This is a genomic window from Salmonella sp. 32082101201600294FB01SM01 (assembly GCF_017572865.1).
GTDB classification, from domain to species: Bacteria; Pseudomonadota; Gammaproteobacteria; order Enterobacterales; family Enterobacteriaceae; genus Salmonella; species Salmonella enterica.
Window position 1 is genome coordinate 1 of sequence record NZ_JAGESB010000005.1, and the last position, 57,671, is coordinate 57,671.

Genomic DNA, 57,671 nt, shown 5'->3' on the forward strand with positions numbered 1-57,671 from the left:
CTACGTTCTCACCGGCACGGCCTTCGTCCAGCAGTTTGCGGAACATTTCAACGCCAGTACAGGTAGACTTCTGAGTCTCTTTGATACCAACGATTTCAACTTCTTCGCCCACTTTGATGATACCGCGTTCTACACGACCGGTAACAACGGTACCACGACCGGAGATGGAGAATACGTCTTCGATCGGCAGCAGGAACGGCTTGTCAATCGCACGCTCTGGTTCCGGGATGTAAGAATCCAGGAAGCCAGCCAGTTCGATGATTTTCGCTTCCCACTCTGCGTCGCCTTCCAGCGCTTTCAGAGCAGAACCACGAACGATCGGAGTGTCGTCGCCCGGGAAGTCGTACTGAGACAGAAGTTCACGAACTTCCATTTCAACCAGTTCCAGCAGCTCTTCGTCATCAACCATGTCGCATTTGTTCAGGAACACGATGATGTACGGAACGCCTACCTGACGACCCAGCAGGATGTGCTCACGGGTCTGCGGCATCGGGCCGTCAGTCGCAGCAACAACCAGGATCGCGCCGTCCATCTGAGCAGCACCGGTGATCATGTTTTTAACATAGTCGGCGTGCCCCGGGCAGTCTACGTGTGCGTAGTGGCGGGTCGGGGTATCGTATTCAACGTGAGAAGTGTTGATGGTGATACCACGCGCTTTTTCTTCCGGAGCGTTATCGATCTGGTCGAATGCACGAGCAGCACCGCCGTAGGTTTTAGCCAGTACGGTGGTGATTGCAGCGGTCAGGGTAGTTTTACCGTGGTCAACGTGGCCGATGGTGCCGACGTTAACGTGCGGTTTTGTACGTTCAAATTTTTCTTTAGACACGGCTATATTCCTTACTATAGCGCTCTCCCCTTCAGGAGAGAGCACGGGATTTTGGTTTTTAACCCTGCGGCTTATTTACCACGGGCTTCGATTACGGCCTGAGCAACGTTGTTCGGCGCATCATCATACTTCAGGAATTCCATAGTGTACGATGCGCGACCTTTGGTCAGAGAACGCAGCTGAGTTGCATATCCGAACATTTCAGACAGCGGTACTTCAGCGTGGATCTTAACGCCTGTAACTTCAGATTCCTGACCTTTGAGCATACCACGACGGCGGCTAAGGTCGCCGATAACGTCACCGGTATTCTCTTCAGGTGTTTCTACTTCAACCTTCATGATCGGCTCAAGCAGAACTGGTTTTGCTTTCTTAAAGCCTTCTTTAAAGGCGATAGACGCAGCCAGTTTAAACGCCAGCTCAGAGGAGTCAACGTCATGGTAAGAACCGAAGTGCAGACGCACACCGAGATCAACTACCGGATAACCCGCCAGCGGGCCAGACTTCAGCTGCTCCTGGATGCCTTTATCAACGGCCGGGATGTATTCGCCAGGAATTACACCACCTTTGATGTCGTTGATGAACTCGTAACCTTTCGGGTTAGAGCCCGGCTCCAGCGGGTACATGTCGATAACAACATGACCATACTGACCGCGACCACCAGACTGTTTCGCGTGTTTACCTTCGATGTCGGTAACTTTCGCGCGAATCGCTTCGCGGTAAGCAACCTGAGGTTTACCCACGTTAGCTTCAACGTTGAATTCACGCTTCATACGGTCAACGATGATATCCAGGTGAAGTTCACCCATACCAGCGATGATGGTCTGGTTAGATTCTTCGTCAGTCCATACGCGGAATGACGGGTCTTCTTTCGCCAGACGGCCCAGAGCCAGACCCATTTTTTCCTGGTCAGCTTTGGTTTTCGGTTCTACCGCGATGGAGATTACCGGCTCAGGGAATTCCATACGTTCCAGAATGATCGGGTTTTCCGGATCACACAGGGTGTCACCGGTAGTCACGTCTTTCAGGCCGATAGCAGCCGCGATGTCGCCCGCGCGAACTTCTTTGATCTCTTCACGTTTGTTGGCGTGCATCTGAACGATACGACCGAAACGCTCACGTGCGGTTTTCACGGAGTTCAGTACGGTATCACCAGAGTTAACCACACCGGAGTACACACGGAAGAAGGTCAGGTTACCCACAAACGGGTCGGTAGCGATTTTGAACGCCAGCGCAGAGAACGGCTCGTCGTCGCTTGCGTGACGCTCAGCCGGAGTATCTTTACCGTCGTCCAGAATACCGTTGATCGCAGGTACGTCTACCGGGGATGGCAGGTAATCAATTACCGCATCCAGCATCGCCTGAACACCTTTGTTCTTGAATGCAGAACCACAGGTTACCAGGATGATTTCGTTGTTCAGAACGCGCTGACGCAGAGCTTGTTTGATCTCTTCTTCAGTCAGTTCTTCACCACCCAGGTATTTTTCCATCAGCTCTTCAGAAGCTTCTGCGGCGGACTCGATCAAGTTCTGGTGCCATTCGTTAGCCAGGTCCTGCATGTCAGCCGGGATATCTTCGTATTCGAAGGTAACGCCCTGGTCGGCATCGTTCCAGTTGATGGCTTTCATTTTCACCAGGTCAACAACGCCGGTGAAACCTTCTTCAGCACCAATTGCCAGCTGCAGCGGAACCGGGTTCGCGCCCAGACGGGTTTTGATCTGACCAACAACTTTCAGGAAGTTCGCGCCCATGCGGTCCATTTTGTTAACGAACGCAATGCGCGGAACTTTGTATTTGTTTGCCTGACGCCATACGGTTTCAGACTGCGGCTGAACACCACCAACTGCGCAGTAAACCATTACCGCACCATCGAGAACACGCATGGAACGTTCTACTTCGATAGTGAAGTCAACGTGCCCCGGGGTGTCGATGATGTTGATGCGATGCGGTTCATACTGCTTAGCCATACCAGACCAGAATGCAGTAGTCGCTGCGGAGGTGATAGTAATACCACGCTCCTGCTCCTGCTCCATCCAGTCCATGGTAGCTGCGCCGTCATGAACTTCACCGATTTTGTGGTTTACACCGGTGTAGAACAGAATACGTTCGGTAGTAGTGGTTTTACCGGCGTCGATGTGCGCACTGATACCGATATTACGGTAGCGTGCGATGGGTGTTGTACGAGCCATTTGATTCCTCGTTGATATCTTTAGGCGTTCAGTTAAGTTATCCAAAACGGGCGACTTACCTGAAGCGCCCGCCTGGTGACTATGACTCCGAAGGGATTACCAACGGTAGTGTGCGAACGCCTTGTTGGCTTCTGCCATACGGTGAACGTCTTCACGTTTCTTAACTGCAGTACCTTTGTTTTCTGCAGCGTCAGAAAGTTCGTTCGCCAGGCGCAGAGCCATGGATTTATCACCGCGTTTACGAGCAGCTTCTACGATCCAACGCATTGCCAGAGCATTACGACGGACCGGACGGACTTCAACTGGTACCTGATAAGTAGAACCACCTACACGGCGGGATTTAACTTCTACAGTCGGGCGAACGTTTTCGAGAGCGACTTCGAAAGCTTCCAGTTCAGATTTACCAGAACGCTGAGCCAGGGTCTCCAGCGCGCTGTATACGATTGATTCTGCAGTAGATTTTTTACCATCTACCATCAGGATATTGACAAATTTAGCCAGCAGTTCTGATCCGAACTTCGGATCCGGCAGAATTTTACGCTGACCAATGACGCGACGACGTGGCATGGAAATACTCCGTTGTTAATTCAGGATTGTCCAAAACTCTACGAGTTTAGTTTGACATTAATTTAAAACGTTTGGCCTTACTTAACGGAGAACCATTAAGCCTTAGGACGCTTCACGCCGTACTTAGAACGAGCTTGCTTACGGTCTTTAACGCCGGAGCAGTCAAGCGCGCCACGAACGGTGTGGTAACGAACACCCGGGAGGTCTTTAACACGACCGCCACGGATCAGGATCACGGAGTGCTCCTGCAGGTTGTGACCTTCACCACCGATGTAGGAAGTCACTTCAAAACCGTTAGTCAGACGAACACGGCAAACTTTACGCAGTGCGGAGTTCGGTTTTTTAGGAGTGGTAGTATATACACGAGTACATACGCCACGTTTTTGCGGGCATGCTTCCAGCGCAGGCACGTTGCTTTTCGCAACTTTGCGAGCACGTGGTTTGCGTACCAGCTGGTTAACTGTTGCCATTAAATAGCTCCTGGTTTTAGCTTTTGCTTCGTAAACACGTAATAAAACGCCCTCACACAATATGAGGACGCCGAATTTTAGGGCGGTGTCGAAAAGGTGTCAAGAAATATACAACGATCCCGCCATCACCAGGCCATCTGGTTGGCATACTTAACCGTGAGTCTGACAAACTCAGTATAGTCAACCCTGACGACACTGTCTGAAATTTGACCACCCAGGCCGCGGGCGTCAATGTCTTCTTTCAAGGCATAGACCGTTATGGGGGCATCACGCAGACTTTCAAGGAAGCGGTTACCTTCAATCGCGACGGTAACGCCATCCTGGAGCAGCAAAAGCGCATCGCCCTCTTTTAGCAGGCGCAGCAAAGCGGGAAAATCAACGCCCGAGGCGCAATGAGGTAAGGTATGCAGCATAAACGCCTCAGAATCTCAGGATGACATCATAGTTGCCAAGCTCGCGGCGTAACGCTACGGGTTCCAGCGGCGTGGCGTCTACCACAAAATTAACGTTCTCCAGACCACGCTCGCGCAGCGATGCCGCGCAGATCCAGCATTGATCAATATCGTACAAATCAAAGAGCTTGAAAGTAGCAATATAGTTACGCGCCAGCACAGCGTCTGGTTTTTGTCCCGGTAATAACTGAAAGACGCCATCGCTGATAAAAAAGACGCCCAGCGCTTCCGTTAGCGCTGACGTCGCCAGCAGCGCATCCAGTCCTTCACGGCCTGAGGCGCTGCCGTGCGGCGCGGTGGAAAAGACAAATGCAATACGTTTCATTAAAACTGCACCACCCGATCGCAGGTGAGAGATGCCTCCGCCAGCGCGCCCAGTCCGCTTAGCGTAAAGCCCGGCTGAAGATTGGCGGACGGCAACGCCAGTCTGCCAGCTTCAGTTTCATCAATAATACCGCGACGAAGCGCCGCCGCGACACAGATGTTCAGCGCTACGCCATGCTGCGTATTCAATGTCTGCCAGGCGCGTACCAGATCATATTCATCGCTCGCCGGCGAGGTCAGGAGATTGGCGTTATAGACCCCTTCCCGATAGAAAAAGACGCTGGCTAACTCATGCCCCTCATTGAGCAGCGCGTGGGCGAACTGCAATGCGCTGCTGGCCTGCTGGGTGCCATATGCCGGCCCGGTGACCATAATGGCATAACGCATTATTTATCCTGCCCCTGAAAATCGCCGCTTTTGAACTGGCGAATATAGAGGTAAACCGTGTGTTTTGAGATATTCAGACGATCGGCTACCTGGTTAATGGCGTCTTTAATATCGAAAATGCCTTTTTCGTACAGGTTAAGGACGATCTGACGATTTTTCGCATTGTTAGAGACATTACGATCGGCATTCACTTCTTCGATCGTGAACTCCAGCGTCTGGGTGACTAAATCTTCGACTGAGGAGGCAAAATTAACCGCTGAGCCGACTTCCGGCGTTTCCGGCGGAATAAAGGTATTCATAATCTGTGAAAATGGCACATCAAGATTCATGTTGATGCACAGTAGACCAATGACGCGCTGCTCGCGGTTGCGAATGGCAATCGTCAACGACTTCATCAAGACACCGCTTTTCGCGCGCGTAAAATAGCATTTCGACACGCTACTGTCCGCCCCTGTCATGTCGTGCAACATGCGCAACGCCAGGTCGGTAATCGGCGAGCCAATTTTACGGCCCGTATGTTCGCCATTGGCAATACGAATGGCTGAACATTTTAGATCCTGCAAAGAGTGCAATACGATTTCACAATGGGAACCTATAAGCATCGCTAACCCGTCCACTACCGCTTCGTAGGATTTCAGAATATCGAAGTCGGTTTGCTCGAAGGGACGCTGATCCAGCAAATCAAGTTCACTGGTTTCGTTGGTTAAAAGCGACCTGGACATGAAAAAAAACACTCCTTTTCAGGAGCCTGTCGTTATGTTTTCAGGGCAGGCTCATTATTTACGCGGATGATTAAATTAATACAGTGAGGGTTCATCTTTCCAGTACTAATTTGTTCGTCTATTTCAGGCTACGTGTGCGTTGGCGGTCATTCAGCCTACGGTCTCGCCCTTAACGACCAGCGCAAGCGCCGTTATCCGCAAATCAAATTATGGTGAGTAATATATCCGGCCTGCATAAAAAAAACCGCCGCTATTACAAGCGGCGGCTCTCAGTTTTTATTTTTTAGCAGCATCTGCGGCTTTAGCGTCAGCCGCATCGGCAGGTTTAGCATCCGCTTTCGGCGCTGGTTTGATATCCAGCAGCTCTACGTCGAATACCAGGGTGGAGTTCGCCGGGATACCCGGAACGCCCGTTTTACCGTAGGCCAGCGCCGGTGGGATAACCAGCTTGATCTTGCCGCCTTTCTTAATATTTTTCAGGCCTTCAGTCCAGCCAGGGATAACGCCGTCCAGACGGAAGGAGAGCGGTTCGCCGCGCGTGTAAGAGTTATCAAACTCTTTACCGTCGATCAGCGTACCTTTGTAGTTCACCACAACGGTATCGCTATCTTTCGGCGCCTCGCCTGTGCCTTCTTTCTCTACTTTGTAAAGCAGACCGGTAGAGGAGGTTTTCACGCCTTTCTCTTTAGCAAAAGCGTCGCGGAACGTTTTACCTTTTGCTTCGTTATCGGCAGCGTCTTTTTCCATCTTCGCCTGAGCAGCGCTCTTCACGCGTGCTTCAAACGTCTGCAGCGTTTGCTCAATTTCCTGATCGGACAGTTTGCTCTTATCGGCAAAGGCATCCTGAACGCCGGCAATCAACTGATCTTTATCCAGTTTGATGCCCAACTTTTCCTGCTCTTTAAGCGAATTTTCCATGTAACGACCCAGCGAGGCGCCCAGCGCATAAGCCGCTTTTTGATCGTCGTTTTTAAATGCTGCTTTGCTATCAGCGGTAGCTGCCGGTTTCGCCGCATCAGCAGCAAAAGTGATCGGTGCATGCATAGCAACGGCCATCGTAGTTGCCAGCAGCGTGGCTTTAAACAGTGATTTCATCCATATCTCCAGGGCCGGGGCATCTCGCCCCATGTTAACTTACGTAAGAAGCGTACTATAAATCGTTGCAGAACAAATCAACATACGAACACGCCCTATTATCACTTCTTTTCAGACTCTTTTTGTTTAAATTAGTTTCGTAGGGCGCGTAATGGTTGCTGTGAAAGCCGGTAAAGTTAAGTAGAATCCGCCGACGGAGACAACATAAAGAGGTACATCATGCAGGATATCACGATGGAAGCTCGTCTGGCTGAACTGGAAAGCCGTCTGGCGTTCCAGGAGATTACCATAGAAGAACTAAACCTGACGGTAACCGCACATGAAATGGAGATGGCGAAGCTGCGCGATCATCTGCGTTTGCTCACGGAAAAGTTAAAAGCCAGTCAGCCGTCAAATATCGCCTCTCAGGCAGAAGAAACGCCGCCGCCGCATTATTGAGACGAAAAAAAAGCGGGGTTAACCCGCTTTTTTTGTGCCCGATGATTTATCGAACCAATGATAATACCCTAAGGATTTCGAGTCACAGCAAGGCGGCAAGCTTGAAAATTCCCCGGGAGCATAGATAACTATGTGACCGGGGTTTGAAAGCGTAGCCAACACCGCGGTGGCTTGAAAGACGACGGGGATTAGTGGCAACCGCAGCCGCCTTTACCACCGCCACCGCAGCAGCCTTCGCCGCCGTGCTCGTGACCATGGTCATGACCATGACCGCCACAGCAGCCGTCTTCACCGTGATCGTGGTGGTGATCGTGCGCGCCGTGAACATGACCGTGAGCCAGTTCTTCTTCAGTCGCTTCACGAATCGCAACAACTTCGACGTTAAATTTCAGATTCTGGCCCGCCAGCATGTGGTTACCATCAACCACAACGTGATCGTCTTCCACTTCGGTAATCTCTACCGGTACCGGGCCCTGGTCGGTTTCAGCCAGGAAACGCATCCCTACCTGCAGTTCATCAACGCCCATAAAGACGTCTTTAGGCACACGCTGCACCAGATTTTCGTCATACTGGCCGTAAGCGTCGTTCGCGCCAACAGCGACATCAAATTTGTCGCCAACTTCATGGCCTTCCAGCGCGGTTTCCAGACCAGAGATCAGGGAGCCGTGACCGTGCAGGTAATCCAGCGGCGCACTCACCGGAGACTCATCAACCAACACACCGTCTTCTGTACGTACCTGATAGGCCAGGCTGACCACCAGGTCTTTTGCTACTTTCATGATATCTCCTGAGCATGGGAAGAATAGTGGCGCAGATTGTAGCGGAATTCTGCAGCCGTGTACCCCTTAGCTTAAAAAAACCTGCGGCATATCGCTAGTCCGGATGAAAAATCCCGATCACTTGCTCTTCTTTGCGAACATGCTCGCGAACGTCTTTATCCGCTTCCCGCATTTGATGCCCGCACTTAACGCATTCAACAATATCGACATTATTTTCACGCCACATCGCCATTGTATCCTGCGCCTGACAGGCCGGACATTTCGCGCCTGCAATAAAACGTTTACGGATTGCCATTGTTTTACCCCTACTCAAATTCATCCCAGCCATCCAACTGGCGCCGTTCCTGTTGCATTTCGCGCTGAAAAATCTCCTCCAGTTCGCGTCGGGCCTCTCTGGCGCGCGAAATCTGTACCATGTCGCTATGCTCCGGGATCAGCTCCCGCAACATTCGCATATCCAGCCGACGAAAATGCAACTGCGCGCGTTGCGCCTGATGCGGATGCATACCTAACGACACCAGAGTTTTACGTCCCAATTCCAGCGCGCTGGAAAACGTTTCACGGGAAAACTGCGTGACGCCAGCCTGTAATAACTCATGGGCCTCCACACGTCCACGCGCTCGCGCAAGAATATGCAGATGAGGAAAATGCTGCTGACACAGCGCCACCAGCTTCATCGTGTCTTCCGGTTCATTACACGTGATGACTATCGACTCCGCCGCCTCCGCGCCCGCAGAACGCAGCAGCTCGACTTGTGCAGCGTCGCCGTAATACACTTTATAACCATATTTGCGCATCAGATTAACGGCGCCGATATCGCGTTCCAGCACGGTGATACGCATCTTATTCGCCATCAATAAGCGAGCGATCACCTGACCAAAACGGCCAAAGCCGACGACAATCACCTGGGGCTTATCATCTTCAACCCACGGCTTTTCATCATTCTCTTCCGGGCCATTAAGACGGCGCGATAACCACTTATCAATCCCTTTCATCAGTAGCGGCGTGGTCATCATTGATAACGTGACAGTCACCAATAATAACGCCATCTGATCGCCCTGAAACAGGCGCTGAGAAGAGGCGGTAGAAAAGAGCACAAAAGCGAACTCGCCCCCCTGACTCAGCACGCTGGCAAACTGCATCCGTTCAGAACTTCTTATTCCATATAGCCGCGCCAGCAGATACAGCGTCAGCATTTTTATGGCGACCAGAATAACAACGCTCGCCGCCACCCACAGTAAATGGGTATAAAGTACGCCGAGATTTAGCGACATACCGACGGAGATAAAGAACAGCCCAAGCAGTAAACCTTTAAAGGGATCGATAGCGTTTTCCAGCTCATGCCGGTATTCGCTCTCTGCCAGTAAAACGCCGGCAATGAAGGTTCCCAGGGCCATCGACAGTCCCAGCGCGTCCATAAATAAGGCGGCGCTCAACACCAGCAACAACGTCGCGGCAGTGAAGACCTCCCGCACGCCGGACGCAGCAATAAAACGAAATACCGGGCGCAACAGGTAACGACCGCCAATCAGCATTACCGCGAAGGCCAATACCTTCATTGCCACTTTAAACCAGTCGAAATGCTCGTCGGCCGATCCCGCCAATAAAGGCACCAACGCCAGCGCGGGGATCACCGCTAAATCCTGAAACAGTAAGACGGAAAACCCTAACTGCCCGGACTCGCTACGGTTCATGCCTTTCTCGCGCATCAGTTGTAGCGCCATCGCCGTCGAAGACATCGCCAGGCCAATCCCGCCGACGACCGCCGCCTGCCATAAGAAATCAGCAAGCATCAATAACCCCGCCAGCACCGCCGCGCTTAACAGCACCTGAGCAGCGCCGACGCCGAAGATAGAGCGCCGTAGTTGCCAAAGCCGGGACGGATTGAGTTCGAGACCAATGATAAACATCAGAAACACGACGCCCAGTTCGGAAAAGTGCAGGATCTCGTCAACGTCGCTGATAAATCCCAGCCCCCACGGACCGATGGCGATTCCCGCCAGCAAATACCCTAGCACCGCGCCGATGCCCAGCCTGGCCGCCAGCGGCACCGCCGCCACCGCCGCGAAGAGAAACAACACTCCCGCTGTCAATAAATCAGCACCTTCCATCAATAGCCTCCCGCGCTCACAGGATTCGCCAGCCACTCGCCATAGGCTTTCGCATGACTGGCCAGCGTCTGCGGCGACTGGCGCCGCGCCCAGTACACAATAATGGGCGGCATCCAGTGCATCCGGCACATGGCCGCGGTCAGTTCAAAGGGGCGCAGTACATCGCTCATTGGATAGCGGTTTAGCGCGTCATACCGGTAAGCGCTCTCCGGCTCGCCGGTCGTAATCACGCTACGCCAGTACTTTCCCACCAGTTGGTTTCCCCCTGGTCCGCTGGCGAACCCCCGACTCAAAACGCGATCAAGCCATTCTTTCAGTAAAGCCGGACAGCTATAGGTGTAAAGGGGATGCTGAAAAACAATGACGTCGTGCTCACGTAACAGGGCTTGTTCATAGGGCGTGTCGATAAAAAAATCAGGATAGCGCGCATAAAGATCGTGCACGGTTACGTTATTGTGCTGTATGGCCGGTTTAAGCAGTACCCGGTTAGCAACCGAGTCCTGAGATTCCGGATGGGCATACAACAGCAAGACTTTCGCTGGCTGAGACATCAATCCCCCTCCCGGTTGTTTTGGGTCGATACATGCCATTCTTCGGGCCGCTTCTACGTTGACAGCGTTTGTTCAACTCAGGAACGTACTCTATGTCCGCCGCTGGGGATTAATGAGAGATATTCTTGTCCCTCACCAAAGGCGGCCTGAATGATTTTGTGTATCGTTGTTGTTTTGAGCTACCATTGCGCTCCAGCGCGGCGGTACGCCCGAATATTACATTATCATAATGATAAATTAACATAGTCTGAACATACGGCGCCTTATGATTGTTTTCTCCTCGTTACAAATTCGTCGCGGCGTGCGCGTCCTACTGGACAATGCCTCGGCTACCATTAATCCAGGCCAGAAAGTCGGCCTGGTGGGTAAAAACGGCTGCGGTAAATCTACCCTGCTGGCATTGCTAAAAAATGAAATCAGCGCCGATGCCGGGAGTTTTACCCTGCCCGGAACCTGGCAATTAGCGTGGGTGAATCAGGAAACACCTGCGTTGCCTCAGCCAGCGATTGAGTATGTCATTGACGGCGACCGTGAATACCGGCATCTGGAGGCGCAGCTTAACGACGCCAACGAACGTAACGACGGACATGCTATCGCCTCCATACATGGCAAGCTGGACGCCATCGACGCATGGACCGTTCGTTCGCGCGCCGCCAGCCTGCTACACGGTCTCGGCTTCTCTAACGATCAGCTGGAACGTCCGGTCAGCGACTTTTCCGGCGGCTGGCGGATGCGCCTTAACCTGGCCCAGGCGTTGATTTGCCGTTCCGATTTACTGCTGCTCGACGAACCGACCAACCACCTCGATCTGGATGCCGTTATCTGGCTGGAAAAATGGCTGAAGAGCTATCCAGGCACCCTGATTCTGATCTCCCACGATCGCGATTTTCTTGACCCGATAGTGGATAAAATTATCCATATCGAACAGCAGACTCTGTTCGAGTACACCGGCAACTACAGCGCGTTTGAAGTTCAGCGCGCCACGCGCCTGGCGCAACAGCAGGCGATGTATGAGAGCCAGCAGGAGCGTGTGGCGCATCTGCAAAGCTACATCGACCGTTTCCGCGCCAAAGCGACCAAGGCCAAGCAGGCACAAAGCCGTATCAAGATGCTGGAGCGTATGGAGCTGATTGCGCCAGCTCATGTCGACAACCCGTTCCATTTCAGCTTCCGCGCGCCGGAAAGCCTGCCGAACCCGCTGCTGAAGATGGAAAAAGTCAGCGCAGGTTATGGCGATCGCATCATTCTGGAATCCATCAAGCTGAACCTGGTGCCCGGCTCACGTATCGGCCTGCTGGGCCGCAACGGTGCGGGGAAATCGACGCTGATCAAGCTGCTGGCGGGCGAACTGGAACCGTTGCACGGTGAAATTGGCCTCGCCAAAGGCATTAAGCTCGGCTACTTCGCCCAGCACCAACTGGAGTTCCTGCGCGCCGATGAATCCCCGTTGCAGCATATGGCGCGTCTGGCGCAGCAGGAACTGGAGCAGAAGCTGCGCGACTATCTCGGCGGCTTCGGTTTCCAGGGCGACAAAGTAACGGAAGAGACGCAACGTTTCTCCGGCGGCGAGAAAGCGCGCCTGGTACTGGCGCTGATCGTCTGGCAGCGTCCAAATCTGCTGCTGCTCGATGAACCGACCAACCACCTGGATCTCGACATGCGTCAGGCGCTCACCGAAGCGCTGATTGATTTTGAAGGCGCATTGGTCGTCGTGTCGCACGACCGCCACCTGATTCGCTCCACCACTGACGACCTCTATCTGGTGCACGACAAAAAGGTCGAACCGTTCGACGGCGACCTGGAAGATTATCAGCAGTGGCTGAGCGACGTGCAGAAGCAGGAAAACCAGGCCGACGACGCGCCGAAGGAAAACAACGCCAACAGCGCCCAGTCACGCAAAGATCAGAAGCGTCGCGAAGCCGAGCTACGCACTCTGACGCAGCCGCTGCGTAAAGAGATTACCCGTCTGGAAAAAGAGATGGAAAAGCTCAACGCCCAACTGGCGCAGGCGGAAGAGAAACTCGGCGACAGCAGCCTGTATGACCCCAGCCGTAAAGCGGAGATGACCGAGTGTCTGCAACTGCAGGCCAGCGCCAAATCCGGGCTGGAAGAGTGTGAAATGGCATGGCTTGAGGCGCAGGAGCAGCTTGAGCAAATGATGCAGAACGACTAACGCGCGGGGCGGACGATGAACCTGTCAATCACCGATGACATTACCTTCCGCAAGCTCACCATCTTCATGATGTTTGTGGAGAAAGGTAACATCGCCCGCACCGCCGAGGCGCTGAACACGCTGGAAGAGAACGTTCGTTGTCCGCTGTTCGTCCATAAAGGCCTCTTCGGTACTCGTCCCGATATAAAGGTTACCGTTGCGGTCGGCAGCACCGGAACAGAAGCCTGCGTTATGTGATTTAGCGGCAAAGGTTGCCGTGATTTATTTTCGTCAGCGCGTCGTTCACGCCAAATAATTTAAACGTCACCTCATCAACGCCAAGATTTTTCAGACGCGCAGTGTGTTTTTTAATATAAGCCTGCGCCGTTTCTTCGGATTCAAACAAGTAAATGCCGCCAGCTTGCTGGTTTTTCTCGCTTTCTGTCCAGATTTTCCAGATGAAGCCCGGCTCCTCATTGATAGACTCCGCCAGCCCGACCAGTTGCTGAGTCATCTCCTCGCCAAAAGGGCCGCTAAAGTTAAAATGGATCTGTAAAAGTGTTTTCGACATGCCTTCTCCTTGAGTCACATAACTATCGTGTTGCCACACTACCACGATTAATTCGGCTGATGCAGAGGTTCACGCGATTTCTGTGGGGTATTGCGCGCGCCTTGCATACCGCCCCCTCTGGGGAAATGAGGCGCAATTTTATTTCGCCAGACGACCAATTGAACGTAAAATCACATATTGACTAATCTGTGAACCTTATGCGCGGTATAGTATTGTTTCCAATTATCAATTGTTCTGGTGCTATGGTTGAGATCACGTCCACAGAAATGACCCCGCCTGTCAATGACTCGCATGAATTTATTCCCATGCGTGGCATTCGTAATCGCCATTTACAAACTATGCTGCCGCGCTTAATCCGCCGCAAAGTGAAGTTCAACGCCCACTGGCAGCGGCTGGAGCTACCGGACGGCGATTTTGTCGATCTGGCATGGAGCGAAGAACCGCAACAGGCAAAGCATAAACCGCGGCTGGTGGTCTTTCACGGTCTGGAAGGCAGCCTGAACAGCCCCTATGCCCACGGGCTGATTGAGGCGGCGCAAAAGCGCGGTTGGCTGGGCGTGGTGATGCACTTTCGCGGCTGTAGCGGCGAACCCAACCGTCTGAATCGTATTTACCACTCCGGTGAAACGGAGGACGGAGCCTGGTTTTTACACTGGTTACAGCGGGAGTTCGGCGCCGTTCCGACAGCCGCCGTGGGCTATTCGCTCGGCGGTAATATGCTGGCGTGCCTGCTGGCGAAAGAAGGCCGCGATATTCCCATCGAGGCGGCGGTGATTGTTTCTGCGCCTTTCGTTCTCGAAGCCTGTAGCTACCACATGGACAAAGGGTTTTCCCGCGTCTATCAGCGTTATTTGCTTAATCTGTTAAAAGCGAATGCGTCACGCAAGCTGGCGGCGTATCCCGGGTCGCTGCCGGTGAATCTGGCGCAACTGAAATCAATGCGCCGAATTCGCGAGTTTGACGACCTGATCACCGCGAAAATTCACGGCTTTGCCGACGCCATCGACTACTATCGTCAGTGTAGCGCCATGCCGTTGCTTAACCAGATTGCTAAACCGACGCTGATTATTCACGCTAAAGACGATCCGTTTATGGATCATCATGTGATCCCTAAAGCGGAAGATCTGCCCCCGCAGGTGGAGTATCAGCTGACTGAGCATGGCGGACACGTAGGATTTATCGGCGGTACGCCGCTGCGCCCTGAAATGTGGCTGGAACGCCGAATTCCTGACTGGCTGACAACGTACCTGGAGGCGTCATCATGATCATTCCCTGGCAGGGGCTCGCCCCCGACACGCTGGACAACCTGATCGAAAGCTTTGTGTTGCGCGAAGGCACCGATTATGGTGAACATGAACGTTCGCTTGAACAAAAAGTCGCTGACGTAAAACGCCAACTGCAATCCGGCGAGGCCGTGCTGGTATGGTCTGAATTACATGAAACGGTCAATATTATGCCGAAAAAGCAGTTTCGCGAATAAAACGCCTTTGCCGACAATACATTATTACTAAAGCTCAATCATGGAGTTGCCATGTCAGCCAAACATCCGGTGATAGCAGTAACAGGGTCAAGCGGCGCGGGGACCACCACCACCAGCCTCGCGTTTCGTAAAATTTTCGCGCAGTTAAATCTGCACGCCGCCGAGGTGGAAGGCGACAGTTTTCATCGTTACACCCGCCCGGAAATGGACATGGCGATCCGCAAAGCGCGTGACGCCGGGCGGCATATCAGTTATTTCGGGCCTGAAGCCAATGACTTCAGCCTACTGGAACATACCTTTATTGAGTACGGGCAGACGGGTAAAGGCCAGTCGCGTAAATATCTGCATACCTATGATGAAGCCGTACCGTGGAATCAGGTTCCCGGCACGTTTACCCCCTGGCAGCCGCTTCCCGAACCGACCGATGTGCTGTTTTATGAAGGACTGCACGGCGGCGTCGTCACCCCGCAACATGATGTCGCGCGTCATGTTGATCTGTTGGTTGGCGTGGTGCCTATCGTCAACCTCGAGTGGATTCAGAAACTAATCCGCGACACCAGCGAGCGCGGACACTCCCGTGAAGCGGTGATGGATTCCGTGGTGCGTTCCATGGACGACTACATCAATTACATTACGCCGCAGTTCTCGCGTACCCATATCAACTTCCAGCGCGTGCCGACCGTCGATACATCCAATCCGTTCGCCGCAAAGGGTATTCCCTCGCTGGATGAGAGTTTTGTGGTGATCCATTTTCGCAACCTGGAAGGGATCGATTTTCCCTGGCTCCTGGCGATGCTCCAAGGCTCGTTTATTTCTCACATTAATACATTAGTGGTGCCGGGCGGCAAAATGGGGCTGGCGATGGAGCTGATTATGTTGCCGCTGGTGCAGCGATTAATGGAAGGCAAAAAAATCGAATAACCGCGGTGAAATGCCCGATGGCGCTACGCTTATCGGGCCTACGAGATAAAAACGGGTAGGCCGGATAAAGCCACGCCGCCATCCGGCATCACATGTTACGCCGCAATCACTTCATACGAATGGGTAATATTGACCGCTTTTTCCAGCATTAGCGCCACCGAGCAATATTTTTCCGCGGAGAGATCGACAGCGCGCGCGACGGCAGCCTCTTTCAGATCGCTGCCGGTAACGATAAAATGCAGATTAATGTGCGTAAACAGGCGCGGCGCGTCTTCCCGGCGCTCGGATGTCAGCTTCACTTCGCAGTTGGTGACATTCTGACGGCCCTTTTGCAGGATTGATACCACATCAATAGCGCTACATCCGCCAGCCGCCATTAATACCATCTCCATCGGACTCGGCGCTTTGTCACCGGAGTTGCCATCCATTAAAATCTGGTGGCCGGAGGAGGACTCTCCGAGGAACGTGAGCCCTTCAACCCACTTTACACGCGCTTGCATATTTCGTAACTCCAATGTTTCAATTTTCCTGAAAGATTACGCGCATACAACAAAAGTCGCAATGGAAGGCGACCTGGGTCATGCTGAAGCGAGACACCAGGAGACACACGGCGAAAGCTATGCTAAAACAGACAAGATGCTACAGTAATACATTGACGTACTGCATGTATGCAGAGGACATCACATTACAGGCTACAATCTATTTTCGTAGCCCCCTTCCCAGGTAGCGGGAAGTATATTTTTGCAACCCCAGAGACAGTGCCGTTTTCTGGCTCTGGAGACAGCTTATAACAGAGGATAACCGCGCATGGTGCTTGGCAAACCGCAAACAGACCCGACTCTTGAATGGTTCTTGTCTCATTGCCACATTCATAAGTACCCGTCAAAGAGCACGCTGATTCACCAGGGTGAAAAAGCAGAAACGCTGTACTACATCGTTAAAGGCTCCGTGGCAGTGCTGATCAAAGATGAGGAAGGGAAAGAAATGATCCTTTCTTATCTGAATCAGGGTGATTTTATTGGTGAACTGGGCCTGTTTGAAGAAGGTCAGGAACGCAGCGCCTGGGTACGTGCGAAAACCGCATGTGAGGTCGCTGAAATTTCCTACAAAAAATTTCGCCAATTAATCCAGGTCAACCCGGATATTCTGATGCGCCTCTCTTCCCAGATGGCTCGTCGCTTACAAGTCACCTCTGAAAAAGTAGGTAACCTCGCCTTCCTTGACGTCACCGGGCGTATCGCTCAGACGCTGCTGAATCTGGCGAAACAGCCCGATGCCATGACGCACCCGGATGGGATGCAGATCAAAATCACCCGTCAGGAAATCGGCCAGATCGTCGGCTGCTCCCGCGAAACCGTTGGTCGTATTTTGAAAATGCTGGAAGATCAAAACCTGATCTCCGCGCATGGCAAGACCATCGTCGTCTACGGCACCCGTTAATTCCGTCAGAATGGCGCGTTTTATCATGCGCCATTTTTGTTTGCATCGATGTGGCGAAGACTGATTTATCACCCAGAGATTAATTACGCACTACGGCAAACGCTGGTGCTGTGCCTGCCTGTGGCTGTCGGTTTATTGATAGGCCAACTACACCTGGGCTTGCTTTTCTCTCTCGTTCCCGCCTGCTGCAACATTGCAGGTCTGGATACCCCGCACAAACGCTTTTTTAAACGCCTGATCATCGGCGCGTCGCTGTTCGCCGGATGCAGTCTGGTAACGCAACTTCTGCTGGCGGAATCCATCCCCCTGCCGTTGATCCTGACCGGGCTCACGCTGGTGCTTGGCGTGACGGCGGAAATTAGCCCGCTTCACGCGCGGCTACTGCCAGCGTCGCTGATTGCCGCCATCTTTACCCTGAGTCTTGCGGGATACATGCCCGTCTGGGAGCCGCTGCTCATTTATGCGCTGGGCACGCTATGGTACGGCGTGTTTAACTGGTTTTGGTTCTGGCTATGGCGCGAACAGCCGCTGCGCGAGTCATTGAGTTTGTTATACCGTGAACTGGCCGATTATTGTGAAGCGAAATACAGCCTGCTCACCCAACATATCGATCCGGAAAAAGCGCTGCCTCCCCTGCTGATACGCCAGCAAAAAGCGGTCGATCTCATTACCCAGTGTTACCAACAGATGCATATGCTTTCGGCGCACAACAATAATGATTACAAGCGTCTACTGCGGGCTTTTCAGGAAGCGATGGATTTGCAGGAGCACATCTCCGTCAGCTTGCATCAGCCGGAAGAGGTACAGAAACTGGTAGAACGCAGCCATGCGGAAGAGGTGATTCGCTGGAATGCGCAAACGGTCGCCGCCCGCCTGCGCGTGCTGGCGGATGACATTCTTTATCATCGTCTGCCGACGCGCTTCTCCATGGAAAAACAGATTGGCGCTCTGGAGAAGATCGCCAATCAGCATCCTGAAAATCCGGTAGGCCAGTTCTGCTATTGGCACTTCAGTCGAATCGCCCGTGTGCTGCGTACTCAGCGGCCGCTGTACGCCCGCGACCTGATGGCCGATAAACAGCGTCGCCTGCCGCTACTTCCGGCGCTGAAAAATTATATGTCTCTAAAATCGCCGGCGCTACGCAATGCCGGACGCATCAGCGTGATGATGAGCATCGCCAGTCTGATGGGCAGCGCGTTGCACCTGCCTAAACCGTACTGGATCCTCATGACAGTGCTGTTTGTCACCCAAAACGGCTATGGCGCGACGCGCGTACGTATTCTGCATCGTTCGGTCGGAACGCTGGTCGGCCTGGTGATTGCCGGCGTCACGCTGCACTTACATATTCCCGAAAGCATTACGCTGGCGGTCATGCTGGTACTAACGCTGGCAAGTTATCTGATTATTCGTAAAAACTACGGCTGGGCGACGGTCGGCTTTACGGTGACGGCGGTATACACCATCCAGTTACTGACGTTAAACGGAGAGCAGTTTATTGTGCCGAGGCTGATCGATACGCTGATTGGCTGTTTAATTGCCTTTGGCGGCATGGTCTGGCTGTGGCCGCAATGGCAAAGCGGGCTATTACGTAAAAACGCCCATGATGCGCTGGAAGCCGATCAAGAAGCTATCCGACTGATCCTCAGTAACGATCCGCAAGCCACCCCGCTCGCTTATCAAAGAATGCGGGTCAACCAGGCGCATAACACGTTATTCAACTCGTTAAATCAGGCAATGCAGGAACCCGGGTTCAATACCCACTATCTGTCGGATATGAAACTGTGGGTCACGCACAGCCAGTTTATTGTCGAGCATATCAACGCCATGACGACGCTGGCGCGGGAACACACCATGCTGACGCCGGATCTGGCGCAGCGCTATCTGGAATCTTGCGAGATTGCAATTCAGCGCTGCCAGCAGCGCCTGGAGTACGACAGGCCAGGCGGCTCCGGCGATGTCAATATTCTGGAGTCGCCGGACATGCCGTCACATGGCTTATTGAGCACTCTGGAACAACATTTACAGCGCATCATTGGCCATCTGAACACCATGCACACCATTTCGTCGATGGCCTGGCGTCAGCGTCCGCATCACGGTATCTGGCTGAGTAAGCGGCTACGGGATACAAAAGGTTAAGTCCGACTGCCGGATGCGCTACGCTTATCCGGCAATCCGCCATCAGGCCACCACGTTCCCTACCGCCTGCGCAAAGCGCTGCATTCCTTCATTGATATCCGCCTCTTCCACCACCAGCGACGGGGCAAAACGCATCACGTCGGCTCCGGCATTGAGCACCATCACGCCGGCCTCCGCGCCTGCGTACAGAAAATCGCGCGCCCGACCTTTGTACTCCGGCTTCAGTTCTGCGCCAATCAGCAGCCCCATGCCGCGAATATCGCTGAAAATGTCAAATTGCTCGTCAATCGCCTGCAAATGTTGCACAAACTGTTGCCGCTTAGTGTGAATGCCTTGTAGTACCTCTGGCGTATTAATAATATCGAATGCCGCGCCAGCCACCGCACAGGCTAGCGGATTGCCGCCATAGGTTGAACCATGCGAACCGACATGGAAGGCCGAGGCGATCTCCTGCGTGGTCAGCATGGCGCTCACCGGAAAACCGCCGCCTAACGCTTTGGCGCTGGTGAGGATATCCGGCGTGACGCCGTAGTGCATATAAGCAAACAGGTCTCCGGTGCGCCCCATCCCGCACTGCACTTCATCAAACACCAGCAACGCCTGATGCTTGTCACACAGGTCGCGTAACCCTTTGAGGAATTCCGGTGTAGCCGCCTGCACGCCGCCTTCACCCTGAATCGGCTCGACCACCACCGCGCAGGTGTGGTCATCCATTACCGCTTTCACCGCATGGAGATCGTTGAAGGGAACGTGAATAATATCGGCGGGTTTCGGCCCAAAGCCGTCGGAATATTTTGGCTGCCCGCCGACAGAGACGGTAAACAAGGAACGGCCATGAAAGGCGTTATGGAAGGCAATGATTTTCGTTTTGAACGGGCTATGGCGCACGCAGGCATAATGACGCGCCAGTTTAAAAGCGGTTTCGTTCGCTTCGGTGCCGGAATTCATAAACAGCACGCGCTCGGCAAACGTGGCGTCGATCAGTTTACGTCCCAGACGCAACGCCGGTTCATTGGTAAAAACGTTACTGGTATGCCACAAGGTTTCCCCCTGGGATTTCAGCGCCTCGACCAGTGCCGGATGGCAATGGCCCAGCGCAGTCACTGCAATCCCGCCGGCGAAATCGATATACTCTTTGCCCTGCTGATCCCATACGCGGCTGCCTTTACCTTTGACCGGAATAAAGTCCGCCGGTGCATAAACAGGCAGAATCACCTCATCAAAAGTTGCGCGCGTAATAGCCGTTTGTTCAGTTGCCATATCATTACCACCCGGTTAAGTAGAAACGCCAGTGAAATTATAATCACAAAATATGAATAAAAAATCACTCAATAGCAACCACAAATCAACGCCGGAGGAAATTTTCCAGCAGAGCGTGTCCTTGTTCGCTGAGAATACTTTCCGGGTGGAACTGCACGCCTTCCAGATCCCACTCGCGGTGGCGAATGCCCATAATCTCCTGCGTTTCACTCCAGGCGGTGATCTCAAAACACTCTGGCAACGTGGCAGGGTCGACAATCAGCGAGTGGTAACGTGTCACGGTTAACGGGCTGGGCAATCCCCGAAACACGCCCTGTCCATTATGCGTAACAGGTGACGTTTTACCGTGCATCACTTTCGCTGCCCGCACCACCGACGCGCCAAAGGCCTGCGCCATCGCCTGATGACCCAGGCAAACGCCCAGCATCGGAATACGTCCGGCATAATGGCGGATAACCGCCAGTGAAATGCCAGCGTCATTTGGCGTACAGGGGCCAGGAGAGATAACGATTTTTTGCGGGTTCAAAGCGTCAATGTGCGCCAGCGTCAGCGCATCATTGCGCCGGACCTGCACTTCCGCGCCCAGTTCACAAAAATACTGGTAGAGGTTCCAGGTAAAGGAATCATAGTTATCGATAAGCAGGATCATGGCGGCTCCGGGTCAGTAGAACCGCACTATTTTACTCAGTTTCGCGAGCTTCGCTTATCGCTTTCTGAAAAATCGCCTGCAAAGCGGAGAGATCGCCCATCGCGCCGCTCTGGTTCGCCTGCTGCCATGTTTCAACCGCAATACCTTGCCAACTCAGCGCGTAGCCTGCATGTAAGGCCAGCTGTTCAAAGAAGATGCGCTGCGCCAGCCCGCTCCCCAAACGAAACGGATGGAGTACGTTAATTTCACAGTAGTAATGCGCCAGCCGCTCGACAAACTTCTCGTGCGCCAGACCGACCAGATAGCCCTCTTCTTCCAGATCCTGCATCAGAGCATTGCCCTCTTTTTCGATATAGGCAAAGTGGCAGAAACGGGTATCGCCCTGGTAAATATCGACCTCCCGCAGTTGCCCTGCCCAGTCGAAAATATCCTGATAGAGCTGGCGATGAATCGCGCACAGATGAGGCAAGCCGCGTACCAGCGGCCCCAGTTCAATCGTGGCGGCACGGAGCGCGGTCATTTCATATGCCGCTTGCGCCAGTCGCTGGGCCTGATGAATCCCCAGCCGATTACGCATCACATTCAGCCCCGGATAGAGGTACGGATCGCGCCCTTCGCCAAATTTATCGCTCATAGTGCCTCCGAAGCTCGTCAAGACGTGCCAGCGCTTCATCGGCGGTCAGGGTTACTAAGGGGATCTCAATACCTTCGAGACGGCGGCTTTGCTGGAAGTTAACGTTGCGCCGCTGTTCCCAAAAGCGTGACTTTTGTTTATCGGTAAGTTTCTTCACCTGGCCTCCCTGAATATGTCTGTGCTTGACCACAAGTATAAGCAGCAATTTCAGGTTACGCTGAGACAGGGAGAAAACGCGGGCGGCTCGCACCCGCGCAGTCATATTTTATTTTATGGCAGGACTTTCGCGGAAAGGATAACGACTGGTTTTGTCGGCACATTCTGATAAGGCCCGACATCGTGCGTCGGTACCTGTGAGATTTTATCGGCGACATCCATACCTTTTACCACTTTACCAAATACCGCATAGCCAAAGTCGCGCTGGCCGTGGTCGAGAAAAGCGTTATCCGCGACGTTAATAAAGAACTGGCTGGTGGCGCTGTCTTTATCTGCGGTGCGCGCCATCGCGATCGTGCCGCGAGTATTACGCAGACCGTTGTCGGCTTCATTCTTAATCGGCGGATTCGGTTTCTTCTGCTGCATCTGCTCGTTAAAACCACCGCCCTGAATCATAAAGCCAGGAATAACGCGGTGAAACGTAGTGTTGTTATAGAAACCACTGTTGACGTAATCGACAAAGTTTTTCACAGAAACCGGCGCTTTCTGGCTGTTCAGCTCCAGCTCAATATTCCCGGCGGAGGTGGTTAACAGCACATGAGGATCGCCTTTTGCTGCCAACGCTGCGGGAGAAAGAGCAGAAAGAGCGAAAACAGCTGCGACAGCCGCCAGAGTCGATTTGAGCATGAGATTTCCTTAAAGAGAGCAGAAATAAAGCAAGTGGAATGATTTTAAAGAGCCTTCCTGGGCCAGGCCAGCCCTTTACCTAATTTTACGTATATGAAACAAATGTAACGTTACGACGCAACGCCGTATTCTTGCAATATGATGTGACAAACATCACATTAAAAAATGTAATGAACATTACTATCACTAATAATTATTTAAATGCATCACAAAAGCGCCTAAAATCTGCCCGCTTAACGCGCCCTCCACGCGCTTCACTTCTCTTCAAGGCCAGACATGACTAACAGCAACCGCATCAAGCTCACATGGATCAGCTTTCTTTCCTACGCCCTGACCGGGGCGCTGGTGATTGTCACCGGGATGGTGATGGGAAATATCGCAGACTATTTTCAGCTGCCCGTTTCCAGCATGAGTAATACCTTTACTTTCCTGAACGCCGGGATTTTGATCTCGATCTTCCTCAATGCGTGGCTGATGGAAATCATCCCGCTGAAAACACAGCTACGCTTTGGTTTTATCCTGATGGTGCTGGCGGTGGCCGGGCTGATGTTCAGCCACAGCCTGGCGTTGTTCTCAGCGGCGATGTTTGTGCTGGGGCTGGTCAGCGGGATCACCATGTCGATTGGCACCTTCCTGATTACGCAACTGTATGAAGGGCGTCAGCGCGGTTCCCGACTGCTGTTTACCGACTCCTTCTTCAGCATGGCGGGGATGATTTTTCCTATGGTCGCCGCCTTCCTGCTGGCGCGTAGTATTGAGTGGTACTGGGTCTACGCCTGCATCGGCCTGGTCTACCTGGCGATTTTTATCCTGACCTTCGGCTGTGAATTTCCGGCGCTGGGTAAACATGCGCAGCACTCTCAGGCGCCTGTCGTCAAAGAAAAATGGGGCATTGGCGTACTGTTTCTCGCCGTCGCCGCGCTGTGCTATATCCTCGGTCAATTGGGCTTTATCTCCTGGGTGCCGGAATACGCCAAAGGCCTCGGCATGAGCCTGAATGACGCCGGGGCGCTGGTGAGTGATTTCTGGATGTCCTATATGTTCGGCATGTGGGCGTTCAGCTTTATCCTGCGCTTTTTCGATCTGCAACGCATTCTGACCGTACTGGCGGGTATGGCGGCGGTACTGATGTATCTGTTTATTACTGGCACGCAGGCGCATATGCCGTGGTTTATTCTGACGCTGGGCTTCTTCTCCAGCGCCATTTATACCTCCATCATTACGCTGGGATCGCAGCAAACGAAAGTGGCCTCGCCTAAGCTGGTTAACTTTATTCTGACCTGCGGCACCATAGGAACGATGCTGACCTTCGTCGTCACCGGCCCGATTGTGGCGCACAGCGGTCCACAGGCGGCGTTACTCACCGCGAATGGTCTGTATGCGGTGGTCTTTGTGATGTGCTTTGCGCTCGGCTTTGTGTCCCGTCATCGCCAGCATAGCGCGCCGGCTACGCATTGATAATGATTGCCGGATGGCGCCGCGATGCGTCTTATCCGGCCTACAGCGTAAGCTGTTGGTAGGCCGGATAAGGCGACGTCGCCCTCCGGCACTCTATCCCCCTCCTGACGAGGTAGGCCTGTTGGTCTAAAAACCCCTCATTTTGTATGTTATTTGTACAAACCTGAAAAGCCTGACAATTCCGCCACTTATAAAAATCCAGACAAATCAGCCATATACCCATTAAGAGGTATATAAAGGTGAATTTGATTTACATCAATAAGCGGGGTTGCTGAATCGTTAAGGTAGGCGGTAATAGAAAAGAAATCGAGGCAAAAATGAGCAAAGTCAGACTCGCTATTATCGGTAATGGTATGGTCGGCCACCGCTTTATTGAGGATCTCCTTGATAAATCCGACGCTAGCCTGTTCGACATTACCGTGTTCTGTGAAGAACCCCGTAAAGCCTATGACCGTGTCCACCTGTCATCCTACTTCTCTCACCACACCGCGGAAGAGCTCTCTCTGGTGCGTGAAGGATTTTACGAGAAGCACGGCGTGAAGGTACTGGTTGGCGAACGCGCAATTACCATTAACCGTCAGGAGAAAGTGATTCACTCCAGCGCGGGTCGTACCGTTTATTATGACAAGCTGATCATGGCGACCGGTTCATATCCGTGGATTCCGCCGATTAAAGGCTCCGAAACCCAGGATTGCTTCGTTTACCGTACCATTGAAGACCTCAACGCTATCGAAGCCTGCGCCCGTCGCAGCAAGCGCGGGGCGGTGGTCGGCGGCGGTCTGCTGGGGCTGGAAGCCGCTGGCGCGCTGAAAAACCTCGGCGTGGAAACGCACGTCATTGAATTTGCGCCAATGCTGATGGCGGAACAGCTCGATCAGATGGGCGGCGAGCAGCTACGTCGCAAGATCGAAAGCATGGGCGTGCGTGTACACACCAGTAAAAACACGCAAGAGATTGTTCAGCAGGGTAACGAAGCGCGTAAGACTATGCGTTTTGCCGACGGCAGCGAGCTGGAAGTCGATTTTATCGTCTTCTCTACCGGTATTCGCCCCCGCGACAAGCTGGCTACCCAGTGCGGTCTGGCCGTCGCGCAGCGCGGCGGGATCGTGATTAACGACACCTGCCAGACGTCCGACCCGGATATCTACGCTATCGGCGAGTGCGCCAGTTGGAACAACCGCGTTTACGGTCTGGTCGCACCGGGCTATAAAATGGCCCAGGTTGCCGTTGACCATATCCTCGGCAGTGAAAACGCCTTTAAAGGGGCGGATCTCAGCGCCAAGCTGAAGCTGCTGGGCGTGGACGTCGGCGGCATCGGCGACGCGCATGGCCGCACGCCGGGCGCGCGTAGCTACGTTTACCTCGATGAAAGCAAAGAAGTCTACAAACGTCTTATTGTCAGCGAAGATAACAAAACGCTGCTCGGCGCAGTACTGGTCGGCGACACCAGCGATTACGGCAATTTGCTGCAACTGGTACTGAACGCCATCGAACTGCCGGAAAACCCGGATTCGCTGATCCTGCCGTCGCACGCGGGCAGTGGTAAACCCGCTATCGGCGTGGATAAACTGCCGGACAGCGCGCAGATCTGCTCCTGCTTCGATGTGACTAAAGGCGATCTGATCGCCGCTATCAATAAAGGCTGCCATACCGTGGCGGCGCTGAAAGCGGAAACCAAAGCCGGAACCGGCTGCGGCGGCTGCATCCCGCTGGTGACGCAGGTACTGAACGCCGAACTGGCGAAACAGGGTATTGAAGTCAACAACAACCTGTGCGAGCACTTTGCTTATTCTCGTCAGGAACTGTTCCACTTAATCCGCGTGGAAGGCATTAAAACCTTTGAAGAACTGCTGGCGAAACACGGTAAAGGCTACGGCTGCGAAGTGTGTAAGCCGACCGTCGGTTCGCTGCTGGCGTCGTGCTGGAACGAATACATCCTCAAACCGCAGCACACGCCGCTACAGGATACTAACGACAACTTCCTGGCGAATATCCAGAAAGACGGTACTTACTCGGTGATCCCGCGCTCCGCTGGCGGTGAAATCACCCCGGAAGGTCTGGTGGCCGTGGGTCGTATCGCCCGCGAGTTTAACCTCTATACCAAAATTACCGGTTCTCAGCGTATCGGTCTGTTTGGCGCGCAAAAAGACGATCTGCCGGAAATCTGGCGTCAACTGATTGAAGCGGGCTTCGAAACCGGTCACGCGTACGCCAAAGCGCTGCGGATGGCGAAAACCTGCGTCGGCAGCACCTGGTGCCGCTACGGCGTGGGCGACAGCGTCGGTTTCGGCGTGGAGCTGGAAAACCGCTACAAAGGTATTCGTACCCCGCACAAGATGAAGTTCGGCGTCTCCGGCTGTACCCGTGAATGTGCGGAAGCGCAGGGTAAAGATGTCGGTATCATCGCCACTGAGAAAGGCTGGAACCTGTACGTTTGCGGTAACGGCGGCATGAAACCTCGTCATGCGGATCTGCTGGCAGCCGATCTCGATCGCGACACGCTGCTCAAGTATCTCGACCGCTTTATGATGTTCTACATCCGTACCGCCGACAAACTGACCCGTACCGCACCGTGGTTAGACAACCTGGAAGGCGGCATCGACTATCTGAAATCGGTCATCATCGACGACAAGCTGGGCCTGAACGAACATCTGGAAGAAGAGATGGCGCGCCTGCGCGCAGCGGTGGTCTGCGAGTGGACGGAGACCGTCAACACGCCAGCGGCGCAGGTTCGTTTCAAACACTTTATCAACAGCGACAAGCGCGACCCAAATGTTCAGGTTGTGCCGGAACGCGAACAGCATCGTCCGGCCACGCCGTATGAACGTATCCCGGTCACTCTGGTGGAGGAAAACGCATGAGCCAGTGGCAAAACATCTGCAAAATCGATGACATTCTGCCGGGAACCGGCGTCTGCGCGCTGTCAGGCGGCGAACAGGTGGCGATTTTCCGTCCTTACCATAGCGATCAGGTATTCGCGATCAGCAACATCGACCCGTTCTTTGAAGCCAGCGTGCTGTCTCGTGGACTGATTGCGGAACACCAGGGCGAACTGTGGGTCGCCAGCCCGCTGAAGAAACAGCGCTTTCGCCTGAGCGATGGTTTGTGCATGGAAGACGAACAGTTTTCTGTGAAACATTACGACGCGCGGGTAAAAGACGGCGTGGTGCAGTTGCGCGGTTAATTATTTTTGGGAGGCGCAACGCCTCCCCTTTTTTGTATTTTTTTTCATTTTAATTGTTATCACAAAATCATTTGTACTGCATCGCGGCGGCAACTGAGCAACAAATTCGTCAGGAACGAATTTGAACAGCCGCTGGCTGCCTTCGGTGAGGGACAAGGATGTCCCTCATTAATCCCCAGGAGCATAGTTCACTATGTGACTGGGGTGAGCGAGGGCAGCCAACAAAGAGGCAGTGCAAAGGATGAAGTGAGAAAAGGATAATCAAATGTTTACAGACACTATCAATAAGTGTGCGGCTAACGCTGCGCGCATCGCACGCCTGTCGGCGAATAATCCGCTCGGCTTCTGGGTCAGTTCGGCAATGGCCGGGGCTTATGTCGGTCTCGGCATCATTCTTATTTTCACCCTCGGCAATCTGCTCGACCCGTCCGTGCGTCCTTTGGTAATGGGTGCCACTTTTGGTATCGCCTTAACGCTGGTCATCATCGCCGGTTCCGAACTGTTTACCGGCCACACCATGTTCCTGACGCTGGGCGTCAAAGCTGGCACCATCAGCCACGGTCAAATGTGGGCTATCCTGCCGCAAACCTGGCTTGGCAACCTGGTCGGCTCCGTCTTTGTCGCCCTGCTTTACAGCTGGGGCGGCGGCAGTTTGTTGCCGGTCGATACCAGCATCGTTCACTCAGTCGCGCTGGCGAAAACCACCGCGCCCGCCACGGTACTGTTCTTCAAAGGCGCGCTGTGTAACTGGCTGGTTTGTCTGGCAATCTGGATGGCGATCCGCACCGAAGGCACGGCGAAATTTCTTGCTATCTGGTGGTGTCTGCTGGCGTTTATCGCTTCCGGCTACGAGCACTCTGTCGCGAATATGACGCTGTTCGCCCTCTCCTGGTTTGGTCATCACAGCGACGCCTATACCTTGTCCGGAATCGGACACAATCTGTTGTGGGTCACTCTGGGTAATACTTTGTCCGGCGTCGTGTTCATGGGATTGGGTTATTGGTATGCTACGCCGAAATCGGAGCGTCCTGTTCCGCAAAAAACCAACCAAATTAAGGTTACAGCCAACCATTAAGGGGTAATGTCGTGGACCATTTGCCTATATTTTGTCAATTACGCGACCGCGACTGTCTGATCGTCGGCGGTGGCGATGTCGCAGAACGCAAAGCACGGTTATTGCTGGAAGCAGGCGCACGTTTAACGGTCAATGCGCTCACCTTTATTCCACAGTTCACCGTATGGGCAAATGAAGGCATGTTGACTCTGGTTGAGGGACCGTTCGACGAAACGCTTCTCGACTCGTGTTGGCTGGCGATCGCGGCCACCGACGACGATACCGTCAACCAGCGCGTCAGCGAAGCGGCGGAGTCACGCCGCATCTTCTGCAACGTGGTGGATGCGCCGAAAGCCGCCAGCTTTATCATGCCCTCCATTATTGACCGCTCGCCGCTCATGGTCGCCGTCTCCTCGGGCGGCACTTCCCCGGTGCTGGCGCGTCTGCTGCGCGAGAAACTGGAGTCGCTGCTGCCGCAGCATCTGGGGCAGGTCGCGCGCTACGCCGGGCAACTCCGCGCCCGAGTGAAAAAGCAGTTTGCCACGATGGGCGAACGTCGTCGCTTCTGGGAAAAATTTTTCGTCAATGACCGACTGGCGCAGTCGCTGGCGAATGCCGATGAGAAAGCGGTTAACGCGACAACCGAGCACCTGTTTAGCGAACCGCTGGATCACCGTGGCGAAGTCGTGCTGGTTGGTGCCGGGCCGGGCGATGCCGGACTGCTGACGCTGAAAGGGTTACAACAAATCCAACAGGCGGATATCGTGGTTTACGATCGCCTCGTCTCCGACGACATTATGAACCTGGTACGCCGCGATGCCGATCGGGTCTTTGTGGGGAAACGCGCGGGTTACCACTGCGTCCCACAGGAGGAAATCAACCAGATCCTGCTGCGTGAAGCGCAAAAAGGTAAACGCGTGGTACGCCTGAAAGGCGGCGATCCCTTTATCTTTGGTCGCGGCGGCGAAGAGCTGGAAACGCTGTGCCATGCCGGTATTCCTTTCTCGGTCGTGCCGGGGATTACCGCGGCTTCCGGCTGCTCCGCCTACTCCGGTATTCCGCTAACCCATCGCGATTACGCCCAGAGCGTACGTCTGGTCACGGGTCACCTGAAAACCGGCGGCGAGCTGGACTGGGAAAACCTGGCGGCAGAAAAACAGACGCTGGTGTTCTACATGGGGCTTAATCAGGCAGCAACTATCCAGGAAAAACTGATCGCATTCGGTATGCAGGCCGATATGCCGGTTGCGCTGGTAGAAAACGGCACCTCCGTGAAGCAACGCGTCGTCCACGGTGTGCTGACGCAGCTCGGGGAATTAGCGCAACAGGTTGAAAGCCCGGCGCTGATTATCGTTGGCCGGGTCGTTGGTTTACGCGATAAATTAAATTGGTTCTCTAATCATTAATTAAAATAAGGCCCTGTTATTCAGGGCTTTATTTTACAACTACTCGTAACCCCAAATTATTTTTACTTAAAATTAAATTAAGCAATCCATTTTAAATACACCACGTGAATTTAAATATTAATAATATTGCGTAAAAACCCTTTTATTCGTCAAATTCCCCCATCATTCATTCACCTAATAAATAACACCGTTAAGCACTCAATTTGACCTGACCTGGTTATCGGGTGATAAAATAAACACTAAAGCATAATTTTCTTCTGGCCATTTCATCATTGCCTGTATCGCTCTCTGCATATGTTTAGTACGCAAGGAAAATATTAATTAAGGATGAACCCTATGCAAAAGAAAAAACTTATTTCTATCGCGATCGCTTTAACGCTACAAAGTTATTACATTCCGGCCATCGCCGCAGAAAATAACGATGATGAAAAAGAATGTCCCAGTAATATCTCCTCCCTGCCTAAAGAAAAACGCGCAAAACTCTCACCGACCTGCCTTGCTACATTACCTGAAAATGATAATCACTGGGGCTGGGTTGCTGGCGGCGTTGCTGCGCTGGTCGCAGGTGTGGCTATTGGCGTTGAAAATAACGGTGGCGGAGATTCCACTCATTCTTATACCCCCCCTACGCCCGATAATGGCGGCGACGTCACTCCGCCCGACGATGGCGGCGATGACAATGTGATCCCACCCGATGATAGCGGCGATGACGATGTAACCCCGCCTGACGATAGCGGCGATGACGATGTGACCCCACCCGATGATAGCGGTGATGACGATGTAACCCCGCCTGACGATAGCGGCGATGACGATGTGACCCCGCCAGACGATAGCGGCGATGACGATGTGACCCCGCCTGACGATAGCGGCGATGACGATGTGACCCCGCCTGACGATAGCGGCGATGATGATGTGACCCCGCCCGATGATAGCGGCGATGACGATGTGACCCCGCCCGACGATAGCGGCGATGATGATGTAACCCCGCCTGACGATAGCGGCGATGACGATGTGACCCCGCCTGACGATAGCGGCGATGACGACGACACGCCCACAGATAATTCTGTTACTACCTTCAGCAACGGCGTCACCATCGATAAAGGCAAAGACACCCTGGCCTTCGATAGCTTCAAACTGGATAACGGCAGCGTTCTCGAGGGCGCCGTGTGGAATTATTCAGAACAGGATGACCAGTGGCAGTTGACCACCGAAGACGGCAAAACGCTGAACGTCACCGGCTGGGACGTGACTGACGCCAATGCCGCCGTGATTGAAGGCACCCAGGAAAACGGTCTCTACTGGAAGTACGACAGCCGGGGCTATCTGATTATTGCCGACGATAACACCACGGTTATCACCGGCGACGGCGAATCGCATACCTCCGATCGCGGCATGGATATCAGCGGCCAGGATCGCACCGGCGTGATTATTTCCGGCGATCGAACCGTCAACACGCTCACCGGGGACTCCAGTGTGACCGACGGTGCCACCGGCATGGTGATCTCCGGCGACGGCACCACCAACACCATTTCGGGCCATTCAACGGTAGACAACGCCATCGGCGCGCTGATTTCCGGTAATAATACCACCACCGATTTCTCCGGCGACATTACCGTGAGCGGCGGCGGCACCGCCATCATCATCGACGGCGACAACGCCACGGTTCAGAATACTGGTACCTCCAGTATCAGCGGCGCAGGTTCCACCGGCACCACCATTGACGGCAATAACGCGCGCGTCAGCAACGACGGCGATATGACCATCACCGACGGTGCCACCGGCGGCCATATTATCGGCGACAACGCGGTTATCGATAATGTCGGGGATACCACCGTCAGCGGCGCGGGGTCCGCTGCGTTGTATGTCGATGGCGATAACACGCTCATTATCAATGAAGGCGATCAGACCATCTCCGGCGGCGCGACCGGTACGCGAATTGACGGCAGTAAGGCCCGTATCGCCAATACCGGCGATATCGCAGTGGATGGCGCAGGCTCTGCCGCTGTAGTTATCAATGGCGACAACGGCAGTCTGACCCAGGCGGGCGATCTGCTGGTCACCGACGGCGCGATGGGTATCATCACCTACGGCACCGGAAATGAAGCAAAAAATACCGGTAACGCCACCGTCCGCGATCAGGACTCGGTGGGTTTTGTGGTCGCTGGCGAACAAAACGCCTTCCGCAACAAAGGGAATATTAACGTCAGCCTCAACGGCACCGGCGCGCTGGTGAGCGGCAATACGTCACAGGTTACGCTGGATGGCGATATTAACGTTATTTCCGTGCAGGACAGCGATGGCGTATTCCGCGGCGCGACGGGCGTAAACGTGAGCGGCGACAGCAACACCGTCAATATCGCTGGCAACGTGAATATGAGCGCTGAGTTCGAGCAAAATTCTTTGATCGCCGGCGATACCCCGCTAACCGGCGTCACCGTTAACGGCGCCAACAACGATATCACCCTTGATGGCACATTTGACATCAACGTCGGCGATCTGTCGACAGTCAGTGGACAAGCGTTGAGCGTTATCGGTCTGAACGTTACGGGCGAGGGTAACAACGTAGATATCCGCGGCGGTATTAGCATTACCCATAGCCAGAATACGGATGGCTCGGTCAGCATCGTCACAGGCATCAATCTCAACGGCGACAGCGAAGTTACGCTAAGCGGTCAGTCCACAATAGATACAGCCACCATGATAGGAGGCGCTGTCACACTGGCCAAGGTCAGCAACGGCGGTTCTCTGATTCTGGATGACAATTCAATCATTGATATTAATGTCAATTATATAGATGTTAGCGCTTCCATTAACAATGCGCTATTAGTCGCTAACGGAGAAAATTCATCAATTGCGAACCAGGGCGATATCACAAGCCACGGCGTCTATTCCATTATGCGCGTCGACAATGGCGCAACTATCGGCAACAGCGGTGAGATCCTGGTTTACGCAACCAGTAACGGCGGCGGCGACGATCGTACTGCCGTTGCCCGCGCCGACGACGCAGGTTCAGTAATTCATAACCAATCTGGCGGTGATATCACCATCATATCTGACCAGCAACCTGTAAAATATAAAGGTTTTTCCTTTTTCCCGCTGAAATGGTACAACCATACCTTCTATGCAATGCTCGCCTCTGGATATGGCGATGTTGTCAATGATAAAGACGCCGCCATCCATTTGCAGGGCGCAGGCGTATATGGCGTTAGCGCCATCAAAGGAGCGGCGCTAAACGCAGGCGATATTTATCTGGATGGTTTTGTCCCGACGCTGGACGATGAAGGTGATATTACCAGCACAAGCTACTGGCATCCGTCATCGCTCTATCTCACCAGTGCAGGTATGGTCGCAGGCTCAACTGATGGCGGTGACGGCGACGCCACAGCCACCAATACCGGCACCATTAACGTTAATAACGCCGGGTTCGGCATGATGGCGCTCAATGGCGGCACCGCCATTAACCAGGGCACCATTAATCTCACCGCCGATGAAGGCGTCACCAAAACCGATGATAACCAGCTGGTCGGCATGGCGGCGCTCAACGGCGGGACCGTCATCAACGATACCACTGGCACCATCAATATCGATGCCAGCTATGGCAAGCCATTTTATGCTGATGACAGCAGCGTTGTCGTTAACTACGGCACAATCTGTGTTGCTGACTCTTGCCAAAACAGTAGTCAGTATAATCCCACGGACCCGATGGTTTCTTTCGCTTATAACGATGGGCTTCTCTCCGCTTATGGAGAAAATATTAAATTAAACAACAATATACTCATTCTCGGTGATGTGGGTAATGAAGGCGCAGTAGCAACCGAGAAAGTTAACGTCACTGACAGTGGATACCTCACCAACAGCGCCAGTGGCGAAATTACCAGCTTCGTCGTCGCGGAGAATGGAGGGAAAATTGATAACCGCGGCAAAATTACCTCTGTTGACGTTGAAGAGGGCGGGACGTTAACCAACAGTGGCGACATTAGCGACACGTTAACCGTGGGAGGTGGCGCAAGCGCCATCAACAGCGCCACGGGTTCTGTCAATCACATCGATATGTGGAAAGGCTCGCTGGATAACCAGGGATATATTGGCACTCTGATACTGCAAAACACCTCCGGGGCGGTAAGCAATACAGGTGTTATTGATGTTGTGAATTTTAAAGCCGCGACCGTATTCAATAATAATGGCACAGTGAACGATCTGGCTGTCGCCAGCGGTGCAACGGTGAATAACCTGAGCGGCGGCGTGGTCAGCATACCCGAACAAATGTGGAAAGGAACGCTGAATAACTGGGGCGAAGTAAACGGCACGATGGATATCGCCAACGGTACCTTTACCTTCTATAACGCCGGGACATTCAATGGCAACATCAAGACCGCCAGCGCCAAGGGAGGAATGGTAGAAAACGATGGCGTGATTAACGTAACCGGTAATAATGTCGTCGCCATGTCAGCCTCCGGCAGCGCCAAAATGGTGAATAACGGGGAAATTAACCTGGGAACAAAGGGTACGACCGACACTGGCATGATCGGAATGCAGCTTGAGTCCAATGCCAGCAGTTCCGCCGTCATTGAAAACAACGGCACCATCAATATCTACGCCAGCAATTCGTATGCATTCAGCCAACTGGGCAGCAACGGCCATATCGTCAACAACGGTACGGTTTATATTGATGACAGCGTAACCGGCTCCGGCTTTATCAAGCAGAGCGGTAAAACCATCGAAGGCAGCGGTGAAAACGGCGACGGTACGGAAGTGCATTATGTTGACTTCATTGCGCCAACGGAACCGACCATTAACGATGGCATGGCGACCGTGACAACCGGCGACAGCGCAGGCTCCTCCACCACCAACAACCTGTCCGGCTACGTGGTCGGCACCAGCGCCGACGGCAGCGCCGGTAAGCTTAAAGTCAGCAACGCCAGCATGAACGGCGTGGAAATCAACACCGGCTTTGCCGCAGGTACCGCCGACACCACCGTCAGCTTCGACAACGTGGTCGAAGGCAGCAACCTGTCTGACGCCGGCGCTATCCAGTCCACCACCGTGGTGTGGAACGCGCAGGGAAGCCAGGACAGCGACGGCAACGTTGACGTCACCATGACCAAAAACGCCTATGCCGATGTCGCAACCGACGCCAGCGTCTCCGGCGTGGCGAGTGCGCTCGACGCCGGTTATACCAACAACGAGCTGTATACCAGCCTCAACGTTGGCACCACCGCCGAACTGAACAACGCCCTGAAACAGGTCAGCGGCGCTCAGGCCACCACCGTGTTCCGCGAAGCGCGCATCCTCAGTAACCGCTTCAACATGCTGGCCGACGCGGCCCCGCAGATTAAAGACGGCCTGGCGTTTAACGTAGTGGCGAAAGGCGACCCGCGCGCTGAACTGGGCAACGACACTCAGTACGACATGCTGGCGCTGCGCCAGAAGCTGGATTTGACCACAAGCCAGAATCTGACGCTGGAGTACGGTATTGCGCGTCTGGATGGCGACGGTTCAAAAACCGCGGGCGATAACGGCCTGACCGGCGGCTACAGTCAGTTCTTCGGCCTGAAGCACAGCATGGCGTTTGAAGAAGGTCTGGCGTGGAATAACAGCCTGCGTTATGACGTGCATAACCTGGACAGCAGTCGCTCCGTCTCGTATGGCGACACCAACAAGGTGGCGGATTCCGACGTACGTCAGCAGTACCTTGAGTTCCGCAGCGAAGGGGCAAAAACCTTCACTCTGATGAGTGATACGCTGAAAGTCACGCCGTATGCCGGGGTGAAATTCCGCCACACCATGGAAGATGGCTACAAAGAGCGCAGCGCCGGAGATTTTAACCTGTCCATGAACTCTGGCAACGAAACGGCGGTAGACTCTCTTGTCGGTCTGAAGCTGGATTACGCCGGGAAAGACGGCTGGAGCGCCACCGCTACCCTGGAAGGCGGCCCGAACCTGAGCTACAGCAAGAGCCAGCGTACAGCGTCATTACAGGGTGCGGCGGGTCAATCGTTCGGCATAGATGACGGTCAAAAAGGCGGCGGCGTTAATGGCCTGGCAACCATCGGCGTGAAATATAGCAGCAATGATACCGCGCTACATCTGGATGCGTACCAGTGGAAGGAAGACGGTATCAGCGATAAAGGCTTTATGCTTAACGTTAAGAAAACATTTCGTTAAATAAACGACATTATATAACACTAATACAGGCCGCTTATTATTAAGCGGCCTTTTTTAAATCATATTTACTGGTAAAGATGAAGTCCTTATTTGGACTACCTGTATGATTCATTAATTGCTATCGTACTATACGCTAAATAGATCTTATATTTATTCCACCAGTAGTGCTCGTTTTATCAACAAGGATTTTGACATGTTTAAATTTGTAAAAATTGCCGTTGTGGCAGGGGTTCTGGCGACGCTCACCGCCTGTACTGGTCATATCGAAAACAAAAAAAACAACTGCAGCTACGATTATTTGCTGCACCCTGCAATTTCTATTTCTAAAATTATTGGTGGTTGCGGCCCGGCTGCTGACCAATAATAGAAACGACTGCGCAGATACAAAAAAACCGGGATTTTCCCGGTTTTTTTACAGGTCTGATAAACGGTACGTCGCAGATGCCTTGTCCAACTTACGCTCGTTTGTAGGCCCGATAAGCTCGCGCCATCGGGCAAGAAATTACCGTTACGGTTTCGCCACAAAGCCAATGGCTTCGTAAACGGCTTTCAGCGTTTCGGCCGCACGTGCGCTGGCTTTTTCCGCCCCGTCTTTCATCACCTTCTGCAAGAACGCTTCGTCGTTGCGGAAACGATGATAGCGCTCCTGCAACTCAGACAACATTCCGGAAACCGCCTCCGCCACTTCGCCTTTCAAATGGCCATACATTTTACCTTCAAACTGCTTTTCCAGTTCAGGAATGCTCTGACCGGTCACGGCGGAAAGAATATCCAGCAGGTTAGAGACACCCGCTTTCTCTTTCACATCATAACGCACTACCGGCGGCTCGTCGGAGTCAGTGACCGCACGTTTGATTTTCTTCACTACCGATTTCGGATCTTCCAGCAGGCCGATCACGTTATTACGGTTATCGTCCGATTTGGACATTTTCTTCGTCGGCTCCAGCAGCGACATCACACGCGCGCCGGATTTTGGAATAAACGGTTCCGGTACTTTGAAAATATCGCCATACAGCCCGTTAAAACGCTGGGCAATATCGCGGCTCAGTTCCAGATGCTGCTTCTGATCTTCGCCTACCGGCACCAGATTGGTTTGGTACAACAGGATGTCTGCCGCCATCAGCACCGGGTAATCAAACAGGCCGGCGTTAATGTTTTCCGCATAGCGCGCAGATTTATCTTTAAACTGCGTCATACGGCTCAGCTCGCCGAAATAGGTATAGCAGTTCAGCGCCCAGCCAAGCTGCGCATGTTCCGGCACATGGGACTGAACGAAAATAGTGCTCTTTTCAGGATCAATACCACATGCCAGGTACAGCGCCAGCGTATCCAGCGTCGCTTTACGTAGCTGCTGCGCGTCCTGACGCACGGTAATAGCATGTTGGTCTACGATGCAGTAGATGCAATGATAGTCATCCTGCATGTTTACCCACTGACGCAATGCCCCCATATAGTTGCCAATGGTCAATTCACCTGAGGGCTGTGCGCCACTAAAAACGATGGGCTTAGTCATTTTTTATTTCCTGGTTATCGCTATGCGGAAGCCCAAGTGCGGGCAAAAGATCGTTAAAACTGTCATAAATGACGTCCGGCTCGCTAAGAGCGATCGCTTCGCCATAATTGTAGCCGTATGTCAGGCCAACCGAAGGGCAACCCGCCGCTTTTGCAGCCTGAATATCATTACGCGAATCGCCGACAAAAAGCATCTGCTCCGGCATCATACCCAGTCGGCTTGCCACCAGCAACAGCGGCTCCGGATGCGGCTTCTTATTTTGCACATCATCGCCGCCGATAACCACACTAAAGTATTTGGCGATATCAAGCGATTCCAGCAACGGCGCGACGAACGGCGTCGGTTTGTTGGTCACCAAACCTAATGACAATCCGCTGGCGTGCAGCGCGCCCAGCGTGTCGGCGACATGCGGAAATAAAAAGGTGCCTTCTTCCGCCACTTCGCCATAATACCTGTCGAACAGTTTACGCAGAATGCGTACCTGTTCCTCGGCAGGAATATCTTCATCAACGAGCGGTTTCCCCATCGTCTTACGCAGCGTGGCGCGCTCCTCGCGAGCCCAGGTCAGCGCGCGTTCCATCAATACGTCTGCGCCGTTACCAATCCAGGTAATCACGCGCTCCTCGCCCGCGACCGGCAGTTCCAGCGCATACAGCGCCATATCCACCGCCGCGGCAAGACCCGGCGCGCTATCCACCAGCGTGCCGTCAAGATCAAAGGCGACGCCCCGAATATTCTGCAACTTATCCATGACTTACCTTTGCCAGCTCACTGCGCATTTCATCAATCACTTTTTTGTAGTCGGGCTTATCGAAAATTGCCGACCCCGCAACAAACATGTCCGCGCCTGCTGCGGCGATCTCGCCGATATTGTTCACCTTCACGCCGCCATCCACTTCCAGGCGAATGTCGTAACCGGACGCATCAATGCGGCGTCGCACTTCGCGCAGTTTATCCAGCGTCTGCGGAATAAAAGACTGGCCGCCGAAGCCTGGGTTCACGGACATCAGCAGGATCACATCCAGTTTGTCCATGACGTAATCGAGATAACTGAGCGGCGTTGCCGGGTTGAATACCAGCCCCGCTTTACAGCCGTGCTCTTTAATCAGCTGTAGCGTGCGGTCAACATGTTCGGAGGCTTCCGGGTGAAAGGTAATGATGCTCGCGCCAGCGGCGGCAAAGTCGGGCACGATACGGTCGACTGGCTTGACCATCAGGTGGACATCAATAGGCGCGGTAATACCGTACTGACGCAGGGATTTCAGCACCATCGGGCCGATAGTCAGGTTCGGCACATAGTGATTATCCATGACGTCAAAGTGTACAACATCAGCACCGGCAGCCAGCGCTTTGGCGGTGTCTTCACCCAGGCGAGCAAAATCAGCCGACAGAATTGAGGGGGCAATCAAATACTGTTTCATCCGCTTCTCCTTGAGAATTATTTTCTTGCAGGCGTGGCGACTCCTGGTTGGTACAGAGCCAGCAGTTCGTCCACCTTTTTACGTGTGCCGCCGTTGCTGCTTATACTGCGTCTAACTTTGACGACATGCAATTTTGCGAGTTGATACCACTCGCGTGTGAGCGCCGTATCATGGTTGGAAATGAGCACCGGTATCCGGTTACTGACCAGATTCTCAGCGATTTCCGCCAGATGCGCTTGTTGCGTCAGGCTAAAACTATTGGTGTGATACGCTGTGAAGTTAGCCGTGGCGGACAACGGCGCATAAGGCGGATCGCAATAGACCACCGACGACTTGTCCGCACGCGCCATACTGTCTGCGTATGACTCACAGTAAAAGAACGCATTCTGCGCTTTTTCTGCAAAGTGGTACAACTCCGCTTCCGGGAAGTAAGGTCTTTTATAACGACCAAACGGTACATTAAATTCCCCGCGCAAGTTATAGCGACAGAGTCCGTTATAACCGTAGCGGTTCAGATATAAAAACAGTACCGCCCGACGAAAGGGGTCCTGGCAGGTGTTGAACTCCTCACGGAGTTGGTAATAGACCTCAGCCTGGTTAGTTTCAGGCATAAACAGCTCGCGCGAAGCCTGTACGTACTCGTCAGTACGTAACTTCACGATGTTATAGAGGCTAATAAGGTCGCTGTTGATATCGGCGAGGATATAACGAGAAAAGTCGGTGTTAAGAAACACCGATCCGGCACCCACAAAAGGTTCGACAAGGCACTCGCCTTTTGGCAAATGTCGTTTGATATCATCAAGCAGAGGATATTTTCCCCCTGCCCACTTCAAAAAAGCGCGATTTTTTTTCATGCTGACTAACTAATTACACCTTCTCCGGCTGTGGAGAAAGCTCCGACAGCATCCTGCGCTTTAGGCTGTGCCGCGTTGCTTTACGGCGCATTTGGCGATAGCAAATGCGCCCCTCGCGCCTGTCCTGAACAAAAATAGCTGTCAGCGACACTCACAGGCAATTGCAGGACACAGCCTGGATTATTTCAGATCGGCCTGAACCTGATGCAACGGTTTTGCCCACGGGTTTTTCGCCTGCACATCGGCAGGTAAGGTGGACACCGCACGTTTAGCATCCTCTTTCGAAGCATACATCCCCGTTACCAGCACATACCACGGTTGTCCATTACGCGTCGTCTCGTATACCACATAATTTTTCAGGTTCTCTTTCTTCGCCCAACCGTTCAGGTTGTCGTAATTTGAAGAACTACTGAGCTGCAATGTGTAGTGGCTGGATGGCGCGCTCTTTAATGCGCCAACGTTGCCGGCGCTTTTCCCGCCGCCTGCGACAGGCGTCGTCGAGGCTTGCGCTGGCTTCGCGGTTTGTACCGGCGCAGCGCTTGCCGTCGCTGTCGGCGCAGCCGTCGTGGTGGTCGCTTTCGGCGTCGCGGCTGGCGCTGCCGGTTCCGTGCGTTTCACTGGCGCGACCGGTTTCTTCGGTTCCGCAGTCGTGGTTTTCGCCGTGGTCTGCGGTTTCTTAGGTTCAATGACGGCCTGTTTACGTTCCGGACGCGTGGTATGACGCTCGGCAGGTTCGCTAACCGCCGCCTGACGCGTCGTGCTGCCATTGCGAACTGGCGCGACGGTTGCAGGCTCTGTCGGCAACGTAGAGTTCACCGCAACATTGTTCATCTGCTCTGGATTCTGCGTCAGCGCATTATTCAGATCGCCCTGCACTTCCACGCGCTGCTGACCGTCAGCGACCACAGGCGACTGTCCCTGCGTCGGCGTTGAAGAAATCGGCGGCAAAGAAATATCCTGCGACGTATTGCCCGCGGTTTGTTCTGCGGAGGTGGTGCCCGGCGCAGGCTGGGTCGCATTCGCCTGATCGGCGGCGTTACCGGAAAGATCGATACTCTTTTCGCCAGAGGCCGACGGCTCGCTGGAAGACGTTGAGGGGGCTTTCAGCGCGGAGCCGATACCGATAATCAATAGCAGCAGCACCAGTACGCCAACGCCCATCATCATGTACTGACGAGAGGCTGGCTTATGGGCCGCTTTTTTACGCTTACGTGGACGGCGTTCAACACGCTCTTCGTCCACCGTATCGTCTTCATCGGATTCGTACTCTTCTTCAACTTCAGGTTCTTCACTACGCGCTTTACGCGTACGCGTCGGACGGCGATCGTCGGCATCCAGATCAACGTCATCAAAGTTGATCTGTGGCTCATTATCGCGTTCTGAAGATTGACGAGAACGACCAGTACGACGATCGCTGGGATCGGGTTTCAGCTCGTCTTCTGGTTTGAATTCATCCATTTAACACCCCACTCAAAGGTTAATGCTTACGACATTGCACATAACCTGAAGCTAAAAGACTGACATCTACGCAATATCAGTCTGACCTTTCTTGTTGTTACGCCTGCTGACAGTCAGCAATCGCGCTAAGAACGACTTCGTGCGACACTCCGCCGCGCACTTCACTTTTCCCTATGGCCAGCGGAAGCACTAAACGCAGCTCCCCCGCTAACACTTTTTTATCTCGCAGCATGTGCGGCAAATAGTCCTGCGCGGACATCTCGCAAGGGCCATTGACTGGCAACCCGGCCCGTTCGAGTAGAGCGATGATGCGCTGCGTATCAGCAGAACTGAACTGCCCCAAACGCTCGGATGCGCGCGCAGCCATCACTATACCTGCGGCAACGGCTTCACCATGTAACCAATTGCCATATCCCATTTCCGCTTCAATGGCGTGGCCAAAGGTATGTCCAAGATTCAGTAAAGCACGTAAGCCCGCTTCACGCTCGTCGGCGGCAACAACTTCGGCTTTCAGCTCGCAACAACGACGAATACAGTACGCCATCGCCGGACCGTCCAGACGCAATAGCGCATCCAGATTATCCTCAAGCCAGGTGAAGAAGTCTGCGTCGAGTATAATGCCGTATTTGATCACCTCTGCCAGTCCCGATGCCAGTTCGCGTGCGGGAAGCGTTTTCAGGCAATCAAGATCGACAACCACAGAAGCGGGTTGGTAAAACGCGCCAATCATGTTTTTGCCAAGGGGATGGTTGACGGCGGTTTTCCCGCCCACGGAAGAATCAACCTGCGACAGTAAGGTAGTTGGCACCTGGATGAAACGTACGCCTCGCTGGTAACTGGCCGCCGCAAAACCGGTGAGATCGCCAATCACGCCGCCGCCAAGCGCGACCAGCGTGGTATCACGACCATGCGGTTTTTTCAGTAACGCCGAAAACACCGTATCCAGCACCGTCAGGCTCTTATACTGCTCGCCGTCAGGAAGAATCACGCTGTCTACGTTAACGCCCGCCCGTTCGAGTACGCCGCGAACCTTGTCCAGATAAAGCGGCGCCAGGGTTTCGTTGGTCACTAACATGACCTGATCGCCTGATTTCAGCGGCAAGAATGAAGCTGGTTCGTTAAACAAACCAGCCGCGATGGTGATCGGGTAACTACGTTCCCCGAGAGTGACTGTAATCCTCTCCATGACGCGACATCCACCTTAGTTACTTGTGCCCGCTTACCCAGCGTATTCTGCTTGAATTAGTTGCTTTCCAGCATATGAATAATCTGGTTTGCCACAACCTTAGCGCTTTGATCGTCGGTGCGAATGGTGACGTCGGCAATCTCTTCGTACAGCGGATTGCGTTCGTTAGCCAGCGCTTCCAGAACTTCGCGAGGCGGCGCTTCAACCTGCAACAGCGGGCGTTTTTTATCACGCTGCGTGCGCGCCAGTTGTTTTTCGATGGTCGTTTCAAGGTAGACCACGACGCCACGCGCGGAGAGACGGTTACGCGTTTCACGCGATTTTACAGAGCCACCGCCGGTTGCCAGCACAATACCCTGTTTTTCCGTCAATTCGTTGATAACTTTTTCTTCACGATTACGGAAGCCGTCTTCACCTTCAACATCGAAGACCCAGCCCACATCAGCTCCGGTTCGTTTCTCAATCTCTTGATCAGAATCGTAAAATTCCATATTGAGTTGTTGAGCTAACTGGCGCCCAATAGTGCTTTTTCCGGCACCCATAGGCCCAACCAGAAAGATATTGCGTTTCTCTGCCATTTTTTCGGTACTACTAAGACTATTCGTTAATGGTAAACCCGCTTCACAGACACCCAGCGCAGCAGGACATGAACTGAAACCTCATAAGATATTGCGAGAGTCAGACTGAAAATTATCTCAATACTCAAGCGGGTTTGGCAACTGAATAAATCACCAAGCCTGATTGTTGCAAAACCCGAGTTAGCGTTGCCGGATGGCGACCAGAACAACATATCCGGCCTACAAATTGCTCTACTTTCAAACAATTGTGCGCAATCCGCAGAACCAATACGTCTGCATCAGCGGACATTCAGCCGTTTATCATCGGTCTTATGCACACCTTCGGCAAGGCAAAGCGCATTAATCAATGCGTCAGCAACGAAAAGCACGACTCTCAAATCGGTACTCCTTGTATGCTAAATACATCCGCACGTCAAATCCCGCAGATGCGTTCAGTGCAAAAACAGCGCTTTTTTATGCATAAATTATTCTGTCGCCACCAGTCTGGGGGTGATAAACACCACTAATTCGCGTCGCTCGTCCTCTTTGCCGTCATGGCGGAAGAGCTGACCAAGCCAGGGAATATCCCCCAGCAGCGGCACGCTATCGCTACCCGATTTATTTTTTCGCGAAAAAATACCGCCCAGCGCCAGCGTCTCGCCGCTTTTTACCTCTACCTGCGTTTCAATTTCCTGTTTATCTATCGCCAGCACTTCGCCGTCAGCCTGTTGTAGTACCTGACCGGGGACATTCTGGCTGATATGTAACTTCAGGCGGATGCGCCCTTTTTGCAAAACGGTGGGCGTCACCTCCATTCCCAGCACCGCTTCTTTAAATTCCACGGAGGTCGCGCCGCTTTCGCCGCTGGAAACCTGATAAGGAATTTCGCTGCCTTGCTTGATACTGGCTGGCTGCAGATGGGAAGCCAGCAGCCGGGGGCTGGCGATAATATCCAACTGCTGCTTTTGCTCCAGCGCTGACAGCTCCAGATCCAGCAAGCGTCCGTTAATGCGCCCGATGTTAAACCCGACGCGTGAGGTGGCGGCGGCGACGGATAAATCACTGGAAAGCGTCGTCACGTCACCCACCGCGCCCGCTTGCGACGCGTCAGCCAGCGTCCACTTTACGCCCAGTTCCCGTAGACTCTTTTCGTTAATGGTGACGATATGCGCCGCCAGCTCCACCTGCGCCACCGGCAGATCCATTTGCGATACCCATTTTTCCAGCTCCGCCAGGGCCGCGCGGTTATCGCGCAACAGCAGGCGGTTGGTGCGCTTATCTACCATGATGGTTCCCTTCGCGCTCAGGAGTTTCTCGCCCGCTTTCGCCAGTTCGCCGGCATCGGCGTATTGCAGGCTAATGCTGCGGTTTTCCAGCGGTAAATTAGCCTGAAGCCTTAACCGCTCGGCATCCTGCCGCGCACTGTGTTCTTTCTGCCAGGCCTGTGAATGAACATGAAGAATATTCCCCTCCTGACGCAGCACCAACCCCGCGCTATTGACCACCGTCTGTAGCGCCTGTTTCCACGGCACATCCGCCAGATGTAGCGATAATGTCCCGCTGACGTCCGGCGACACCACCAGATTCTGCCGCTCCTGCTCGGCTAAAGTCTGCAAAACCTGCACCACAGGGACGTCGTCAACCACCAGCGTCACTTTCGCCGCTTTTCCCGCCTGTGCGGCGGGCATCAAGACTATCAGTATTATGGCTATCCATCGCTTCATTGTCCGCTCCCTGACGTAGCCACCGCCACTGCGGCGGCGCACAATTTTTACCGGTCGTTAACGTTAAGGCTTCCGCCGTCAGGCGGACAATCGTCCAACCGTTTTCCAGCGTCTGCCCTTCTTCCACTCGCCGCCATTTTTGCTGGCTATCTTTAAGAATGCCTGTCCATCGCTCGCCTTTACGTACCGCGCCCTGATATCGCCACTGCGAGAGTTCCGCTATCCGGCAGCGATCTTCCGGCGGGCGGAAGGGATCGCGCATTCCCGTCAACGTCAGCAAACAAAAACAGAGCAATACACTACGGCTAGCCTTCATTCGCCAGGCGCTCCAGTTGCAGCGTTATCAATAATTCCGCCCCCTCTCTACGCAATGAAAACCGACTTACGCTCATCTCGCTTTCGGCCAACCGGACAAACAGTGACGGCACCGCATCCCAGGACGTTTTCAGCGCCATTTCTCCCCCCTGCGCCGATGGCTGCCAGTGCAGCAAACGCAGGGGAGGCGCCTGGAAATCTAACGGCGAAAAAGGACGCGGATTTTCAACGGTGCCCCCGAAAAGCGGTTCAGCCGCGATGCTCAGACGGCGCAGATGACGCCACTGTTGTCGGGCGGCCTCGCGCTGCTGGCTTAACCGCGTTTGTTGCGTATCCAGCGTTTTCCAGCCGGGATAGCCCACAGATAACGCGACCGTCAGCGCCAGGCACAGCACGCCTGCACACCAACAAAAAACCCGACCACGGCGCGACATCCCGTACCAGATATCAAAGAGCGCGTTCACGGGCGGCGCTCCTCGTTAACTGATAATGGAACTGCCAGCGCCCTTGCGCATCCTGCCGCGTGGCGCCCGTGCGGTTTAGCGGAAAACTGACATAGTGACGAAGCGATGTCTCAAGCGTGAGCAGGGCGTCAAACGTTCTCGCCAGCCCTTCCAGCTCTAGCGTCTCTTGCTGATAATTGAGGCTTGTCAGCCATGCCTGATCTGGCAACAGGTTGGCAAGGTCAGTCAAGATAGGTTGCCAGGCTTGCGTCAGTTCACGCTGCGCCTGACGTTGTAATCGCGCCTGTTGCTGCCGCTGACGCTGCTGCAACTGCGGTATGTTCGCCGCAAGCGCCGTCGTGCGTCCGTTTTCCGCCGTCAGTAGCAGTTCATTAATCCTCCCCTCCTGCCAAAAAACCAACCGGGCGATCGTCGCGAGGCTTGCTATCAGCAGCAGGGACGCGCCCCATACCACGCACCACAGCCGCAGACGCGCTACGTAATGTTGGCGCCGCCAGGGGAGCAAATTGACAGAATGCGCCATCAGCGTATCTCCCCTATGGCTAAACCCAGCGCAATCGCAAAGCGATAACCATCCGGCGGAACCGGCGGTTGGCGGACGGTAACGGCGCGCCAGGGGTCGAATTCGCCTTCGGCGCATAATGAAATATGTTCCGGCACGACGGACAATGTTGCGGCAAGGTCATGCAGCGTCGTCGCCTCGCGCGCCGATTTACGCCCCCACGCATAGCGCGTCGCCCACAGCCACTGGCTCTCATCGCGCCAGACCAGACATTGCCGCCCCGAAGGTATAAACGGCAGCAAGCGCTGTAACGCGCAGGCATCGGGCGTTACAGCAGCGATGCGCACATTGAGCGTTTGCGCCAGCGTTAACAGCTCTGAAATTTCTTTGCTTTGCACGGCGGTAACGTTGAACGCGGGGCTCAGCGCATCGTCCTGAAAGTCGAAACGCAATAAGTCCGGATCCATATCCAGCTCACGCGCCATCGTTTGTGAAAGCCATGCGACTTGCTCACGTTCCCGCAGACGCATCGGCGGATGTGGAAAAGCGCGTTGCAATGTCCGATTTGCGGGAAAAGAGAGATAAATACGGTGACGTAGCGGCAGCTCACGGCTCCAGGGTCGCAGTACGTGAGCCAGCGATTGCGGGTCAGGAATCGTACCCTCTGCCGTGGAGGCGTTCATCAGCGGCAGTCGCCACCAACGTTGCAGGAACCAGCCCGATGCGCCGCGAATAACGGCGATGGCCAGCGCTTCATGCTGCTGAATATGCAATCCTATTTGCCAGGTTTTAAAAGCCATAACGGTCGATCTCCTTATCACCCGTCGCGTTAACGGGTATATCAATGCGTCTGGCTTGCCTTTATACTACCGCGCGTTTGTTTATAAACTGCCCAAATGACACTAAATGGGAAATCTCCAGTGAAGTTCGTAAAGTATTTATTGATCCTTGCAGTATGTTGCATCCTGCTGGGAGCAGGCTCGATTTATGGCCTTTATCGCTATATTGAGCCACAGCTACCTGACGTCGCGACATTGAAAGATGTGCGTTTGCAAATTCCGATGCAGGTTTACAGCGCGGATGGCGAACTTATCGCGCAATATGGCGAAAAACGCCGTATTCCCGTTACGCTCGATCAAATTCCGCCGGAAATGATCAACGCCTTTATCGCCACCGAAGATAGCCGCTTTTATGAGCATCACGGCATTGACCCGGTAGGTATTTTCCGTGCGGCCAGCGTCGCGCTCTTCTCCGGTCACGCATCGCAGGGAGCAAGTACCATTACCCAGCAACTGGCGCGAAACTTCTTCCTTAGCCCCGAACGCACGCTGATGCGCAAGATCAAGGAAGCGTTTCTGGCGATTCGTATTGAGCAGTTGCTGAATAAAAATGAGATCCTCGAACTCTATCTGAACAAGATCTATCTCGGCTACCGCGCCTATGGCGTTGGCGCGGCGGCACAGGTCTACTTTGGTAAGACGGTCGACCAGCTTAGCCTAAGCGAAATGGCGGTTATCGCCGGACTACCTAAAGCGCCTTCTACCTTTAACCCGCTCTACTCGATGGATCGGGCGATAGCGCGCCGTAACGTAGTGCTTTCGCGAATGTTAAGCGAGGGATATATCACTCAGGCGCAGTACGATCAGGCCCGTAGCGAACCTATCGACGCAAATTATCACGCGCCGGAAATCGCCTTCTCCGCGCCTTATCTATCGGAAATGGTGCGCCAGGAAATGTATAACCGTTATGGCGAAAGCGCTTACGAAGATGGTTATCGTATTTACACGACCATCACCCGCAAAGTGCAGCAGGCCGCGCAACAGGCGGTGCGTAATAACGTGCTGGACTATGACATGCGCCACGGTTATCGCGGCCCGGCGAATGTGCTATGGAAAGTGGGCGAAACGGCGTGGGACAGTAAAAAAATTACCGATACGTTGAAAGCGTTGCCAACCTACGGACCGCTGCTTCCCGCCGTGGTCACCAGCGCTAATCCGCAAGAGGCGACCGCTGCGCTTGCCGACGGTACGTCCGTTTCGCTACGTATGGAAGGAATGCGTTGGGCGCGGCCTTACCGCTCGGATACACAGCAGGGGCCGACGCCGCGTAAAGTTACCGATGTCGTCCAGACAGGTCAGCAAATCTGGGTTCGTCAGGTGGATAACGACTGGTGGCTGGCGCAGGTACCGGAAGTGAACTCCGCGCTGGTTTCGCTTAACCCGCAAACAGGCGCGGTACTGGCGCTGGTCGGCGGTTTCGATTTTAATCAGAGTAAATTTAACCGCGCGACGCAAGCTTTGCGTCAGGTGGGGTCGAACATCAAACCGTTCCTCTACACCGCCGCAATGGATAAAGGGCTGACGCTTGCCAGTATGCTCAACGATGTGCCGATTTCCCGCTGGGACGCCGGGGCAGGTTCAGACTGGCGTCCGAAAAACTCCCCGCCGCAGTACGCCGGACCGATTCGTTTACGCCAGGGGCTGGGGCAGTCGAAAAACGTGGTGATGGTACGCGCCATGCGCGCCATGGGCGTCGACTATGCGGCGGAATATCTGCAACGCTTCGGCTTCCCGGCGCAGAATATCGTGCATACCGAATCGCTGGCGCTGGGCTCCGCCTCCTTCACGCCGATGCAGGTTGCGCGCGGTTATGCGGTGATGGCGAACGGCGGTTTCCTGATCGACCCGTATTTCATCAGCAAGATTGAGAACGATCAGGGCGGCGTGCTCTTCGAAGCGAAACCGAAAATCGCCTGCCCGGAGTGCGATATCCCGGTCATTTACGGCAATACGCAGAAATCCGACGTGCTGGAAAACACCAATGTGGAAGAGGTCGCGGTTTCGCAAGAGCAGCAAAACAGCGCCGTACCGATGCCTGAGCTGGAACAGGCAAACCAGGCGCTGGTCGCGCAAAACGGCACGCAGGAGTACGCGCCGCATGTGATCAATACGCCGCTGGCGTTTCTGATCAAAAGCGCGCTGAACACCAATATCTTCGGCGAACCCGGCTGGATGGGTACCGGCTGGCGTGCGGCGCGCGACCTTAAACGTCGCGATATCGGCGGCAAAACCGGTACGACCAACAGCTCGAAAGACGCATGGTTCTCCGGCTATGGTCCTGGCGTCGTCACTTCCGTATGGATCGGCTTTGACGATCACCGCCGTGATTTAGGCCGCACTACCGCTTCCGGCGCGATCAAAGATCAAATCTCCGGCTATGAGGGCGGCGCGAAGAGCGCGCAACCTGCATGGGACGCCTATATGAAAGCCGTGCTGGAAGGCGTGCCGGAACAGCCGCTAACGCCGCCGCCGGGCATCGTCACGGTGAATATCGACCGCAGTACCGGACAACTGGCGAGCGGCGGTAACAGCCGTGAAGAGTATTTCATCGAAGGCACGCAGCCGACACAACAGGCGGTACACGAGGTGGGAACTACCATTATTGATAATGGTGAAACACACGAACTGTTCTGATCAAAAAAGGCGCTCCGGCGCCTTTTTTATTGTGTTTAGCGGATGACGGCGAACGGGGAGACAAACTTTCCGTTGGCTTGATCAACGCCGCGCCATCAGGCAATTCGGCCCTGTGCTTTCAACCACTCGCGTACCAGAAACAGCGCGCTGACGTTGCGGGCCTCGTTAAAATCGGGGTCTTCCAGCAGATCCATTAAATGCGCCAGCGGCCAGCGTACCTGCGGCAATGGCTCAGGCTCGTCGCCTTCCAGCGACTCCGGATAGAGATCTTCCGCCACCACGATATTCATTTTGCTGGAAAAATAAGAGGGCGCCATGCTGAGTTTTTTTAAGAAGGTCAGGTTATGCGCGCCAAACCCGACCTCTTCTTTGAGCTCCCGGTTCGCCGCTTCAAAAACGGTCTCGCCCGGATCGATCAATCCTTTCGAGAAGCCCAGCTCATAGGATTCGGTTCCCACCGCATACTCACGAATAAGAATCAGATGCTCATCAACGATCGGCACAATCATTACCGCCTCACGGGTTGATGGTCGCATACGTTCATACACGCGACGCACGCCGTTGCTGAACTCCAGATCCACGCTTTCTACGTTAAACAGTCGGGATTGTGCGACGGTTTCCACTTTCAGAATGGTGGGTTTTTGTAATGATTTGCTCATTGTGAGAATCTTTGCAGTGTAATCTGTGGTCATTGTGCGACATACCGCACGGTTTCGGCAATGCGAATTGCCGTTTATTTACATTTATGTAACGTAATAAAAATTAATTCTTATTTCAAATTAAAAGTCAATAGGTTGAAATAACTCCAGGAATTTGCTGATATTCCGTTTTTGGTGGTATTGCTATGATTTGCCTTCACTGGGATGCGCTTTACAATGCTCAAGTTCAACTCCACGCTTGCCGATAGCCAACCACAGAAAAATGTTTATTGGACAGGGTGCGACTGACCACGCCTGACAGACTTAGTAAGATGGGGAAAGCATGAGCACCATTCTGATTTTTATAGCTGCTTTGCTGGCCTGCTCTCTACTGGCAATATGGCGGTTCCGGGTAAAGTCCAGACGAGGGAGCTTACCGTGGATCAGCGCCTTTCAGGACGCGCAAACGCGTAAACTGTTGCCCGAAGAGCGCAGCGCGGTAGAAAACTATCTCGATAACCTTAGCCAGATCCAGCAAGTTCCGGGGCCGACAGGCGCCAGTGCTGCGCCCATCTCGCTGACGCTGAACGCGGAAAGCAACAGTGTCGTGATACTGACCCACTCCATCACCCGCTACGGCATTACCACTGACGATCCTAATAAATGGCGCTACTACCTCGACTCCGTCGAAGTCCATCTGCCGCCTTTCTGGGAACAGTACATCAATGATGAAAACAACGTTGAGCTGATCCTCACGGATACGCTGCCGCTGGTGATCTCTTTAAACGGCCATACGCTGCAAGAGTATATGCAGGAGTCGCGCGGCTACGCGCTACAGAATACGGCCTCTACGCAGGCGTCGATTCGCGGCGAAGAGAGCGAGCAGATTGAGCTGTTGAATATCCGTCAGGAGACCCACGAAGAATATGCGCTCAGCCGCCCGGCTGGCTTGCGCGAAGCGTTGTTAATCGTCGCCTCCTTTTTGTTATTCTTTTTCTGTCTGATAACACCAGACGTTTTTGTACCGTGGATGATAGGCGGCGCGATCCTGCTGCTGGCAGCCGGACTTTGGGGACTTTTTGCGCCGCCGTCGAAAAGCGCGCTGCGGGAAATTCACTGTCTGCGGGGAACGCCCCGCCGCTGGGGACTGTTTGGGGAGAATAATCAGGAGCAGATTAACAATATTTCGCTGGGCATCATCGACCTTATTTACCCTGCCCACTGGCAACCCTACATTACGCAGGATCTTGGGCAACAAACGGATATTGATATTTACCTTGATCGCCATGTCGCCCGCCAGGGCCGGTTTTTATCCCTGCATGATGAAGTGAAAAACTTTCCGTTGCAGCACTGGTTACGCAGCACTGTTATTGCTATCGGTTCGCTGCTGGTGTTGTTTATGCTGCTGTTCTGGATCCCGCTGGATATGCCAATTAAGTTCACGCTATCGTGGATGAAAGGCGCGCAAACCATTGAAGCGACAACGGTAAAACAGCTTGAAAAAGCTGGCGTACGGGTGGGCGATACGCTGCACCTGAGCGGTAAAGGAATGTGTAATATTCATTCCGGGGCGACCTGGAGCGGCCAGTCTAACTCCCCGTTTATGCCGTTCGATTGCTCGCAAATCATCTGGAATGACGCGCCTGCGCTACCGCTGCCGGAATCAGATCTGGTGAATAAAGCGATGGCGCTAAGCCAGGCGGTAAATCGTCAGCTCCATCCAAAACCCGAAGACGACTCGCGCGTCAGCGCATCTTTACGCTCCGCGATACAAAAATCGGGCATGGTATTATTAGATGACTTTGGCGATATTGTTCTGAAAACCGCTGATTTGTGCGCGGCGGAAGACGAGTGCGTGCGTCTGAAAAATGCGCTGGTTAATCTCGGTAACAGTAAGGACTGGAACGCGCTGGTGAAACGCGCGAACGCCGGCAAACTGGACGGCGTCAACGTGCTGCTACGCCCCGTAAGCGCAGAGTCGCTGGAAAATCTGGTCACGACCTCAACGGCGCCGTTTATTTCTCGCGAGACCGCGCGTGCCGCCCAGTCGCTGAATAGCCCCGCTCCCGGCGGATTCCTGATCGCCAGCGATGAAGGCAGCGAACTGGTTGATCAGGCCTGGCCGTCAACGCCGCTGTATGACTATCCCGCGCAGGAACAGTGGAGCGCCTTCCAGCGTCTGGCGCAAACGCTCATGCAGACGCCATTTAGCGCCGAGGGCATTGTCACCAGCGTGTATACCGATGCCAACGGCACGCAGCATATCAGCCTGCATCGTATCCCCGATAAATCCGGCTGGTGGCGTTACCTCGGCACCACGCTGCTGATGTTGGCAATGATAGTGAGCGCGGTCTACAACGGCATTCAGGCGTTCAGACGTTATCAACGCCACCGTACCCGTATGGCGGACATCCAGGAATACTATGAAAGCTGCCTCAATCCCAGGTTAACTGTCTCTCCGGAAAATCTCATCTGATAGCGCCGCCGTGCGACAGGGTATGCTACCCTGTCGCGCAAATTGCGTTACCCTGGAGTTCCCCATGCATATTGATATTGACTGGCAAAACGTGGATACCGTTTTGCTGGATATGGACGGCACGCTGCTTGATCTCGCGTTCGATAACTATTTCTGGCAAAAGCTGGTACCGGAAACCTACGGCGCGCAGCAGGGTATTTCGCCGCAGGACGCGCAGGAATATATTCGCCAGCAGTATCATGCCGTACAGCATACGCTAAACTGGTACTGTCTGGATTACTGGAGCGAGCGTCTGGGTCTGGATATTTGCGCCATGACGACGGCGCAAGGGCCGCGCGCCGTTTTGCGCGACGATACCATACCGTTTCTGAATGCGTTAAAAGCCAGCGGGAAACGTCGGATTCTGCTCACCAATGCGCATCCACATAACCTGGCGGTGAAGCTGGAGCATACCGGTCTGGCCTCACACCTTGATTTATTACTTTCCACCCACACATTTGGTTATCCCAAAGAGGATCAGCGGTTATGGCGCGCTGTCACTGAGGAAACGGGAATAAGCGCAGAGAAAACGCTGTTTATCGATGACAGCGAACCGATTCTCGACGCCGCCGCCCGGTTTGGTATTCGCTACTGTCTTGGCGTGACGAATCCTGATTCCGGCCTGGCGGAAAAGCACTATACGCGCCATCCGTCCCTGAACGACTACCGCCGTCTGATCCCCTCACTGATGTGAAGGAGACGCCATGAAAGAAAAGTCCTCCGTTGAGGTCAGACTGGATAAATGGCTGTGGGCCGCGCGTTTTTATAAAACCCGCGCGCTGGCCCGCGAGATGATTGAAGGCGGTAAGGTGCATTACAACGGCCAGCGCAGTAAGCCGAGCAAAATCGTCGAGCTGAACGCTACCCTTACCCTGCGTCAGGGAAATGACGAACGGACGGTGATCGTTAAAGCCATCACCGAACAGCGCCGTCCGGCCAGCGAAGCCGTCGCTCTGTATGAAGAGACGGCGGAAAGCGTGGAAAAACGCGAAAAAATGGCGCAGGCGCGCAAGCTTAACGCCCTGACCATGCCGCATCCGGACAGGCGACCGGACAAGAAAGAGCGCCGCGACCTGTTACGATTTAAACACGGCGACAGCGAATAACTGTCACCCGCAAGAGAGATGATTATGCCGCAACATGACCAATTACATCGTTATCTGTTTGAAAACTTTGCCGTTCGCGGCGAGCTGGTGACCGTTTCGGAAACCTTGCAACAGATCCTCGACAATCATACCTACCCGCAGCCGGTGAAAACCGTACTGGCCGAACTGCTGGTCGCCACTAGCCTGCTGACCGCAACGCTGAAGTTTGCCGGTGACATTACGGTACAGCTCCAGGGCGACGGGCCGTTAAGCCTGGCGGTGATCAATGGCAATAATCAGCAGCAGATGCGCGGCGTGGCTCGCGTTCAGGGCGACATCCCTGACAATGCGGATCTCAAAACGCTGGTTGGCAACGGCTATCTGGTGATCACCATTACGCCGGAAGAGGGTGAGCGCTATCAGGGCGTGGTGGGTCTGGAAGGCGATACTCTGGCGGCGTGCCTGGAAGATTACTTCCTGCGCTCCGAGCAGTTGCCGACGCGTCTGTTTATCCGTACCGGCGATGTCGACGGTAAACCGGCGGCAGGTGGAATGTTGCTTCAGGTGATGCCGGCACAGAATGCGCAGGCGGAAGATTTCGACCATCTGGCTATGTTGACGGAAACCATTAAAAGCGAAGAGCTGCTGACGTTACCGGCAAATGACGTGCTGTGGCGTTTGTATCACGAAGAAGAAGTCACGCTCTACGATCCGCAAGATGTTGAATTCAAATGCACCTGTTCACGCGAACGTTGCGCGGGCGCGCTGAAAACATTGCCGGATGAAGAAGTGGACAGCATTCTGGCGGAAGAAGGCGAAATCGATATGCACTGCGATTACTGCGGCAATCATTACCTGTTCAATGCGATGGATATCGCGGAGATCCGTAACAACGCCTCTCCTGCCGATCCACAGGTTCACTAATCGCCTCGTAGTCAGCAACGTCATTGCCTGATGGCGCTGCGCTTATCTGGCCTACAGCATCCCGCTCCGTAGGCCGGATAAGGCATTTATACCGCCATCCGACAAAAAGCTTACTCGTTGTAGTAATCCACATCCAACCGCTTACCATCAATAATGATATCGCGCCAGGCTTTGGGGGCTGAGTCTAACCGATGCCCGGCAATCGCGTGCAACAGTTGCGTCTTAGAAAACCCGTCCGGCAATCGGGCGAACGCTTTCTGCGTCCATTTCCCCTCTTTTAAGCCGTAGACCTGGCTCTCGGCAACAATAAAGTTATACAGCACCTGCTCAGGCTGACCGTCGCCGTTAAGATCCTGACTCACCAGCACGCAGGCATCCGGTTCAAGGCAGGAAGCGCCCGAATAACGCTGCTCTTTGACAAACGCCCAAAATGCGGCATCCGGCTTCTGACTACCGGGCGCAATCATCACCACCCGCGCTAAATCGTCCGCCGTCGGAGAGACCTTCTTTCTCTGCAAAAACGTCATCAGTTCACGATTGCGCTTTCTGTTCTGCGTAAACGCCTCGTCATCCCGCAACGATTTCAGCGCTTCCTGGCCAGGTTTGCCGCTGTGATCCAGCATATACAGGCTGATCTGATCCGCAGTAATTTTACCGCTATGGTAACGCGCCATATGGCTGTTGACGCTAATACGCCAGACATCAAGTACAGGCGAGGCCAGCAACAGCAATATCACCAGCGTCAACAAAGAGACGCTCAGTATCACCTTACCTTGCCACTCACCAGGGTCGCGTCCGCGGCGTAACAGACCGATCAGATAACCGAAGGACCATACCAGCAAGACAGACACCGTCAGCGCGCCATACAGACGATCCGGCGTCCAGCCGTATTGCTGAATGCGCACCCATAACGCCCAGCCCGCCAGCAGCATATATATCGGGGCAACGCACAGCGAGGCGCTAATCATGCCGCGTAGTACGCGCGGATAGGGTAATACGCGCTTTTGCGGTTCGTTGACAATCGCCACGAGGAGCAGCAGCATCAGCGTCAGCGTGGATAGCAGCCCCGCAGCGGAAACACGCGCAGAAATTGCCTCCAGTCCGGTAAAGGGTAACGTCACAATAAACAGCAATGCCAGCAGCGACACCACCGGCAGTAAACCCGTCGCGATCAGCGTCAGCAGCTTTTGCACCGCCGCCACAAGGCGCGACTGCGTGCGGGCGAGAATGACCGCCAGCGCCGTAATCAGGCCGATGGTCACATAAATAAAGGCTTCCGTTTCAAAGAAAAGGGTGCTGAAAAAGCGGATGCCCACCAGCCTGAATAGCGCGCTCCAGAGCAGAAGCACCAGCCAGAACAGTCCGTTAGCGATCAGGACGATAAACAATGTCAGTACGTTATGCCATAACCGCATATAAAACTGGGGATAACGCGCCGAACCGGTTTGCGAATGTAGCTGATATTGCATCCAGGGTAATACCAGCATCGCCATCAACACAAGCCGGAGACCATACAGCCAGAGGAGCTCGGCCAGGCGCCATTTCTCCACCGTCTCAACCTGCCATTTCAGCCAGCCGCTCATTGCCAGCACGACCACAAAGATCAGCCCCAGCCAGCCCCACAGCGCGCGCTGTTTAAAAGAGACCACGGTAAGCAATAGCATTGACGACAACGCTATCGTCGCAGGCATACCATAGAACAGCCAGTCGCTATTTTGTGGTACCAGCCAGGCCATCAGCAGGTAGCACAAGACGCCCTGCAGCAAACCGGTGAGCAACATACCCCAGCGAGTAGTACGTGAAAGCGCTACACTTTCCATGTCGTTATCCAGAATGATGAGAAAGTCGCATTATTGCATCATCTGTTCACCGCCAGGCGTCGTCATGCATAATTCAGAAAAAAACGCAGAGAGGTGAATCGATATTGTTAATGTTGGTGTTACGTAACTTTCTTACATGAATGCGATTACAGTCACATTATGTCGGTCAAAAACACTTCCTTTTAACGTTTTCAGAACATTTTCCACAACAAAAGTAGGTTTCCTGCCATAATAACCGCCGCTGCGTGACAGGAGTCACAGTGTTTTTCGTCAATCGTGATTTTGTCCAGATACGTAAATCTATGAGCCTTGTCGCGGTTAACCAACCTCAAAAAACCTTACTATTTTCGGTAATATATATTGGCTAAGGAGCAGTGATATGCGCGTTAACAATTTAACCCCGCAAGATCTCAAGGCTTATGGTATCAACGACGTCCAGGATATCGTTTACAATCCCAGCTACGACACCCTTTATCAGGAAGAACTTAATCCTGGTCTGGAAGGGTATGAGCGTGGCGTGTTAACTAACCTGGGCGCTGTTGCCGTTGATACCGGTATTTTTACCGGTCGTTCGCCTAAGGATAAGTATATTGTTCGCGACGACACCACGCGTGATACGCTGTGGTGGTCCGATAAGGGTAAAGGTAAAAACGATAATAAGCCGCTTTCCCAGGAAACCTGGCAACACCTGAAAGATCTGGTGACGCATCAGCTTTCCGGTAAACGCTTATTCATTGTTGATGCGTTCTGCGGCGCAAATGCCGACACGCGTCTTTCCGTGCGCTTTATTACGGAAGTCGCCTGGCAGGCCCACTTCGTTAAAAATATGTTCATTCGCCCAACGGACGAAGAGCTGGTAGGCTTCAAACCTGACTTTATTGTCATGAACGGCGCGAAGTGCACCAACCCGCAGTGGAAAGAGCAAGGGCTGAACTCGGAAAACTTCGTGGCGTTCAACCTG

At 53.7% G+C, this 57,671-nt stretch carries 55 protein-coding genes (1 of these 55 running past the window's edge); 21 read left to right on the forward strand and 34 right to left on the reverse strand.

Annotated features, from left to right (window positions below; translation table 11 throughout):
• The 9 genes from tuf to fkpA all read right to left on the reverse strand — a co-directional run.
• Window positions 1–826 (reverse strand): elongation factor Tu (gene tuf / locus J4645_RS18310; protein ID WP_094964311.1); only part of this gene is annotated, 826 nt, incomplete at its 3' end.
• Window positions 827–897: 71 nt separating this feature from the next.
• Window positions 898–3,012, reverse strand: a complete 2,115-nt coding sequence (gene fusA, locus J4645_RS18315) for an elongation factor G (RefSeq protein WP_000124693.1) — start codon at window positions 3,010–3,012, stop codon at window positions 898–900.
• 96 nt (window positions 3,013–3,108) lie between these two features.
• Window positions 3,109–3,579: a 30S ribosomal protein S7 gene (rpsG, locus tag J4645_RS18320; RefSeq protein ID WP_001138043.1), complete on the reverse strand. Its 471-nt coding sequence runs from the start codon at window positions 3,577–3,579 to the stop codon at window positions 3,109–3,111.
• Window positions 3,580–3,674: 95 nt separating this feature from the next.
• On the reverse strand, window positions 3,675–4,049 hold the full coding sequence (gene rpsL / locus J4645_RS18325) for a 30S ribosomal protein S12 (RefSeq protein ID WP_000246815.1): 375 nt from the start codon (window positions 4,047–4,049) through the stop codon (window positions 3,675–3,677).
• Window positions 4,050–4,174: 125 nt separating this feature from the next.
• A complete protein-coding gene (tusB, locus tag J4645_RS18330; protein WP_000903398.1) occupies window positions 4,175–4,462 on the reverse strand; it encodes a sulfurtransferase complex subunit TusB in 288 nt (95 codons plus the stop codon).
• 7 nt (window positions 4,463–4,469) lie between these two features.
• Entirely contained in the window at window positions 4,470–4,826 is a 357-nt protein-coding gene (tusC, locus tag J4645_RS18335) for a sulfurtransferase complex subunit TusC (RefSeq protein WP_001646490.1), read from the reverse strand.
• A complete protein-coding gene (gene tusD / locus J4645_RS18340) occupies window positions 4,826–5,212 on the reverse strand; it encodes a sulfurtransferase complex subunit TusD (protein ID WP_017442189.1) in 387 nt (128 codons plus the stop codon). Before tusD ends, tusC begins: the two co-directional genes overlap by 1 nt.
• Entirely contained in the window at window positions 5,212–5,934 is a 723-nt protein-coding gene (locus J4645_RS18345) for a transcriptional regulator (RefSeq protein WP_000091471.1), read from the reverse strand. The genes tusD and J4645_RS18345 overlap by 1 nt, the downstream gene beginning before the upstream one ends.
• A 276-nt stretch (window positions 5,935–6,210) precedes the next feature.
• A complete protein-coding gene (gene fkpA, locus J4645_RS18350) occupies window positions 6,211–7,029 on the reverse strand; it encodes an FKBP-type peptidyl-prolyl cis-trans isomerase (RefSeq protein WP_000838225.1) in 819 nt (272 codons plus the stop codon).
• A 219-nt stretch (window positions 7,030–7,248) separates the two neighbouring features.
• On the opposite strand from fkpA, the gene J4645_RS18355 reads away from it, so the two are divergent.
• On the forward strand, window positions 7,249–7,467 hold the full coding sequence (locus J4645_RS18355; protein ID WP_001152701.1) for a protein SlyX: 219 nt from the start codon (window positions 7,249–7,251) through the stop codon (window positions 7,465–7,467).
• Between the two features lie 188 nt (window positions 7,468–7,655).
• Here J4645_RS18355 and slyD read toward each other — a convergent pair whose 3' ends face one another.
• From slyD to kefG, 4 genes are all read right to left on the reverse strand, one after another.
• Window positions 7,656–8,246 (reverse strand): peptidylprolyl isomerase, encoded by a 591-nt coding sequence (gene slyD, locus J4645_RS18360; RefSeq protein WP_000861341.1) that lies wholly within the window; start codon window positions 8,244–8,246, stop codon window positions 7,656–7,658.
• A 94-nt stretch (window positions 8,247–8,340) separates the two neighbouring features.
• Window positions 8,341–8,541, reverse strand: coding sequence for a YheV family putative zinc ribbon protein (locus tag J4645_RS18365; RefSeq protein ID WP_001007735.1), 201 nt, complete (start codon window positions 8,539–8,541; stop codon window positions 8,341–8,343).
• A 10-nt stretch (window positions 8,542–8,551) separates the two neighbouring features.
• Complete coding sequence (gene kefB / locus J4645_RS18370) at window positions 8,552–10,357, reverse strand: glutathione-regulated potassium-efflux system protein KefB (RefSeq protein WP_023136948.1); 1,806 nt, start codon at window positions 10,355–10,357, stop codon at window positions 8,552–8,554.
• The gene (gene kefG, locus J4645_RS18375; RefSeq protein ID WP_000081820.1) at window positions 10,357–10,908 is read right to left on the reverse strand and encodes a glutathione-regulated potassium-efflux system ancillary protein KefG; all 552 of its coding nucleotides are present in this window, start codon (window positions 10,906–10,908) and stop codon (window positions 10,357–10,359) included. Before kefG ends, kefB begins: the two co-directional genes overlap by 1 nt.
• Before the next feature lie 265 nt (window positions 10,909–11,173).
• Here kefG and J4645_RS18380 point away from each other — a divergent pair, with 265 nt between their 5' ends.
• Together J4645_RS18380 and J4645_RS18385 are read left to right on the forward strand one after the other, a co-directional pair.
• Window positions 11,174–13,081, forward strand: coding sequence for an ABC transporter ATP-binding protein (locus J4645_RS18380; protein WP_208208999.1), 1,908 nt, complete (start codon window positions 11,174–11,176; stop codon window positions 13,079–13,081).
• Window positions 13,082–13,096: 15 nt separating this feature from the next.
• Window positions 13,097–13,318, forward strand: a complete 222-nt coding sequence (locus J4645_RS18385) for a LysR family transcriptional regulator (RefSeq protein WP_001054030.1) — start codon at window positions 13,097–13,099, stop codon at window positions 13,316–13,318.
• Between the two features lies 1 nt (window position 13,319).
• On the opposite strand, the gene J4645_RS18390 is transcribed toward J4645_RS18385, so the two are convergent.
• Window positions 13,320–13,631 carry a monooxygenase gene (locus tag J4645_RS18390; RefSeq protein WP_000047689.1) on the reverse strand — a complete coding sequence of 104 codons (312 nt, stop codon included), beginning with the start codon at window positions 13,629–13,631 and terminating at the stop codon, window positions 13,320–13,322.
• A gap of 197 nt (window positions 13,632–13,828) precedes the next feature.
• Here J4645_RS18390 and J4645_RS18395 point away from each other — a divergent pair, with 197 nt between their 5' ends.
• From J4645_RS18395 to J4645_RS18405, 3 genes are read left to right on the forward strand one after another with little or no spacing between them, the layout of a single operon-like run.
• A complete protein-coding gene (locus tag J4645_RS18395) occupies window positions 13,829–14,896 on the forward strand; it encodes a hydrolase (protein ID WP_001214114.1) in 1,068 nt (355 codons plus the stop codon).
• Window positions 14,893–15,111 carry a YheU family protein gene (locus J4645_RS18400; protein ID WP_000586568.1) on the forward strand — a complete coding sequence of 73 codons (219 nt, stop codon included), beginning with the start codon at window positions 14,893–14,895 and terminating at the stop codon, window positions 15,109–15,111. The genes J4645_RS18395 and J4645_RS18400 overlap by 4 nt, the downstream gene beginning before the upstream one ends.
• A 51-nt stretch (window positions 15,112–15,162) precedes the next feature.
• Window positions 15,163–16,032 carry a phosphoribulokinase gene (locus J4645_RS18405; protein ID WP_001274690.1) on the forward strand — a complete coding sequence of 290 codons (870 nt, stop codon included), beginning with the start codon at window positions 15,163–15,165 and terminating at the stop codon, window positions 16,030–16,032.
• A 95-nt stretch (window positions 16,033–16,127) separates the two neighbouring features.
• Here the strand turns inward: J4645_RS18405 and J4645_RS18410 are convergent, their stop codons facing one another.
• The gene (locus tag J4645_RS18410; RefSeq protein ID WP_001148919.1) at window positions 16,128–16,532 is read right to left on the reverse strand and encodes an OsmC family protein; all 405 of its coding nucleotides are present in this window, start codon (window positions 16,530–16,532) and stop codon (window positions 16,128–16,130) included.
• Window positions 16,533–16,839: 307 nt separating this feature from the next.
• Between J4645_RS18410 and crp the strand changes: the two genes are divergently transcribed.
• Both crp and J4645_RS18420 read left to right on the forward strand, forming a co-directional pair.
• Window positions 16,840–17,472 (forward strand): cAMP-activated global transcriptional regulator CRP, encoded by a 633-nt coding sequence (gene crp, locus J4645_RS18415; RefSeq protein ID WP_000242758.1) that lies wholly within the window; start codon window positions 16,840–16,842, stop codon window positions 17,470–17,472.
• 48 nt (window positions 17,473–17,520) lie between these two features.
• Window positions 17,521–19,608: a YccS/YhfK family putative transporter gene (locus J4645_RS18420; protein ID WP_000269311.1), complete on the forward strand. Its 2,088-nt coding sequence runs from the start codon at window positions 17,521–17,523 to the stop codon at window positions 19,606–19,608.
• 42 nt (window positions 19,609–19,650) lie between these two features.
• Here the strand turns inward: J4645_RS18420 and J4645_RS18425 are convergent, their stop codons facing one another.
• The 5 genes from J4645_RS18425 to ppiA all read right to left on the reverse strand — a co-directional run bounded on the left by J4645_RS18425 (window position 19,651) and on the right by ppiA (window position 22,994).
• Window positions 19,651–20,868 (reverse strand): aspartate aminotransferase family protein, encoded by a 1,218-nt coding sequence (locus J4645_RS18425; protein ID WP_023215161.1) that lies wholly within the window; start codon window positions 20,866–20,868, stop codon window positions 19,651–19,653.
• Between the two features lie 85 nt (window positions 20,869–20,953).
• Window positions 20,954–21,517 carry an aminodeoxychorismate synthase component 2 gene (gene pabA, locus J4645_RS18430; RefSeq protein WP_000601879.1) on the reverse strand — a complete coding sequence of 188 codons (564 nt, stop codon included), beginning with the start codon at window positions 21,515–21,517 and terminating at the stop codon, window positions 20,954–20,956.
• Between the two features lie 31 nt (window positions 21,518–21,548).
• Window positions 21,549–22,151 (reverse strand): putative adenosine monophosphate-protein transferase Fic, encoded by a 603-nt coding sequence (locus tag J4645_RS18435; protein WP_001528278.1) that lies wholly within the window; start codon window positions 22,149–22,151, stop codon window positions 21,549–21,551.
• Window positions 22,141–22,308: a YhfG family protein gene (locus J4645_RS18440; protein ID WP_001519136.1), complete on the reverse strand. Its 168-nt coding sequence runs from the start codon at window positions 22,306–22,308 to the stop codon at window positions 22,141–22,143. The genes J4645_RS18435 and J4645_RS18440 overlap by 11 nt, the downstream gene beginning before the upstream one ends.
• Window positions 22,309–22,421: 113 nt before the next feature.
• Window positions 22,422–22,994: a peptidylprolyl isomerase A gene (gene ppiA, locus J4645_RS18445; RefSeq protein WP_000920478.1), complete on the reverse strand. Its 573-nt coding sequence runs from the start codon at window positions 22,992–22,994 to the stop codon at window positions 22,422–22,424.
• A gap of 276 nt (window positions 22,995–23,270) precedes the next feature.
• Here ppiA and tsgA point away from each other — a divergent pair, with 276 nt between their 5' ends.
• From tsgA to J4645_RS18480, 7 genes are all read left to right on the forward strand, one after another.
• Window positions 23,271–24,452 (forward strand): MFS transporter TsgA, encoded by a 1,182-nt coding sequence (gene tsgA / locus J4645_RS18450; RefSeq protein ID WP_000185267.1) that lies wholly within the window; start codon window positions 23,271–23,273, stop codon window positions 24,450–24,452.
• A 317-nt stretch (window positions 24,453–24,769) separates the two neighbouring features.
• Complete coding sequence (gene nirB / locus J4645_RS18455; protein WP_023215162.1) at window positions 24,770–27,313, forward strand: NADPH-nitrite reductase large subunit; 2,544 nt, start codon at window positions 24,770–24,772, stop codon at window positions 27,311–27,313.
• Window positions 27,310–27,636 carry a nitrite reductase small subunit NirD gene (gene nirD / locus J4645_RS18460; RefSeq protein ID WP_000084814.1) on the forward strand — a complete coding sequence of 109 codons (327 nt, stop codon included), beginning with the start codon at window positions 27,310–27,312 and terminating at the stop codon, window positions 27,634–27,636. The genes nirB and nirD overlap by 4 nt, the downstream gene beginning before the upstream one ends.
• A 265-nt stretch (window positions 27,637–27,901) precedes the next feature.
• Complete coding sequence (nirC, locus tag J4645_RS18465) at window positions 27,902–28,711, forward strand: nitrite transporter NirC (RefSeq protein ID WP_000493576.1); 810 nt, start codon at window positions 27,902–27,904, stop codon at window positions 28,709–28,711.
• Between the two features lie 11 nt (window positions 28,712–28,722).
• Complete coding sequence (cysG, locus tag J4645_RS18470) at window positions 28,723–30,096, forward strand: siroheme synthase CysG (protein WP_000349904.1); 1,374 nt, start codon at window positions 28,723–28,725, stop codon at window positions 30,094–30,096.
• 336 nt (window positions 30,097–30,432) lie between these two features.
• Complete coding sequence (locus J4645_RS18475) at window positions 30,433–36,261, forward strand: autotransporter domain-containing protein (protein ID WP_023215163.1); 5,829 nt, start codon at window positions 30,433–30,435, stop codon at window positions 36,259–36,261.
• A gap of 193 nt (window positions 36,262–36,454) precedes the next feature.
• Window positions 36,455–36,625 carry a YhfL family protein gene (locus J4645_RS18480; protein WP_000472323.1) on the forward strand — a complete coding sequence of 57 codons (171 nt, stop codon included), beginning with the start codon at window positions 36,455–36,457 and terminating at the stop codon, window positions 36,623–36,625.
• Between the two features lie 144 nt (window positions 36,626–36,769).
• Here the strand turns inward: J4645_RS18480 and trpS are convergent, their stop codons facing one another.
• The 12 genes from trpS to J4645_RS18540 all read right to left on the reverse strand — a co-directional run bounded on the left by trpS (window position 36,770) and on the right by J4645_RS18540 (window position 47,055).
• On the reverse strand, window positions 36,770–37,774 hold the full coding sequence (gene trpS, locus J4645_RS18485; protein WP_000165562.1) for a tryptophan--tRNA ligase: 1,005 nt from the start codon (window positions 37,772–37,774) through the stop codon (window positions 36,770–36,772).
• Window positions 37,767–38,525 (reverse strand): phosphoglycolate phosphatase, encoded by a 759-nt coding sequence (gene gph, locus J4645_RS18490; protein WP_023212569.1) that lies wholly within the window; start codon window positions 38,523–38,525, stop codon window positions 37,767–37,769. Before gph ends, trpS begins: the two co-directional genes overlap by 8 nt.
• Window positions 38,518–39,195: a ribulose-phosphate 3-epimerase gene (gene rpe / locus J4645_RS18495; RefSeq protein WP_000816283.1), complete on the reverse strand. Its 678-nt coding sequence runs from the start codon at window positions 39,193–39,195 to the stop codon at window positions 38,518–38,520. Before rpe ends, gph begins: the two co-directional genes overlap by 8 nt.
• 17 nt (window positions 39,196–39,212) lie before the next feature.
• Complete coding sequence (gene dam, locus J4645_RS18500) at window positions 39,213–40,049, reverse strand: adenine-specific DNA-methyltransferase (RefSeq protein WP_000742132.1); 837 nt, start codon at window positions 40,047–40,049, stop codon at window positions 39,213–39,215.
• Between the two features lie 180 nt (window positions 40,050–40,229).
• Window positions 40,230–41,507: a cell division protein DamX gene (gene damX / locus J4645_RS18505; RefSeq protein ID WP_000343151.1), complete on the reverse strand. Its 1,278-nt coding sequence runs from the start codon at window positions 41,505–41,507 to the stop codon at window positions 40,230–40,232.
• A gap of 97 nt (window positions 41,508–41,604) precedes the next feature.
• Window positions 41,605–42,693, reverse strand: coding sequence for a 3-dehydroquinate synthase (gene aroB, locus J4645_RS18510; protein WP_208209000.1), 1,089 nt, complete (start codon window positions 42,691–42,693; stop codon window positions 41,605–41,607).
• Between the two features lie 56 nt (window positions 42,694–42,749).
• Window positions 42,750–43,271, reverse strand: coding sequence for a shikimate kinase AroK (gene aroK / locus J4645_RS18515; protein ID WP_000818621.1), 522 nt, complete (start codon window positions 43,269–43,271; stop codon window positions 42,750–42,752).
• Between the two features lie 464 nt (window positions 43,272–43,735).
• Window positions 43,736–44,974 (reverse strand): DNA uptake porin HofQ, encoded by a 1,239-nt coding sequence (gene hofQ, locus J4645_RS18520; protein ID WP_023208277.1) that lies wholly within the window; start codon window positions 44,972–44,974, stop codon window positions 43,736–43,738.
• Window positions 44,889–45,290: a HofP DNA utilization family protein gene (locus J4645_RS18525; protein ID WP_023208276.1), complete on the reverse strand. Its 402-nt coding sequence runs from the start codon at window positions 45,288–45,290 to the stop codon at window positions 44,889–44,891. Before J4645_RS18525 ends, hofQ begins: the two co-directional genes overlap by 86 nt.
• The gene (locus J4645_RS18530; RefSeq protein ID WP_023208275.1) at window positions 45,280–45,753 is read right to left on the reverse strand and encodes a hypothetical protein; all 474 of its coding nucleotides are present in this window, start codon (window positions 45,751–45,753) and stop codon (window positions 45,280–45,282) included. Before J4645_RS18530 ends, J4645_RS18525 begins: the two co-directional genes overlap by 11 nt.
• Window positions 45,737–46,276, reverse strand: coding sequence for a PilN domain-containing protein (locus J4645_RS18535; protein ID WP_001646520.1), 540 nt, complete (start codon window positions 46,274–46,276; stop codon window positions 45,737–45,739). The genes J4645_RS18530 and J4645_RS18535 overlap by 17 nt, the downstream gene beginning before the upstream one ends.
• Window positions 46,276–47,055: a hypothetical protein gene (locus tag J4645_RS18540; RefSeq protein WP_023215164.1), complete on the reverse strand. Its 780-nt coding sequence runs from the start codon at window positions 47,053–47,055 to the stop codon at window positions 46,276–46,278. The genes J4645_RS18535 and J4645_RS18540 overlap by 1 nt, the downstream gene beginning before the upstream one ends.
• A 120-nt stretch (window positions 47,056–47,175) precedes the next feature.
• On the opposite strand from J4645_RS18540, the gene mrcA reads away from it, so the two are divergent.
• A complete protein-coding gene (gene mrcA / locus J4645_RS18545) occupies window positions 47,176–49,728 on the forward strand; it encodes a peptidoglycan glycosyltransferase/peptidoglycan DD-transpeptidase MrcA (RefSeq protein ID WP_023202840.1) in 2,553 nt (850 codons plus the stop codon).
• A gap of 95 nt (window positions 49,729–49,823) precedes the next feature.
• On the opposite strand, the gene nudE is transcribed toward mrcA, so the two are convergent.
• Complete coding sequence (nudE, locus tag J4645_RS18550; protein ID WP_000045725.1) at window positions 49,824–50,387, reverse strand: ADP compounds hydrolase NudE; 564 nt, start codon at window positions 50,385–50,387, stop codon at window positions 49,824–49,826.
• A 322-nt stretch (window positions 50,388–50,709) separates the two neighbouring features.
• On the opposite strand from nudE, the gene igaA reads away from it, so the two are divergent.
• From igaA to hslO, 4 genes are all read left to right on the forward strand, one after another.
• Window positions 50,710–52,842 carry an intracellular growth attenuator protein IgaA gene (igaA, locus tag J4645_RS18555; RefSeq protein ID WP_000104092.1) on the forward strand — a complete coding sequence of 711 codons (2,133 nt, stop codon included), beginning with the start codon at window positions 50,710–50,712 and terminating at the stop codon, window positions 52,840–52,842.
• 64 nt (window positions 52,843–52,906) lie between these two features.
• Window positions 52,907–53,575 (forward strand): GMP/IMP nucleotidase, encoded by a 669-nt coding sequence (gene yrfG, locus J4645_RS18560; protein WP_001727866.1) that lies wholly within the window; start codon window positions 52,907–52,909, stop codon window positions 53,573–53,575.
• A 10-nt stretch (window positions 53,576–53,585) separates the two neighbouring features.
• Window positions 53,586–53,987, forward strand: a complete 402-nt coding sequence (gene hslR / locus J4645_RS18565) for a ribosome-associated heat shock protein Hsp15 (RefSeq protein ID WP_000660721.1) — start codon at window positions 53,586–53,588, stop codon at window positions 53,985–53,987.
• 24 nt (window positions 53,988–54,011) lie between these two features.
• Window positions 54,012–54,890 (forward strand): Hsp33 family molecular chaperone HslO, encoded by an 879-nt coding sequence (gene hslO, locus J4645_RS18570; protein WP_001135571.1) that lies wholly within the window; start codon window positions 54,012–54,014, stop codon window positions 54,888–54,890.
• Between the two features lie 110 nt (window positions 54,891–55,000).
• Here hslO and J4645_RS18575 read toward each other — a convergent pair whose 3' ends face one another.
• The gene (locus tag J4645_RS18575) at window positions 55,001–56,710 is read right to left on the reverse strand and encodes a DUF4153 domain-containing protein (RefSeq protein ID WP_023215165.1); all 1,710 of its coding nucleotides are present in this window, start codon (window positions 56,708–56,710) and stop codon (window positions 55,001–55,003) included.
• Window positions 56,711–57,089: 379 nt separating this feature from the next.
• Here J4645_RS18575 and pckA point away from each other — a divergent pair, with 379 nt between their 5' ends.
• Window positions 57,090–57,671, forward strand: partial view of a phosphoenolpyruvate carboxykinase (ATP) gene (pckA, locus tag J4645_RS18580; protein ID WP_001265685.1) — the beginning only. It continues 1,038 nt past the right edge of the window; the window shows 582 of its 1,620 coding nt (coding positions 1–582); it begins with the start codon at window positions 57,090–57,092; its stop codon lies beyond the right edge, outside the window.

Coding starts and splice junctions, on each gene's coding strand:
- fusA (WP_000124693.1), bottom strand. CDS start 3,012: ATGGCTCGTACAACACCCATCGCACGCTACCGTAATATCGGTATCAGT.
- rpsG (WP_001138043.1), bottom strand. CDS start 3,579: ATGCCACGTCGTCGCGTCATTGGTCAGCGTAAAATTCTGCCGGATCCG.
- rpsL (WP_000246815.1), bottom strand. CDS start 4,049: ATGGCAACAGTTAACCAGCTGGTACGCAAACCACGTGCTCGCAAAGTT.
- tusB (WP_000903398.1), bottom strand. CDS start 4,462: ATGCTGCATACCTTACCTCATTGCGCCTCGGGCGTTGATTTTCCCGCT.
- tusC (WP_001646490.1), bottom strand. CDS start 4,826: ATGAAACGTATTGCATTTGTCTTTTCCACCGCGCCGCACGGCAGCGCC.
- tusD (WP_017442189.1), bottom strand. CDS start 5,212: ATGCGTTATGCCATTATGGTCACCGGGCCGGCATATGGCACCCAGCAG.
- J4645_RS18345 (WP_000091471.1), bottom strand. CDS start 5,934: ATGTCCAGGTCGCTTTTAACCAACGAAACCAGTGAACTTGATTTGCTG.
- fkpA (WP_000838225.1), bottom strand. CDS start 7,029: ATGAAATCACTGTTTAAAGCCACGCTGCTGGCAACTACGATGGCCGTT.
- J4645_RS18355 (WP_001152701.1), top strand. CDS start 7,249: ATGCAGGATATCACGATGGAAGCTCGTCTGGCTGAACTGGAAAGCCGT.
- slyD (WP_000861341.1), bottom strand. CDS start 8,246: ATGAAAGTAGCAAAAGACCTGGTGGTCAGCCTGGCCTATCAGGTACGT.
- J4645_RS18365 (WP_001007735.1), bottom strand. CDS start 8,541: ATGGCAATCCGTAAACGTTTTATTGCAGGCGCGAAATGTCCGGCCTGT.
- kefB (WP_023136948.1), bottom strand. CDS start 10,357: ATGGAAGGTGCTGATTTATTGACAGCGGGAGTGTTGTTTCTCTTCGCG.
- kefG (WP_000081820.1), bottom strand. CDS start 10,908: ATGTCTCAGCCAGCGAAAGTCTTGCTGTTGTATGCCCATCCGGAATCT.
- J4645_RS18380 (WP_208208999.1), top strand. CDS start 11,174: ATGATTGTTTTCTCCTCGTTACAAATTCGTCGCGGCGTGCGCGTCCTA.
- J4645_RS18385 (WP_001054030.1), top strand. CDS start 13,097: ATGAACCTGTCAATCACCGATGACATTACCTTCCGCAAGCTCACCATC.
- J4645_RS18390 (WP_000047689.1), bottom strand. CDS start 13,631: ATGTCGAAAACACTTTTACAGATCCATTTTAACTTTAGCGGCCCTTTT.
- J4645_RS18395 (WP_001214114.1), top strand. CDS start 13,829: ATGCGCGGTATAGTATTGTTTCCAATTATCAATTGTTCTGGTGCTATG.
- J4645_RS18400 (WP_000586568.1), top strand. CDS start 14,893: ATGATCATTCCCTGGCAGGGGCTCGCCCCCGACACGCTGGACAACCTG.
- J4645_RS18405 (WP_001274690.1), top strand. CDS start 15,163: ATGTCAGCCAAACATCCGGTGATAGCAGTAACAGGGTCAAGCGGCGCG.
- J4645_RS18410 (WP_001148919.1), bottom strand. CDS start 16,532: ATGCAAGCGCGTGTAAAGTGGGTTGAAGGGCTCACGTTCCTCGGAGAG.
- crp (WP_000242758.1), top strand. CDS start 16,840: ATGGTGCTTGGCAAACCGCAAACAGACCCGACTCTTGAATGGTTCTTG.
- J4645_RS18420 (WP_000269311.1), top strand. CDS start 17,521: ATGTGGCGAAGACTGATTTATCACCCAGAGATTAATTACGCACTACGG.
- J4645_RS18425 (WP_023215161.1), bottom strand. CDS start 20,868: ATGGCAACTGAACAAACGGCTATTACGCGCGCAACTTTTGATGAGGTG.
- pabA (WP_000601879.1), bottom strand. CDS start 21,517: ATGATCCTGCTTATCGATAACTATGATTCCTTTACCTGGAACCTCTAC.
- J4645_RS18435 (WP_001528278.1), bottom strand. CDS start 22,151: ATGAGCGATAAATTTGGCGAAGGGCGCGATCCGTACCTCTATCCGGGG.
- ppiA (WP_000920478.1), bottom strand. CDS start 22,994: ATGCTCAAATCGACTCTGGCGGCTGTCGCAGCTGTTTTCGCTCTTTCT.
- tsgA (WP_000185267.1), top strand. CDS start 23,271: ATGACTAACAGCAACCGCATCAAGCTCACATGGATCAGCTTTCTTTCC.
- nirB (WP_023215162.1), top strand. CDS start 24,770: ATGAGCAAAGTCAGACTCGCTATTATCGGTAATGGTATGGTCGGCCAC.
- nirD (WP_000084814.1), top strand. CDS start 27,310: ATGAGCCAGTGGCAAAACATCTGCAAAATCGATGACATTCTGCCGGGA.
- nirC (WP_000493576.1), top strand. CDS start 27,902: ATGTTTACAGACACTATCAATAAGTGTGCGGCTAACGCTGCGCGCATC.
- J4645_RS18475 (WP_023215163.1), top strand. CDS start 30,433: ATGCAAAAGAAAAAACTTATTTCTATCGCGATCGCTTTAACGCTACAA.
- J4645_RS18480 (WP_000472323.1), top strand. CDS start 36,455: ATGTTTAAATTTGTAAAAATTGCCGTTGTGGCAGGGGTTCTGGCGACG.
- trpS (WP_000165562.1), bottom strand. CDS start 37,774: ATGACTAAGCCCATCGTTTTTAGTGGCGCACAGCCCTCAGGTGAATTG.
- gph (WP_023212569.1), bottom strand. CDS start 38,525: ATGGATAAGTTGCAGAATATTCGGGGCGTCGCCTTTGATCTTGACGGC.
- rpe (WP_000816283.1), bottom strand. CDS start 39,195: ATGAAACAGTATTTGATTGCCCCCTCAATTCTGTCGGCTGATTTTGCT.
- dam (WP_000742132.1), bottom strand. CDS start 40,049: ATGAAAAAAAATCGCGCTTTTTTGAAGTGGGCAGGGGGAAAATATCCT.
- damX (WP_000343151.1), bottom strand. CDS start 41,507: ATGGATGAATTCAAACCAGAAGACGAGCTGAAACCCGATCCCAGCGAT.
- aroB (WP_208209000.1), bottom strand. CDS start 42,693: ATGGAGAGGATTACAGTCACTCTCGGGGAACGTAGTTACCCGATCACC.
- aroK (WP_000818621.1), bottom strand. CDS start 43,271: ATGGCAGAGAAACGCAATATCTTTCTGGTTGGGCCTATGGGTGCCGGA.
- hofQ (WP_023208277.1), bottom strand. CDS start 44,974: ATGAAGCGATGGATAGCCATAATACTGATAGTCTTGATGCCCGCCGCA.
- J4645_RS18525 (WP_023208276.1), bottom strand. CDS start 45,290: ATGAAGGCTAGCCGTAGTGTATTGCTCTGTTTTTGTTTGCTGACGTTG.
- J4645_RS18535 (WP_001646520.1), bottom strand. CDS start 46,276: ATGGCGCATTCTGTCAATTTGCTCCCCTGGCGGCGCCAACATTACGTA.
- J4645_RS18540 (WP_023215164.1), bottom strand. CDS start 47,055: ATGGCTTTTAAAACCTGGCAAATAGGATTGCATATTCAGCAGCATGAA.
- nudE (WP_000045725.1), bottom strand. CDS start 50,387: ATGAGCAAATCATTACAAAAACCCACCATTCTGAAAGTGGAAACCGTC.
- igaA (WP_000104092.1), top strand. CDS start 50,710: ATGAGCACCATTCTGATTTTTATAGCTGCTTTGCTGGCCTGCTCTCTA.
- yrfG (WP_001727866.1), top strand. CDS start 52,907: ATGCATATTGATATTGACTGGCAAAACGTGGATACCGTTTTGCTGGAT.
- hslR (WP_000660721.1), top strand. CDS start 53,586: ATGAAAGAAAAGTCCTCCGTTGAGGTCAGACTGGATAAATGGCTGTGG.
- hslO (WP_001135571.1), top strand. CDS start 54,012: ATGCCGCAACATGACCAATTACATCGTTATCTGTTTGAAAACTTTGCC.
- J4645_RS18575 (WP_023215165.1), bottom strand. CDS start 56,710: ATGGAAAGTGTAGCGCTTTCACGTACTACTCGCTGGGGTATGTTGCTC.